Source organism: Murdochiella massiliensis (assembly GCF_900059565.1).
In the GTDB taxonomy this organism is placed as follows: domain Bacteria; phylum Bacillota; class Clostridia; order Tissierellales; family Peptoniphilaceae; genus Murdochiella; species Murdochiella massiliensis.
In genome coordinates this window covers 173,014-230,684 of record NZ_FIZW01000001.1, presented here as the reverse complement: position 1 = coordinate 230,684, position 57,671 = coordinate 173,014, and the positions used below count along the sequence as shown (strand labels likewise).

Sequence of the window (57,671 nt, the reverse complement as noted above, 5' to 3'; positions counted from 1 at the left end):
GATGAACACGATACTACGGTAAACGACAATGATCTGCGTCATGTCGATGTCCTTGCCCGCAAATCGGTACCGGATCTGGCGCTCGGACAAACGATTCGCGTCTTTACCGGCGTGCGCGCCAAACCCGAAAGCGGTGATTTTCATCTCTATGCCTCAAAACACATGCCGGGTGTCATCCATGCGGCAGGAATTGAATCGCCGGGATTGGTTTCGGCTCCCGCCATTGCGGAAGAAGTGGATCGTCTGTTGCATGATAACGGCTTTTCCGCTGCGCAAAAAACGGATTTTCAGCCGTATCGTAAAGCCTTTGTGCGCATGGCGCAACTCAACGCGGAGGAAAAAGCGGAACAAATCGCGAAAAACCCCTTATACGGCAATATTATCTGTCGATGTGAAACCGTCTCCGAAGGGGAGATTGTGGAGGCCATCCACCGTCCGGGCGGAGCGCGGACGCTGGACGGCGTGAAACGTCGTGTTCGCGCCGGCATGGGGCGTTGCCAGGGCGGTTTCTGTGCACCGCGTGTCATCGCCATCTTAGCGCGTGAGCTTGGTGTGGATCCGACCACGCTGCTGAAGGAAAGTCGCGGATCGAAGTTGCTCGTCGGACATCTGAAAGACGGGCAGGCCGATGTGATGCAACCGGACGTCGGCCGCCGGAATGACGACACGCTCGATGCGACACTTGATAACAGCACTCACCCTGAAACAGAACAGGATGGTTTGCATGAAGACCATTGATCTTGTCATTATCGGCGGAGGTCCTGCCGGACTTGCCGCCGCCATTGAAGCGAAAAAAAACGGTGTCGATTCCCTGCTCATTATTGAACGCGACCGGGAACTGGGCGGCATCCTCAATCAGTGTATCCACAGCGGATTCGGCGTGCAGGAGTTCAAAGAAGAACTGACCGGACCCGAATATGCCAAACGCTTTGTCGATCAGGTGAATGCCATGGCGATTCCCTATGTATTGCAGACCATGGTGGTCGAGATCACGCCCGATAAGCAGATTGTCGCCATGAATTCCTCCGGTGTGATAACCATCCAAGCGAAGGCCATTGTGCTCGCCATGGGTTGTCGTGAACGCAGTGCCGGCTCTGTCGCGCTCGGAGGCTACCGTCCGGCGGGCGTCTACACGGCAGGAACCGCGCAGCGCCTTATGAACATGGAAGGACTCATGGTCGGAAAAGAAGTGGTTATCTATGGATCCGGCGATATTGGGCTCATCATGGCGCGTCGTTTGACGCTTGAAGGGGCGCATGTTCCCTGCGTTGTGGAAATTGCTCCGGAATCGAGCGGCCTCCCCCGCAACATCGCCCAGTGTCTTAACGATTATGATATTCCGCTTTACCTGCACCATAAAATTAAGGCCGTGCACGGAAAAGAACGGGTTCATGGAGTGACCATTTGTGCTGTAGACGACAAATGGCAGGAAATCCCCGGCACGGAACGAGACGTTCCCTGTGATACGCTCCTGCTTTCCATCGGCCTGATTCCTGAAAATGAGCTGTCACGTCAGGCACAAATTGCTCTGCATCCGCGCACAAAAGGTCCGGAAGTTTCTTCGCATATGGAAACCACCGTTCCCGGCATTTTTGCCTGCGGAAATGTGTTGCACGTACACGATATCGTAGATTACGTGACGCAGGAAAGCCGCAATGCCGGAAAAAATGCGGCCGAATATATTCTCCACGGATCGTTTCCTCCTGCTACGCTGGCGACTTCTGCAGGCGAAGGTATTTCCTATCTTTTGCCTTCCCGCATCGACCCTGAAACAAAGGACGCTGTACGTCTCTTTTTCCGTCCCATGCGACGTATGCGAAACGTCGTGCTTTCGCTTTATAGCGGCGATATGCTGCTTGCAACCTACAAGCGAAACGTGCTCATTCCTTCTGAAATGGCTCATGTGGACGTCACCTTTGAACAGCGCGCACAGGCCGTTTCCCCATTGCGGCTTATCGCCAAGGAGGAGTCATGACAAAACGAGAAATGGTCTGCATTGTCTGCCCCATGGGTTGTACGCTGACGATCGAGCAAAAAAGTGAAGCGCTCCTCGTGACGGGCAATCGCTGCCCACGCGGGGAACAATATGCCAAACAGGAATTGACCGCCCCTCTGCGCAATATCGCGTCAACCGTACGTGTACATAACGGCGTTTTGCCGGTGGTGCCGGTCAAAACCGATCGGGAAATTCCCAAAGAGAAGATTTTCGCTGCCATGGCGCTGATCAATGCGGTCGAAGTCGAGGCTCCCGTCCGTTGCGGAGAATGCATTATTCCCCATCTCTTCGGCACGGAGGCGAACATTGTAGCGACGCGCGATTTAGCGGCCTGCGATTCGGCCGACAACGAGACGTCGACAAATTAATACGTTTCCTCTGAACCATATGGGGTGTCCTGGGTTCAACAAACGTTATAATCAGTGAATTGGAAAGAAGGTCCTATGCAACCCAAGCAGTATTCGGTCGAAAGCGCCTGTCATCAGCCGCTTGATGTCCTTTATTATGCGCATGAACCTGATGCCGTCGGCAATGTGCCGCGCGCATTGGTTCAGCTCTTGCACGGCATGCAAGAACATAAGGAACGGTATCACGACTTTGCCGAATTTTTATTCGATCAGGGCTATGATGTGTTGATCCACGACCATCTTGGCCATGGAAAAAGCGTCAGCCGCCCGCATCCCCTTGGCGACATGGTTTCCGTCGACACAGTGCTGAAAGATATTGATTTGGTCCGTCAAAGTGTCCCCGTGCATGAACAGACCATCTGTTTCGGGCACAGCATGGGTTCTTTTTTAGCGCGCATTTATGCCTCGCTTTACGATGTGGACTTGTTGATTGCCTGTGGAACCGGCCAAACGCCTTCGTTCCTGGCCCATTTTCTTAAACTGATCTTGCTCACCCAGCCCTCCGGCAAACCGCTTCACAAACTGCAAAAACTCGTTACGGGCCCCTTCAGCAAGCGCGGTGATCCCCCAACGGCCTGGCTCTCCGTAAATGAGGAAAATCAACGACGCTACCGTGAAGACCCCCTTTGCGGTCAGCCCTTTACGAAGGAAGGCTATGAGACCCTGATGGATATTGTCCTGCGTCTGAACCATGCAGAGACCTATCGCAACTGCAGTGCCGATCGTATTTTGCTCATCGCCGGAGAAAAAGACCCGGTCGGCAAGTATACGAAGGGTGTCCGTCAGGCGGAAGAGCGCTACCGTGCTGCAGGAAAAAATGTGCGAAGTATTTTTTATCCCAACATGGCGCATGAAATTTTGCAGGAGACGGATCGACAAAAGGTGTATCAGGATGTATTGCAGTTTCTGCGTGATGAGCAATGAATGTTTCAGGATGTTTTGAAATTTCTGCGTGATGGGCAATGAGGTTGCCAAGATAAGCAAAACGCTAAGAATAAGTCCACATAACAAAACGTTAAACATAAGACCACATAGCAAAACGTAAAGAATAAAAGCACATGAGGAGATCAATATGGAGAAAACACAAGTAGAGCTGAATCGCGGATTGGCACAGATGCTTAAAGGCGGTGTCATTATGGACGTGACCACGCCGGAACAGGCCAAGATTGCCGAAGAAGCCGGTGCCTGTGCGGTCATGGCGCTGGAGCGCATTCCGGCGGATATTCGCGCCGCCGGCGGCGTGTCCCGCATGAGCGATCCCAAGATGATTCGCGGCATTCAACAGGCCGTCAGCATTCCGGTGATGGCGAAGTGCCGTATCGGCCATTTTGTGGAGGCGCAGCTTCTGCAGGCCATCGATATCGATTTTATTGATGAGTCCGAGGTTCTTTCTCCGGCGGATGATGTCTACCATATTGATAAAACCGCATTCAAAGCACCGTTCGTCTGCGGCGCGCGTGACCTCGGAGAAGCGCTTCGTCGCATCAGCGAAGGCGCTTCCATGATTCGCACGAAAGGCGAGCCGGGAACGGGCGACGTCGTTCAGGCCGTACGTCATTTGCGCAAGGTAAATGCCCAGATTCGGCAGCTTTCCGCCATGCGGGAAGATGAGCTTTTTGAAGCGGCAAAGGCATTGCAGGTTCCCTACGATTTGGTGCGCTATGTCCATGATCACGGCAAACTTCCGGTCGTCAACTTTGCCGCCGGCGGCGTCGCCACCCCGGCCGACGCTGCGCTCATGATGCAGCTTGGCGCGGAAGGCGTCTTCGTCGGTTCCGGCATTTTCAAGTCCGGCAATCCCGCCAAACGCGCTTCCGCCATCGTGCAGGCCGTGACCAACTTCACCGATGCGAAATTGATCGCTGAAATTTCAGAAGACCTGGGCGAAGCCATGGTCGGCATCAATGCCGGCGAAATTGCCATCATTATGGAAGAACGAGGCCAATAATGCCCATCGGCGTTCTGGCGCTCCAAGGCGCCTTTATCGAACACGAAAAAATGCTTCGTCGTCTCGGTGCCGATGTACGTGAAGTCCGTCAACGTTCCGACCTCGATGGTCTCAACGGCATCGTCCTTCCCGGCGGCGAAAGCACGGTTCAGGGACGTCTATTGCGAAAGCTCCATATGCTTGAGCCCTTGCGCGATCGTATTCAAAACGGAATGCCTGTGCTCGCGACTTGCGCCGGACTGATCCTTCTGGCCCAACACCTTGACGGCGATGAAACAACCCATCTGGCGACACTTCCCGTCACCGTTCGGCGTAATGCGTACGGAAGACAGCTCGCCAGTTTTGCCACCACCGCAAACGTGGGCAACCTCACCGACTTTCCCCTCGTCTTCATTCGCGCGCCGTATATCGCGGCGGTGGATGGAAATGGTGGTGTGGCGGCTGATGAGGTGAGCGGCAGTGGCGGCGGCACGCCGGAGGTTGTGGTGAGCGGAAGTCGTGGCGATGCGCCGGTGGATGTGGTGAACGGAGGTCGTGGCGGCCCGCCGGTGGTTGAAGTACTTTGTACCATCTCGGATCGCATCGTCGCTGTGCGCTACGGCGCCCAGATCGGTCTTGCCTTCCATCCGGAGCTGACTGAGGATGCACGTCTGCATGAGGCATTTTTGGAAACGGTTAAGCAAGGAAATAGCAACCTCTGAAACAGAGGTTGCTATTTCCTCTATTTCAGAGGTGCCAGCCTGTAGCGGTAGTTGCGTCGCCTTCACTATAGCGGCGATTGTGCCGCTTCCGCAATTTAACGATGCCAGAAGGTGACGGCCGAAGGCCGGCGATTGTTCCGCCTTCGCAATTTAGCGGTGACAGAAGGTGCCGGCCGAAGGCCGGCGATTTGAAAACGCCGCCGAAGGCGGCTTTCCTTCTGTGACTGCGCCGCCAACAGCATTCCAGCGGCGCTCCTTCTGAGGGAAACGGACCCTGGTATTAACACAAAATATACCTTTAGTCAGGGATGCCGACCCTGATAACATTTCGTTTTAACCATTCGTCAGGGGGGACGTCCCTGATATCTTCTTAATTTCGCAATTGATCAGGAGATGTTTGGCCCTGGCATTTACGAAAATCTATTCTGCGTCAGGGGCATGGGCCCTGATAACACCTTCATTTTGCAATTCGTCAGGGGCTGTTAGGCCCTGACATTTACGCGAACTTGCCATTCGTCAGGGATACCAGCCCTGATAACTTCTCAGTTTAACCATTTGTCAGGGGCGCCGACCCTGATAACTTCTCGTTTTAACCATTCGTCAGGGGCGGCGTCCCTGATAACGTCTTAATTTATCAATTCATCAGGGGCCGTTGGATCCTGATATTCACACCAATTTTCTCTTCGTCAGGGACGCCAGCCCTGATAACATCTCAATTTAGCAATTCATCAGGGATCGTTGGGCCCTCGCATTTATACGAATTTACTCTTTCTCAGGGACACGGACCCTGGTAACTTTTCCTTTCATGCTTTCGTCAGGGGCGCGCATGTAGTATATGAACCAAAATCACGCCGCCATTGCAATGCTAAGCGGCGCTCCGTCTTCAAACGCGCCGCCATCCGAATTTCCAGCGGCGCTCCGCTAGTCCCTGCCCGAAAAGCGCCTTCGCCCTCCGAAGTTCACTCCGCACTTCGCCCGATCTCCAAGCATTAAAAAAGCGACGGATGCGCTTACTTCGCTCCGTCGCCTCCATACGGCCACAGGCCGGTCAAGACTTCCACTCCACACCAACCACAAAGCCGCCCCGTTCGCGAGCCGCCTCTTCGACGAGTCCCCACCACAAAGGTAAAAAGCTGACGAAAGGACGAGGAGAAGCGAGCGGCGAGCGGATGGGGTGGCTTTGCCTGGCGAAGAGAAGCGCGCGGCGAGCAGACGGGGCCGCTTTGCCTGACGGGACGGCTTTTCCTGACGAGGAGAAGCGATCGGCAAGCGAACGGTGTGGCTTTGCCTGAGCGAGGAAAAACATGCGACAAACAGCCGTGCAGATTTATGAACAATCCTGCGGAAGCTTATTTCTTCCGAATCAAAATCGCCTTCGGTGCCAAGGAATTTTCGCGTTTTTCACATTCCTTGCTGAACACCATGCGATCCTGCGCTTCGAAAAGATTCTCAGAAAGAGAACCGCCCGTAATGAACGTCGTCTTGCCATTTTGCACGAGTTTTGCCAAACGATACTCCCCACCGAAATCCCCTTCAATAGGAGAAGACACGAACGATGAGAAAACGTAGATTTCCAGATAATCCTCATCCAGAAAGTCTTCATATGGCGTATCGGATCCCTCTACCACAAATGGAATCGGCGAACCGATATTTTCTCGATCCATGTAGGAGCTGAATTGCTGCGATGTACGGAAATTCTGCACCACCGAATCGCGATAAAGATCATAAGGATGCAACAACACACCATCTTTATCAATCGGGGCCTTTTCCACGGCATGAGAAAGCGAAGGATCCATGCGAATATTGAGCGGCTGTAGAGCATTTTCTCCCGTAAAACGCTCACCAATCTTAGCACGCGAAAAACCGCTGTAGACCGCTTCATCCGAAGCCTGCACCACATAAAGGCTCAACAGATCCTCCACGGCGCTTCCGCGCAAAATGACGTTGATGTTTTCCAGCTTCGGTGCCTTCACCGCAGCGGCACGCGCTTCCGTATCGGCCAACTGTGTCTTCACGACGTCACGCACCTGCTCCACATCAAGAAGGCCGAAGGTATAATCATTAAAGATTTCCACACTCTCCGTCGCTCCCTTGGCATCCGTCACCAGCTCAAAAACGAAGCGATGCACCGGATACGTCACTTCCGTCCCGGTAGACGTCAGCACATGGCGCGTTCCGTCCACAGCAAAAAGCTCCACCGAATTAACCTGCGACGACATGCCGTAGTCCGCAAACAGTGCCTCATAAAGCGCATCATACTGCGTTTTCAGCGTCTCCGTGTTGGAAGGAGACGCCGTATCGAACGCGGTGGACTTCGCATCAGCCCCCGCATGAAGAGCCGCATCGAACGCTGCGGTCCCCGCATCAGGCTGTGCCAATGCATCAGACGACACTTTCGCCTGCGCGGTATTGGTTGCCATCGGATACCACTTGTTTTTCACAAAACGCGCGGAGACGATGGCATTATCGATACGTGCCTCGATCTCCTCTGCGGAGTCCCCTGCAGAAAGCAGCGCCTCTCCCTTGCCTTTATAGCGTTCGACGCCGTCTTCACCCGCTTCTTCAAAATCAACAAAGACCTCTACCGTCGTTTCGGTGGTCTCGCAAAGGCGGTTCTGGTCCAGCTTGTTTTTCACAAAGAACAGTTCTGTCGAAGCCAGGTTCTCCTCCGTGACAATCCAGCCGGCAAGCTCTTTTTTCTTCAATATATTCAAAATCGTTTCCCGCATACGACTCTCCTAACTCAGTTTTCCGCGCGCTTTAATATATGCGCCGCCGGTGGACGTCTTGACCCATTCCTTCCAGCCTTTTCCGCAATATCCCGTGCCGGACATCTCCACCTTCGGCGAAACCATGGAAATGGACTCCAATAGATCCGGCACATAGCCCGTCAGATACACCGGACTGACGATTTTACCGGTCAGCTTGCCGTCCTTAATTTCCCGCGCCTTTGCGGCCACACACTGAATGCCCCAGTTCTTCGGATCCTCCATGCCGGAATGCATGCCTTCTAACAAATAGCCGTGCGAAATCGACGCAATCATCTCCTCAAGGGAATCCGTCCCACCTTCAAAGAAGGTGTTGGTCATGCGTGTGTACGCCTTACGCTTATAGCTCTCACGCTTGCCGTTTCCCGTCGGTTCCACGCCCAATTGAAGGGCCGAAAGCGCATCACACATTCCTCGCTTGAAAATGCCATGGTCAATAATCACCGTATCGTTAGCGAGGCTTCCCTCATCATCAAAAGCGTAACTGGATACCTCATCAATCGCGCTTGCGCCATCATGCATGACCACGACATCCGAGGCAACACGCTTATTCAGGTACTCTTCTCCCTTCGCACGGTGCTTCACGAACATATCCATTTCCGTTCCGTGACCGAAGGCTTCATGCGCAATGAGCCCGGTAAAGTCCGGCTCGCACACAATATCATACTCGCCCGGCTCCACACGCTCCGCAGAAAGAAGCTCCACCGCACGCGCACAGACTCCGGGAACTTCCGCTTCCACTTCATCCAAAAGCTCTGATCCCCCCAGAAGAGAAAGCCCCTTATATTCAAACTTTCGTTTTTCGCCATCCGTCGCCAGCGCAACGATGGTCGCATTGGCATAGGCATACGATTGGTAGAGGTCGCGATTGGGCGAAAGAAAAATCTTATTCACCTGTGTCACAGAATGCGTCATCTGTAGGAATGACACCTCTTCACATTTTCCGATGTTGGCATCATGAATAGCCTGCAGGCGTGCCAAAATTTCGCCGGGATCATCGTTTTGAGGTAAGCACTTCGCCTCCCCCAGATGGTAGACCGTTGCCGGTTCGTCGCTTGGCGCTTTGGCATAAGGCAGAATCCCCTTGGCCCGGAAGCGCTCCCGATCCTTTTTCGCAATCTCACGCACGCGATCAACGACATAGGAAACGTCCACCACGTTAAAGGAATATTCGCTTATGCCCGTATCCTGAAATACGCGCACGACGAAACCGCGTTCCTGATCCATCGACGGCTCAATGGCGGATTTTGTCGTACTCACCTTATACATTTTTCCATCCACATCCGTCCCCAAGACGGAAACATAGGCGAATTCCTTCGCCAAGATGGCAACCATTTCCTTCAGCTTGTCCTTTTGAGCAAGCAAATAAGAAGATGCCTGTAATTTCATAAAACCTCCTGTGTTTCATACAATCAAGTCGTCCATTATCCGACGTCAACTAAACGAAAGGCGAAAGAGATTGAATGGCGGCTTTCCGGTTGCTTTTGATGAAGGCCGCAAAGGCGCCCAACAATTCATTTCGTTTGTCATCCGGCAACTTTACCAATCCCGACAAGACCATATGGGCACTTTTCAACCGTTCTTCATGCAATTCGGTAAAGGTCTCCGATCCGGTCATTTCCAGAACGGAAAACACCGTATCAATGATGGACGCACGACTTTCCTCGTCCACCGTATCCAGCCAGTTTCCCAGAGCCGCCTGAACAAATAAGCTGAACGGCGTCAGCTTCGTTTCTGCAAACTTCGTGTCCTCTACGATCCAAGTCAGTGCATCATGCTGGAAGATACCCTGCGCAGTGCTCTTTATCACCTTATGCTCGCCCTGATTAAACAATAGCTGCCCGATGATGGACGAATCCGGCACAATATTGCGCATGCGGGGGCGAATCTTTTGATATTCAGGTGAGAAAATGATCTTCTCGTGCATTCCCGGGCCGTCGTTGTTGTAGACGACCGTGATGCGATCCTGTATTTCCGGTCGACAGAAAATCGATGCGTACATCGCAAAATAGCCGCCTTTGGAATGCCCACCGACGATAAATTCGCCTGGATGCTCGCCGCCCAGGCGATCCAGATAGGCAACTGCCTCCTTTGAGCCCCCGGTTTCCTCAAGATAGCTCATCAACAGACTTTCCTTCCAGCCGGTAAACGAGGCATCCGTACCGCGATAGGCGACATACCAGGAATCCTCAGACAGATGAAAAACCAGCGCCGAAAACTGCATGGTATCCTCATCGTCCACCTCGTTCACATAGTGGGAAAGAAGCATATCACGAAATCGCTCGCCCTTTGCCATTTCGCGCATAAGCAGTGGCGCACGATCACAGAACTTCGCCTTCTTATCGATCTCCTCGGCATCATGCGTCGCAAAAAAACGTCGTGAAACCTCTGCAAGAGGCAAACCGTTTCGATTTTCTTCTTCGTTATGAAAAATGTCGTCAAAATCGATATAGGTCAATTCCGCCAAAACGGTGTTGTCCACATCGTGAAACGGAAGTGCTGAAAACGGCACATCCTTCTGTTCTTTTATATAGTCTTCAATGGTCATCGATTCCCCGTTTCCGCTTCCCGTACACGAAATGCTACGCCCAGATGCCGGGCAATACCCCGGCAAATCGCAATTTCCTCTTCCGAAAGACTGAAGCCAACGACGGAAAAAACCACCTCAGGAACGACTTTTTTTGCCCGGAAAGCATAGTCCAAAATGGCATCAAAAGCACGCTCACCGAATTGCGGACGGCACAGTTCCGCATAGCTTTTGGCATTTGAGGCATTCAAGCTGATGGATACCGTATCGATGAGCCCCTTCAAATCGCCCGTCGTATCTCGCCCATATAGTAAGTCCGCCAGACCGTTCGTATTGATGCGAATGGGCAAATCGGATCGTTTTTCCTTAGCATAGCGTGCCACCGAAAGAAGCACGTCAAGGCGTTCCGTCGGCTCACCATAACCGCAGAAAACCAGTTCACGGCATGCCGAAAGGTCGCGCTTTGCAAGCATCGTCTTCACTTCCTCTTCCGTGGGCTCCCGTTTCAGCCATAACGAATCTGCATCCCCCACCCCGTCCATCTGTTCCCGCACACAAAAGGAACAGCGACAAGGACATTTATTTGTCAAATTAACGTAGAGGCCGTCGCCATAGTCATAAAGCACGGTTCCAATGGATTCCATGATCATTCCTTTCTACGATAAACATTGCACATTTCCAATTTCCGGCAAGCGAACAACATGAGAAAGCCGTAACGCATTGCTTAGTACATGCCCATGCGTTTTTCCACCCACAACACAAAACGGTGAGGAAGAAGTTTGCTCACGACGTGAATGCATTTTGCCATACCGCTGGAGAGGGAAATCTCCTTTCCCTTTTCTGCACGTCGAATCGCTGTCTGTACCACTGTTTGCGCCTGTTCCACCCCAATTTTTTTAATTGCCGACACGCCTTTTGCTGAGCCCGCATGATCGAAAAATTCCGTCTCCACGGGGTTCGGACATACCGCTGTTACCGTAATATGCTGCGGTTTCAGCTCCCGGTGCAGCGCACGCGAATAACTGAGAACAAAGGATTTTGTCGCGGCATAGACGGCAAACGTCGGTTGGGGCAAAAAAGCGGCGACTGACGCCAGCTGAAAAATGTGCCCGCCCCGCTGCATATACGGCAGGCAAAGAGAGGTCATCCGCGAAAGTGCATCGACATTCAGTGCAATCATCGCCGCATTTTCCTCCTCGCCGAGCGCTTCCACGCTTCCTATTTTACCAAATCCGGCGGAATTCACCAGCGTGGCGATCTGCACCGATTCGTTCTTCAGCGCGGATCGAATTGTCTCCAAAAATGCGGGATCGGTGAGATCCCCGGCAAATATCCGTGCCGGCGTTGTTAAGGCGCCAGCGAGCGCTTCCAGGCGCTCCTTGCGCCGGGCAATAAGCCAAAATGAATCAACGCGTTCGGCGGCATCCAATTGTGTCGCAAACTCCCATCCCAACCCGGACGAGGCACCGGTAATAATCGCTATGGTTTGCACAATCCCGCTCCTTTCATTTTTACTTTCCTTTGTTTATGTTTCTTGCACCTGTTGTGGTCACGGTTGTCGATGATCACCGTATTTTTTCTTTTCGTTCTCCGCCCGTCCATAGGCGATAATAGGTCCCCTGATTTGCCAACAGTTCTTCGTGCGTTCCCTGTTCTTCAATGCCTTCCTTCCCTAAAACAACGATACGATCCGCATGTTGAATCGTGGTCAGCCGGTGGGCAATGGTAAGCGTCGTTCGCCCGGAAGACAGATCTTCGAGGCTCTTCTCGATGAGCATTTCACTTTCATTATCCAACGCGCTGGTTGCCTCATCCAGAAGAAGAATAGGCGGATTTTTGAGAAACACGCGCGCGATGGCGATCCGCTGCTTTTGGCCGCCGGAAAGCTTAACACCCCGCTCGCCGACATAGGTGTCATAACCGTGAGGAAGATCGACAATGAAGGCATGTGCCCCGGCGAGCTCCGCTGCATGTTCAATCTCCTCCTCCGTAGCACCGGGACGCCCGTAGGCAATGTTCTCCGCCACCGTACCCGAAAAGAGATACACATCTTGCTGAACAATGCCGATATTTTGTCGAAGGCTTTTGAGTTGCAACGTCTTCACGTCCTGTCCGTCAATTTTTACACTTCCCGATGTCGTATCATAAAAACGGGGGATCAGCGAAGACAGGGTAGTTTTTCCTCCGCCGCTCTCTCCCACCAATGCAAGATTTTCGCCGGAGTGAATCGTCAGGCAAAGATCATGCAGCACACGGTTGTTTTCATCCGGATAGGCAAAGGTCACATGATCGAAGACGATCTCTCCGCCCTTGACCACGAGCGGCTTGGCATCCGGCGCATCCACAATATCCGCCGGGGTGTCCATCAATTCAAAGAAACGCTCGATGCCGGTAAGCCCCATGGAAAACTGCTCGGCAAATTCCACAATGCGACGAATGGTCGCAATGAGCGTCGTCACATAGAGTACATAGGCGACAAGATCCCCCGGTGTAATTTTGCCCTTCACCAGGAAGAGCCCACCTGCCGCAATCGTTATGGTGTACATCAGACCGTCGAAGAGACGCGTGGACATATTAAAATTTGCCATTGCCCGATAGCGCTCTTTTTTAATTTCCTTCATGCGGTGGTTGCCCTCGGCAAACTTTTCCAGCTCAATGTCTTCCGACGTAAAGGCCTTCACGACACGCTGTCCCAGCAACGAATCCTCAATACGAGCGTTCAGATTACCGATTTCCACACGCTGCGATTTCGTTGCTGCCCGAAAGCGATGATTCAGGCGAATGGAAACAAAAAGCATCAACGGCATACAGGCGAAAATCAGCACCGTCAAGGCCAATGAGGAGAACGACAAAATGATGAACGATACAATGATTTTTATCGCCGCAATAAAAAACTCTTCCGGACAATGGTGCGCAAATTCCGTCACATCAAAGAGATCCGAAGTAATGCGGCCCATAATATGTCCGATTTTCGTGTTGGAATAGTAGGAATCACTGAGCGTTTCCAACTTGCGAAACGCATCCATGCGCATATCGGTTTCGATATAAACGCCCATGATGTGTCCCTGTGAACACATATAATAATAAGCGGCTGCATCAATCAGACGTAGAATAACGTAAAGCAGTGTCAGCTGGCCAATCCAACCGGCGCTCATTGTCTCAGGGCGCATCATCGCCGTATTGGTTAAGACGGACATGATTCGTGGCAACACAATATCGCAAATCGTCGTCAGTGCCGCACAAAATAAATCCAAAATCAATAAGCCGCGATAACGCAGCAAATACGGCAAAAACCGGCGCAATAATTCGCCGGTGTCATAGGTCTTTGTGATGGTTTGGGCGCCATTATGCTGCTTTCCATTCACATTCTGTTCTTTCTTCACTGTAGCGCCCTGCATAGACTTGGGCATGTGCCCTCCTCTCGTTTTTCGTTTTCATGTGTTTACTGCTCTTCCGGCCAACCGTAGAGCTTTCTCTGCGTTTTTTCTATCGTTTCCGCCATCTCCTCCCCCCGTAAATCCGAGAGACGAGCGAGCGTTTTCGAAAGACTGTTTTTTACTTCCTCGGCAAAGGTGCTCGCAACGGATCGGTGTTCCTCCTGCTGCGCCGAGCGATTCATGCTGTTTTCTCGATCAACGTCGTTTATCGTATTTGCCTGCTCAACGTCGTTTATCGTATTTGCCCGTTCAGCGTCGTTTATCGTGTTTTCCCGCTCAGCGCCGTCTTCTGACGAACTCGTGGAGATGTTTTGTTCCGCCGATACCGGCTTTTCCGGCAAATCCGTTTCCAATAACAGCCGATCCGCCGGTACCTGTTTAACATAGGCACACCCGCGCTTCGTCCGGAGCATCGCCGGATGCACGGAGAGCAGTCCGCCCAGGCGGATAAGACGCGTCAGCTCATCGCTTGTTCCGGCAAAGCGATGGATGATGGGAACCACATTGGGCAAAACCAGATTCGCTTCTTCATAGAGATCCAAAAGCGGCGTCAGCGAGCGTACGGCATGAAAGGAAAACACATATGATGTACCCGATTCCACCGCCTTCTCCCGAACCAGGCGGAAGATCTGTCGCAGTACAGCCTGCTGCTCCTGGACTGACGCCTGCAGCAGTCGTTTTTCACTGAAATCGAGACCGACTTCGCCGATAAAATGCGTTCCGGATAAAGCCTCTGCAAAAAAAGCCAATTCCCGGCGGTTCTTCTCCGGCGTATCCACCCACCAGGGGTGAAAGCCTAAGGACAAAATCGGCCAACTTTTCGTATTGTGGTCTGCTTTTGTCGTATTTTCTTTTTCTTTGATCAACGCCAAAAAATCGGAAGGAAGAACCGTTTGGGCAACCAGACGAATATGTGCTTTGTCGAGAATTCTTATGGCTTCCCCACGACAATCCGGAGGTAAAAAGTCCCAGTGCGCATGCGTATCCAAAAGATAAAGGTTCTCCGGCACATCTCTCTTTTTTCGCTTTTCTGTCGAAGTCCCTTCTATTGCCCGCTCTTCTACGGGCTGCTTCTCTATGATCTTCTCTTTCAGCCTTCCTTCTTTCGGCGTCCACTCGTCTGCGTGTTTCTTCCTCGGAGGCTCCGGCATCTCTTCAAGTCCTGCCAGTCTACAAATCACCTTTCCGGCCATCATTTGTCCCATAATGGGCGGCATATAGCTCATGGATCCCAACGTCTCCGCCTTGGCAGGCCGTGTTCCGGTTTTCGTCACAGATGCCGTACGCAGGGATTGCGGACTGAATGGTGGCTCAGTGGAAAAAATCACCTCCAGTTGAGAAATGCCGCGTTTTCGACATTCTCGACGCATCACCTTCGAAAGGGGACAGTTATATGTTTTCTCCACAGGAGAAAAGCGAAGCGCCATGGGATCACGTTTGTTCGCAGCGCCCATGGCCGAAAGCAGCGGAATCTGACGGTATGCACACCATTCCGCAATTTCGAGTTTCTGCGAAACCGTATCAATGCAATCCAAGACCACGTCTGGCTTGGCAAAAGAATCCAACACATCGGCCGTGTTCTCACGCGTTAAAAACTGTTTTCGCGCATCGACGTCACAATCCGGATTGATGGCCAGCACCATCTCCCGCATAACTTCCGTTTTTGTACGTCCCACGGTAGAGGTGAACGCAATCGCCTGACGATTGATATTACTCTCTTCCACGACGTCTCCATCCAGCAAAGCCAAATGACCTATACCGCCGCGTGCCAACGCCTCCACACAGGATGATCCTACACCGCCGAGTCCGAGCACCAGCACACGAGAAAGATTCAGTTTTTGTATGCCTGTTTCTTGTAATAACAGCGCCAGACGTTGCAGGCGCTGCGGGATGTTCGAATTTGTCATGTTTCCTCTTGATTCTGGTTAATCTGACGCCTGAGTATGAGCAGGAATAAGGAACGCGCCGCCAATGGCGGTTCCAGCGTCGCTCCATCTAAATCACGCCGCAAACAGCATTTCCGGCGGCGCTCCGCCGTAATCGCGCAGCCAACGCACAATTCCCAACGACGCTCCGCCTAACCGCGCCGCAAACAGCATTTCCGGCGGCGGTCCGCTTAATCGCGCAACCAACGCGCAATTCCCAACGACGCTACGCTAGCCCTGCCCTGGCTAACGAGCTTTTCTGCCATGCGCCAGGAACTTAGCAAGGTGTCGCGACCCTGACTGATGATGGATTTTGTCGTTTATCAGGGGCGCGCACCCTGGTTCGCTGCTTTTTTTGGCGTTTGCCAGGGTCTCGGAGAGGCTTTTCGACCCTGGTTAGGGATCGATTTCGTCGTCTATCAGGGGCGCGTACCCTGGCTCGCTGCTTTTATTACCGTTTTCCAGGGGCTAGATTGAGCTATTTGACCCTGATTGATTATCGATTTCGTCGTTTATCAGGGGCGTGCACCCTGGCTTGCTGCTTTTTTTGACGCTTGCCAGGGTCTCGGAGAAGCTTTTCGACCCTGGTTTAGATTCGATTTCGTCATTTACCAGGGACGATGACCCTGGCTAAATGCTTTTTTTGGCGTTTGTCAGGGTCTCGGAGGGGCTTTTCGACCCTGGCTTAGGATCGATTGCGCCGTTTATCAGGGGCGTGCACCCTGGCTGGATACTTTTTTTGGCGTTTGCCAGGGTCTCGGAGAGGCTTTCCGACCCTGGTTGGAGATCGATTTCGTCGTTTGTCAGGGATGGTGACCCTGGCTTGCTGCTTTTTTTGGCGTTTGCCAGGGTCGCGCGTATTTTCATTTCAAAACCGCGCCACCAACGTCATCCCCGGCGGCGCTCCACCTCGATTAAGCGATCACACGAAAACGACGAGCCCAAGCGGCGCGGCGCTCAACGCTTCTTCCCCGGAATAATCAGCAATAAAAGCATGGCCCCGATCACGGCCGGAACAACCGCCATGTCCGCCAGATGCGGTCCCCAGGAGCCGAATAAAGCCTGTCCAATGGCCGAACCGATCAGACCAACAAGCACATTCATCAGACAGCCGAGCTTCTTATGGTTCATGATACGTGCAGCGATCGCACCGATCAACGCACCGACAATAATACTTGCAATCATCGGATCACCAGTCCTCGCACATCAGAGACCGACTCGACATAAAGAATTCCTGTGCCAGGACGAGTAAAGTTAAATGCTTCTTCCAGAGCGATAGTCACCCCTTCGGCCACATTCTCCGGAGCAAGAATCAGCAGCAGTTCCTTTTCCGGCTCAATTTCGATACCAAAGAGCTTCTCCGACACCTGTGCACCGGTGCCACGACCGTGCAGGATCGTCCCACCCTTCGCGCCGGCTTCACGTGCCACAATCATAACGTCTTCAGCCATGCCCAAATTGACGACGACCGTAAGTTTCTTATATTGCATCGTTTCCTCCTCATGGGGAACAGGATCCATTCCTTCCGACTCATCCTTCCGCAATAGAAGGACGTCCTCTGCCTTCTCACTATCTTCGCCTTGCTGTCGTGCAGAAGCATCTAAAACATGATCAACCTGCTTTTTTCCACCATAAAGCCATTGTTCAATGGGAGAAAGAAAAGCAATGCCGTGATTCGGCTTGTGTAAAGCCAGCACTTCCGTCGCCTCGTTCAAAAAGGAACGGGCTTCCTGCGCAAGCAGCAACATATTCAGCAGCACCTTATCCTGTCTCTTAATGCCGAGAAATTGCAACGTTCGATTGCTCACCGTGCCTTTTCCCCGCAAAACGAGAATGTCTGTGATTCCTCTCTCTTTCGCCAGCGAAAGGCATTTTTTTGCCGATGGCGGACTCAAGATAAATGTCACCATGTACGCCATTTGTCTATTTTCCTCCATACTACTTCTCTCCCTTCGCCTTCGCGTGCACAGTTTGTGCATTCGGTTTTGCCTGATCTATCGCGCGTTCCGTTGAAGTATCGCGCTTCGTCTGCGCAATCTCATGCGCCTTTGACGCATTCAGTTTCGCCTGATACAAAACGCCCAAAAGTTCAATGGCCACAATGGGCACCATGGCTACCACCGCAATCATCCCAAAACCGTCAGCCACCACATCCGCCGTTGGCGTATGCGCGGCAATTCCCTGAACGAAGGCCAGTGAAAACGTCGCTGTCATCGGCCCGGACGCTACACCCCCGGCATCAATTGCCATGCCCACAAAGAGATCCGGCACAAAGAAGGATAGAAGCACAGCAAGGCCGAACCCCGGCAAGAGAAGCATCCAAAGAGAAATCTGCGGCACAAGAATCCGCAGAGCCGAGAGAAAAATCGCGGCGCCGACGGCAAGCGATAAAAAGAGGCATACCAAACTGCGTTTTACCGAACCGCCCGTGACGTCCTCCACTTGATTCGTCAAGACGTGAACTGCCGGCTCCGCCAAGACGGTCGTAATTCCGAGGAAAAAAGCCACAAGAAGCGCCGGCAAAGGATTTGTTCCGGCCAAGCGCTTACCGAGCTCCGCACCCACATGCATAAACCCGCTGTTGACTCCCGAAAGGAAAATAACGAGGCCGAAAAAGGTCAATCCCACACCGCGTAAAATGTCCAGAATTGTACGCTTATTATGCTTTATCGCGCCGAGCTGCAACAACAAATACGTCGCCAGGATGGGCAACAACGAAAGAAATGCTTCCTTCGCCAAAAGCGGAATCTGTGCAAGATAGGCCTGCCATAGAGGCATATTTTCCGCCACGGTCTCCGGCAGTTCTCCGGAAAGTTTCCCCGGTGCAAAGAAAAGTCCGACAACCAATACACCAATAATTGCGCCGGTGGAAGAAATACCGATCACACCGAAACTGTCCGCTTCGCCGACTTTACTGTCTTTTTTCATGGAAGAAATACCGTATGCCAGGGAAAGCATGAACGGCACCGTAATCGCGCCGGTTGTCGCTCCCGAGGAATCAAAGGCGATCGCCATAAAATCCGTTGACGAAAAAAGGGAAAGCAAAAGGATCAGCCCATACGCGCCAGCAAACACATAGCGCACGCGAATGTTGTGGAGAATACGAAGCATCCCCACCGTCATCATCACACCGATGCCGATCGAAACGGCAATCACCAGAATCCAACGGTTAAACACACCGTTCGTCACCACATCCACCTGTTTCGCCAAAATATGCAAATCCGGCTCGGCAAACGAAATAAAAAAGCCCAGAATGAGACTTGCCGTCATCACGATGGGATAACTGTTCGTATGCGTGATCGAACGACCGGCATACTGTCCGATGGGTTCCAACCCCTGATCAATCCCGAAAAGAAAAATCGTCAACCCCAAAACCACCAGCACCGAGCCCACCAAAAAAGCGAGCAAAAGTGCCGGCGGTAATGGAGCGACCGTAAAATGAAGCACTAAAACGATGATCACAATCGGCAGCACCGAGAGCAGCACTTCCTTTACCTTATCCCATAAAATAGTCAACCATCTACCTCATCTTTTTTTCCACATGCAAGCTGTCCGACATACTTCAGCTCCACGTCCACCTTTAACAGGCGCTTTTGCCAACGTCATCGGCGTCAGTTGTCCAAAAAGCCCAGGCCATATACCATGCCCAACGCTGTCGGATAGCTCATCTCCGGCTCGTCATGGGTTACCGCGCCGTCAAACCAAACCTGCACGCTCTGCCCTTTCCACTCGTCCGTCGATTTGCTTTGAATACGGTCAAACGTGATCAACTCGTCATCCTGATAAAATTTGGTCGTCTTTCCGATAACCACCGCAATCGGCTTTCCTGATGGTGAAAGTGTTTTTTGCAGATGCATAAAGCGATCCGGCACTTCCGAAACATCCACCAACAATCGGATCTCCTCCGTATCCGGCATAACTTCCGCTTCACGCACCTTGGCGGTAAACGTCGCAACGCCATCCGGAATCGACTTCACATCCGCTTTCTCCTCCACAAAAAGAATCCATTTGTCGTTCTCTTCCACCGAGACGGCGGTTTCATTCCAGCGCTGGTATTCCATGCCCGTTCCGAAGTTGGACTCATCATCCTTGGTCGGTTTCTCTTTCGCCCCCACGCTTGCCGTGATCTTCCCGTCGGCGGTACCGCAAGTCACCCCACTGTTGACAAATCCCGTGTCGCGATAGCATTTTCCGTCAATTTGCACCATGCGGGGAACTTCTTCAGAAAGATTCTCACCCATCGGCTTACTCTCCGCACGGTTCTCTTCTGTTCCGGAAGCGCTTCCTTGTTTGACACCGTCGGAAGATAACTCGTTCAAGATGCTGCTGTTCTCCACCTCGTCGGAGGATTTTCCCGCTCCGCTCGGCGCATTGCAGGCACAGAACAGGATCGCTCCCAGGAGCAAACCAGTCATAACCATTCGTTTTTTCGTGTTCATTCCATCCTCCTTTCCCTTTCTTCCTTTTCTATTATAACCAATCGGGGCTGTTTCCACACAGCCCCGAACCGATTGCCCCTTCGCGCCCGGGGCAATTTCCTGTAAAAGGCGAGCCGTCTACCGCTTACGCAATTGCAAACGGTATAGACCGCCCCAGCTGAACAAACTCAACACAGCAAAGATCCCGGCCTCGAAAAGAAGCAGATGACTTTTTTTCTCGGCCAGCCACGGTATGAGACGGCGGAAAACGTCAATAATATAGCTCACCAACGCATTCTCCGAACCGGTTCCTCCTAAGATGGTTAGGACGGATTGGACAAGCAACGTAAGAACAACATAAACGATGATCCAAAACAAGGCGATTTGCAGGGGTTTCATGCGATAGTGTAAAAGCCCCAACAGCATCGTTACCGTCGCCATAAGAAGATAGAGCATCAAAATGACCGAAACCATTCCCCACTTTACGCCATCTTGATAAAGCGGAAACACCAGAATGTCTTTCGTGTTTCCCGCAACAGCTTTCAATGCGATCGTGAACACAGGAACCAAAACCAGCATCAAAACAAATGCGCCAAAGGCAAATGCGACATAGCCCAGATAGACGCCCCACGCTCTTGCCGAAGCGGAAAGGCTGTTCTGAAAGGTGAAGTCCATTTTTCGGTTAAATGTAAACTGACCTACCCCCATAAACATAAGCAAAATCGACATGTCCAGCCGGAAACATTGGCTTGAACGCTATCGCTGAAAGAGCCGGCGAGTAGGGAAAGAAAAATCCCAATGCCTAACAGCCCCATCACCACATAAAGCAGTGTCTTGCAATTTTCCCAAACTATATATTTTCCTGTCGCTTGCACTCTCATATATCTGTCCTCCTTTTTATTGCTGTCGATCTTTTTTGCTCGGACCAAAAAAGGAACGTTTTTGGCTCGTATTCTTCGCTGCAGTGTTCGGTTGCTCTTTTGTCAGCGCAATAAAGAGACGTTGCAAATCCACGTTTTGCACCGAAATTCCGAGAGAAGCCGTGCTAAGCGCCGCCCACGCATCGCTTTCCACCACCCACTGCGCCATCGCGCCCACTTCTTGCTTTTGGACGACCGTCATCTCCGGATGAGCCTGCACAAGGTTTTGTACTTGCTCTATGGATCCCGAAAGAAGTCGATACTTCGTCATCAGGGCTTCCAACTCTTCCTGAATGAGAATCTTACCCTTCTGAATAAAAATGATCTCCTGTAAAAGCGGCTCCAATTCCGAAATCAGATGCGACGAGAGAACAATGCAGTTCTGTGTCTCCGCAAACACGGACAGCACCGTTTCATAAAACATTTCGCGGTTGACGGCATCATGTCCTAACGTGGGCTCATCTAAGAAGAGATATTCCGCTCCGCTGCGCAACGCCACCACGGACTTAAAAAGGGAACTGTTTCCGGTAGATAGTTTATCGAAACGCCTGTCCGGGGTAAGGCCGAAGCGATCCAGATCCTCCAGTGCCTCGTTCAGGGCAAAATTAGGATAAAAAGTAGCAGTAATCTTTAGAATTTCTTTCAGTTTTTTTGCCGGAAAGAGATTGTCCGGCCCCACCATGTAAATTTTTCGCAACGCGAGGTCATTGCCCGGATTCTCGCTGTCAATGGTAAAGGAACCCTCCGTCTGCCGCATACGACCATTCAAAATATTTAACAGCGTGGATTTTCCCGCTCCGTTTCGACCTAAAAGGCCATAAATTTTTCCTTTTTCCAAATGTAGATTGACATGATCCAGCGCCGTCAGTTTTCCGAAACGCTTGGATACGCCGTTTACTTCTAAACTCATCGTCGTATTCCTCCTATCCCTCAGTATTCGTTGTCGTTGCTAAGCCAGGCAATCACCTCTTTCGAGGAAATGCCAAGCCGTTTTGCTTCCTTTTGCAAGGGGCGAACAAAATGGTCACGAAATTCGTCCAATCGCTTTTCTCGAATCCGATCCACGCCGCCCTCGGCAACAAACACACCCAATCCTCTCTTTTTGTAAAGAATGCCTTCATCCACCAGAAGATTAACCCCTTTTAATGCTGTCGCCGGGTTGATGCGATACCCGACACTCAATTCCGTCGTGGACGGAATTTGATCGCCTTCTTTATATGCTCCGGTCAAAATGGCGTTTTCCAATCCCTCACTGATTTGTTGAAACAGGGGAACGCCATTGGCTTCTTCAAGGTGCATTCCTTCCTCCTTCCCGCTCTCTATTAGTTAGTTACTCAAGTAACTAACTGCGTATCTAATATACCGCCATATACTCCTGCTGTCAAGAGAATATTTTCTCCGTGCCGTTTTTATAGCACAAAAAAAAGACGATAACGAAGGGATCTTCGTTACCGTCTTTGCGGATCGTGCCGTACAGTGATCGTTCGACACGCTTTCTTTTATTTTGCTTCACCATCCATCAGTGTCTTTTTTCTTACTCACTAACTGCTTGCGCCGGATCGAGATTCCACTGTTTATTGGACCCAAAGATGGCTTTTACCTGATTGCGAACACCCTGTCCGATGCTTCCCGGGCCGCCAACCGTAATGACGGATTTCAGATCGGGATGAGCCAAGAGATAGTTATAGGCGCCTTCACGCAGACCACCATACGGGGTAAGCAGAACCGGCGCATTCAACCGCTGTGCGATCGGGCCGGCAACAAGAGCATCCGACCAGAGTTCACCACTGGTGATAATGGCGTGTTGCACATTCTGCAGGCGACCTGCTACCGCAGCACTGACGACATAACGGTTTGCCCCACCGATGCGTTCAATGGAAGTGCCGATAATCTGCTCCAATTGCGATTTGGTCGCTGATGAAACAGTGCCCGGTCCACCAACGATTACCGCACTGGTGATACGATCATAGAGCACTTCCTGCACAGCCTGTGGCACGCTGTCTTGACGTACCAACAGAATCGGTGCATGCAGAGCATGCGCATACGGAACGGAAGAAAGTGCATCGGTATAAATCATACCGCTAGCGATAACCGCCGTCGTTCTATCCGGCATGTACTTCGCCGAATTGCGATTAACCTCAAAGCGGTCTGCGCCACCGACACGCGTAACTTTTGCTGACGACAATCCCTGCAGCTCACGGAATACCTTGTCGCTGACGGTACCTTCGCCACCCATAACAATGATTTCTTCGCGAGGTACGCGCAGAATTTCACGCATGGTCACCGAGAATAAGGTATCTCTTCCGGTATAAAGAATCGGGATATTGCCCTGCGAAACATTCATGGCGCTCATCGAGTCGGCATACGCCTTATTTTGCACCACGATCACTTTCTTCGCATTCGGGAAGTACGTTTTGGAAATATTCGCAGCAACATCTTGACGAGCTTTTCCATCTACGTTGACATCACCTGACGGTGTTGTTCCCGGTTTGTTCGGATCCGGCTGATTCGGGTCCGGATTATTCGGATCCGGCTTATTTGGATCGGGTTTGTTCGGATCGGGTTTGTCCGGGTCCGGTGTCGGTGGTTTATACGTCGACTTCCACTGCGCCGTAATCGTAATGGATTTCTGCCCTTCTGTCGCCGTCAAGGTTAGCGATTTATCCCAAGAGGTGAACGCATAATTTGTATTGGCTTTCGGCGTAGGCGCAGGAACAGTTACCTCCACACCCGGCTTTACCCAGTACAATGTGATTCCTTCAAGCGTACCGTGATTACCCGGTTTAAATTCCACCGGAATATACCCGTTCGGCTGCACATTGGGCTGTCCGTTCTCATCAACATTTGGAATGATATTGGGAAGCGCCGTAAAGGTCCCCTTGATCGTCGTCTCCGTTTCATATTTTGTCGGTGTCGTCGGATTCGGCGTCCACGTGTTAAACGTAAAGCCTACTTCTGCCTCGGTCACCGGTGCCTTCAACGTAACTTCTTTAGACGGATTCACATAATAGGTCGTCGTTTCTCCCTCTTTAATTTTTCCGCCTTCGCCTTCAATGGCAAAGTCCACCTTGACATAGCCCGGCTTTTCTTCCGTCAACACATCGCCAAGTTCATTAAACTGCGCCTTAATGACTTCATCTACGTCATATTTTGTGGGAATGCGCACATCCTTTTCCCAGCTGCCGAATTCATAGCCGGTTTTCCCGACCGGATCGGTAACCGTCAACGTTACGGCAACCTCCGGATTGACGTAGAAAATCTGTTTCGTCGGATCCTCTGCATGATCAGTCGGATCCATGGTTACCTTCACATAATTCTTCGGCGTTCCGTCAGGGCTTTCGCCATCCGGTTTTGCCGGAATCACATTGTCATAGACCACCACCGGCACATCCAAATAGTGAGTACTGCCGTCCTTATAATTTACGACAACCTTTCCGGTAGCGGGGCTTTCCGGGGTAGAAGGCTTGGAAACATCAGGATACTCGGTAATCCCGATACTCAGAATTTCCGCACCCTTTGCCGACGTAATCACCTTTTTGTAGTCCTCCGGGGTCGGGATACGTCCCACAAAGGTATAAACAGGCTTCGCTGTCGGTTCACCCGCTACAACCTTTACCGGTACAGAAACCGTGACCGTATTTCCCTTCGGATACGTCACGACAACCTCTGCTTTCGTCGTACCCGCTTTCGAGAGATCCGGATTCCCACCCGGAGCAAATGCGAATGTCGTACCTTCCGGCAACGAACCATCGCCTGTTCCCGGAAGGTTTGCAATGAGATCCTCCGGTTTCAACGTACCGTCCACCAAAGATTCAACATTTTTCTTGGGTACCGGTGCAGCAATGAGATCACCCATTGCCGTCGATACGGAGTACTGTGCAGTAATATCTGTGTCCTGAATAAACTTGTCTGTAATACTGTTCGGCTTCGGCCAAGAGGCAACGGTTCCCTTTGTTACTTTCCAGCCGGTAAAATGATACGTGCGGGTGATGTTTTGCGCGTCAGTTTCTTTCTTGCCGACCGGCTCCGAAACCGGAAGCGTAACTTGCGTATCTTTTTTCACCCAATAGGATTCGGTAGCCTTGGTCTCATCCGTTGCTTTTTCCGTCGGAATGACCCGAACCGTAACATAGCCATCCGGTCTGGTCTCTCCCGGCACTTCTTTTATAACATCCGCATACTTATTAAACCGGAAGGTAAATACTTGATCCGTCGTAAACGTTCCGGTTAGATCTGCCGGATTCCAAGTACCGGTAGCCTGATAACCGACATTCGGTTTTTTGATAAGCGCATCCGCCTTAGAGGTTAGATCAACGGACTTCGTCGGATTGACGTAGAACTCTTTCGCCCCCGTCAACGTACCGCTTTCGTCCGATCGGAAGGTCACTTTTACGTAACCGTTCGGCTTGGTCACACCCGGTTTTGCCTCAATCACATCGTCCAGTGCCGTAAACGTTCCGTTTATCGTGGTTGGTGTATTGTATGTTCTGGCCGTCTTCGGGTCAGGACTCCACTTTTCGAAACGGTAGCCGATTTCGGTATTGTATTGAGGAGGAGTAAGCGTCACCGCACGATTCGGATCCACATAATACGTCGTCGTTTGGCCGGATTTTATGCTTCCGCCGTTGCCGGTAAGAGCAAAGTCCACCTTAACATAGCCCGGTGTCGGCTTCGTTTGCACGGCAGGAATTTGCGTAAAGTAAGCGGTCACCGTTGTATTCCATCTGTACTGTGTGGATTTCGTCACATCTTGGCTCCACTGACGGAAAACATAGCCGGTGTTTCCTGTCGTAGTCGGCGGATTAAGAATGACCTGTTTATTCGGGTTGACATAGTATGCGGTTTTTCCGCCCAATGTCCCATTTCCATCCGTCTTAAACGTGACGGTGACATAGCCGTCCGGCTTAGTCACGCCCGGTTCTGCCGGAATCACATCCTCGTACGGGTCAAAACGGAAGGTGAACTCTTTGTCTCCCGTAAACTTTTGCTTTTCTAACGTAGGATCCCATGTGCCTTTTGCTTGATAACCCGTCTTCGGCTTTTTGGTAATCCGGTTGGCTTCGTTTGTTAAGTCCACCTCTTTCGTCGGATTGACAAAGTACTTGGTGATTCCTTCCAACGAACCGTTTTCGTCCGCCTTAAACGTCACAACGGAATAGCCATCCGGCTTGGTCACACCCGACTTTGCCGGGATCACATCATCATACGGGTCAAAATGGAAGACGAACTCACTTGGGCTCGTAAACGTGTCTTTCAGTTGTTCAGGAGTCCACTTTCCGGTTGCCTTATAACCCACTTTCGGTGTTTTGGTAATCGCATCGGCTTGGCTTGTCAGATCCACAGCCTTTTCCGGATTAACATAGTACTTGGTCATGCCCGTCAACGTTCCGTTTCCATCGGACACAAACGTCACGGGAACATAGTTGTCCGGCCACCTATTGGTGTTTCCTTGTTTATCTTTTTCCGGAATGACGTCCGGAAACGGAATCTTAATGGTGGTTTCCTTCGTCACATAGCGATTCGTGCGCTCGTTGGATTGCTTTCCGTCGAAAAAACCTCTCAGCTGAATTTTGTACTCACCCGGTTCAGTAAGCACGGTCTGATTCGGTTTTAGCGCCGGCGTATCTCCTACTGGCGTAACGTTCAACGCTTCGTAAATAATGTAATGCTCACTGCTGTTGCGCTGTAGCACGTCTCTCAGCTCAACAGGGTGTACCTTTTCCGCAGCAGAAAGTTTAGTGGTTTCCGTAAGTTCCTTGCCTTGTCGTTCCGTATACGAAACAACCAGCTTTCGGAGTTCATCTTGATTCTTAAGGTCAAATGCTTGATCCTTCGGAACTTCATAAGGTTTAAGTTCCATGGCAAGAATGGGCCGTTGATCTTCTAACAAATCGTAAACGACCGCGCCCCATTGTTCACCCTTCCAATAATCCGTGTTCGTGTAGCCCGGCGGCGTTTCCTTTATTCCATACAAATTGTGGTATACGCCTAAAACGGTCAGCTCAAGATCGTATGCTGTGCCAAGGATCCAATATCCACCGCCTTCTCCATATTTCTGAATGCGAATTTGATACGGATGAACGTCTTTAAAATTTCCATTATCGTCAATTTCGCCGTCAGTAACCTTCGGTAAATCCTCTCTTGTTAAGGAAATTTCAATTTTTCCGCTGTCGCTCGTATAGTAAAATCCATTCTTTGCACCGGGAGCGGCGTCGATCTTTTCCAGATGCGATCTGGTCGGTTTTCCGTTTGCATCATATTCGTCAAAAACATATTTCCCAAGAAACATGCGAAAGCCCTTGACCGCTGCATTATTTTGCGTATCAAGAACAAAAAAGCCAATTTTCGCCTTATAGGTATTGTCTGTTTTGTCGAGCTTTACCACATATGGCGTGCCGCCCGAACTGGGAAATAGAACATCTCGCCCTTTCACGTCATCGCGATCGATAATATAGTCCCAGCTATATCGAAATCGCGGATCCTGATTTTCCCAAATGTACATATCCCTTCCTTCGGCATGTACGGTTTCGCTGGCCATACTAAATACCATAACGAAACTGAGAAAACACAGAACCAGGCGCTTTGCCCAATCATTTATTCTTCTCATCATCCTCCTCCGATCTTTCTGTTGCATGTCTTTTTGATCATCTTGCTCTATACACAGGATAGGATTCGCCATCCTATCCGACTTATACGTCATGAAAATTGTGCACAAAACAGGTGAAATAGCCATTAAGCTATTTTTTGCGTCATTTATATTGTACCACAGAATACCAAACTCTTTCGATCTATATTTCACCATTTTACCGGTTACAAACCTGAATTTAATATTTTTTCAATTGTTGCTTTCCATGTGTGCTATTTTCGCAATCACAGCCTTCTTCCACACAAAAAAACAAGCCCGGAGCATTCACCCCGGACCTGCTTGCACAGCTAACTACGTTAACTGCGTTTTTAGTTTGTATTCTTCGCTTACTCGATGATCTTGGAGACAACACCGGAAGCAACCGTACGGCCGCCTTCACGGACAGCGAAACGGAGACCTTCCTCAATCGCGATCGGCGAGATGAGGGAGATGGTGAAGGTGGCGTTATCGCCAGGCATAACCATCTCGGTGCCTTCCGGCAACTGGATATCACCGGTAACGTCGGTCGTGCGGAAGAAGAACTGCGGACGATAGCCCGAGAAGAACGGCGTATGACGGCCACCTTCATCCTTCGTCAACACATAGACCTGACCCTCGAATTTGGTGTGCGGGTGAATCGAGTTCTTAGCGGCCAAAACCTGTCCACGCTCGATCTCGTCACGCTGTACACCACGCAGGAGCGCGCCGATATTATCGCCGGCTTCCGCCTGATCCAATTGTTTGTGGAACATTTCCACACCGGTAACAACGACTTCACGCGATTTGTCGACAAGGCCGACGATCTCAACGGTGTCGCCAACTTTCAACACACCACGCTCGACACGGCCGGTCGCAACCGTACCACGTCCGGTGATGGTCAGAACGTCTTCAACCGGCATCAGGAACGGCTCATCCGTTGCACGAACCGGAGTCGGGACGTATTCGTCAACCGCTTCCATCAACTTAACGATGGGCTCTTCCCATTCGCCACCCTCTTCGAGGCACTTCAGCGCCGAACCGACGATGATCGGCGTATTGTCGCCGTCAAAATCGTATTCGCTCAAGAGGTCGCGAACTTCCATCTCGACCAATTCGATGAGTTCATCATCGTCTACCTGGTCTTTTTTGTTCAGGAAAACCACAATCTTCGGTACGCCGACCTGACGAGCGAGCAGGATGTGCTCACGAGTCTGGGGCATCGGACCGTCTGCAGCCGAGACGACGAGGATTGCGCCGTCCATCTGGGCAGCACCGGTGATCATGTTCTTAACATAGTCGGCGTGTCCCGGGCAGTCCACGTGGGCATAGTGACGGTTCGGGGTTTCATACTCGACAACCGACGTATTGATGGTTATACCACGTGCGCGCTCTTCCGGCGCCTTATCGATGTTGGCATAGTCGACGAATTCGCCTGTGCCGAACTTCTCGTTCATAACTTTGGTGATGGCAGCGGTTAACGTCGTCTTACCATGGTCGACGTGACCGATCGTGCCGATGTTTACATGCGGTTTACTACGCTCAAATTTTTGCTTCGCCATTTTTTCCTCCTAAAAACAACAACTGGTCGTTACGGAACATTATAGAACAAATGGCACAAAATTGCCACTGTTCTCCCTGCACAACGCAATTACTCGTTGCGCGATTTCGTGACTTCCTCCGCAATGCTTTCGGGCACTTTTTCATAGTGATCGAACTGCATCGAATAGGTCGCGCGTCCCTGCGTCTTGGAGCGCAGATCCGTCGCGTAACCGAACATTTCGGACAGCGGAATGTAGGCATCAACAACCTGAACGCCGGCGCGTGTGGACATCTGTTCAATGCGTCCGCGTCGGGATGATACGTCGCCCATGACATCGCCCAGGTATTCTTCCGGCGTGAGGATTTCCACTTTTTGCAGCGGTTCCAACAGTGCCGGTTTAGCCTGTTTCATCGCGTTTTGCATCGCCATGGAACCGGCGATCTTAAACGCCGTCTCTGACGAGTCGACCTCATGGAACGAACCGTCGTAGATCTCTACGTCCACATCCAGCACAGGGAATCCCGCAACGGGACCGCTCTGGCATGCTTCCTGAATACCCTGAATGGACGGATTGATGAATTCTTTCGGAATGGATCCGCCGACGGTAACATTGTGTACCACGATGCCCGTTCCCGGCTCACCCGGTTTAATGCGAATGCGCACATCACCGTACTGGCCGTGACCACCGGACTGACGCACAAACTTGCCTTGCGCTTCCGCCGGAGCCGTGATGGATTCACGGTAAGAAACCTGCGGATTACCGATGTTTGCTTCGACTTTGAACTCGCGCTGCAGACGGTCGACAATGATTTCCAGGTGCAACTCGCCCATGCCGGCGATAATGGTCTGTCCGGTTTCGACGTTTGTGTACGTCTTAAAGGTCGGATCTTCTTCCGCCAGTTTTGCAAGCGCGATACCCATCTTCTCTTGGGAAGCTCGGGTCTTCGGCTCAATCGCAACGGAAATAACCGGTTCCGGGAAAGTCATCTGCTCAAGTATGATCGGATTGTCCTGATCGCAGAGCGTGTCGCCCGTTCCGGTGTCTTTGAGACCGACCGCGGCGGCAATGTCGCCGGCCTGTACAACCTCAATCTCTTCGCGTTTGTTCGCGTGCATCTGCAGAATACGGCTCAAGCGTTCACGCTTGCCCGTCGTCGAATTGTAGATATAGCTTCCGTTCTCCACTTTTCCGGAATAGACGCGGAAGAAGCAGAGTTTTCCAACATAAGGATCGGTCATGACCTTGAACGCCAACGCCGAGAACGGTTCGTCCACATCGGCTTCACGATGAAGGACTTCCTCGTTATCGGGATCGGTACTCGTACCGGTTACCGGCGGAATGTCCAAGGGACTGGGCATGTAATCTACAATGGCGTCAATTAAGAATTGCACGCCGCGATTCTTGTATGCCGACCCGCAAAGTACCGGGAAGATCTTCTGTTCCAGGGTACCGGTGCGGATAGCTTTGCGAATCATTTCTTCACTGATGGGTTCTTCTTCAAGATACGCCATCGCTAAATCGTCATCGACTTCGGAGAGTGCTTCAAGCATATTCGCGCGCATCTCTTCCGCCTGATCCTTCAGGTCTGCCGGAATGTCCTCATCGGTGATCTCTTTGCCGAGATCGTCATGATACACTTCGGCGCGCATGGTGACCAGGTCGATGATGCCCACGAATTTATGCTCCGCTCCGATGGGAAGCTGTACCGGCAACGCGTTCGCTTTCAGCTTGTCGCGAATGGTGTCCACAGACATTAAGAAGTCAGCGCCCGTCGCATCCATCTTATTGATGAAGCACATGCGCGGAACGTGATACTTGTCCGCCTGACGCCATACCGTCTCGGATTGCGGTTCTACGCCGCTTTTTGCGTCGAAAAGTGCTACAGCACCGTCCAATACACGCAGGGAGCGTTCAACTTCAACGGTGAAGTCAACGTGTCCCGGGGTGTCGATGATGTTGATACGGTGCGTTAAGCCGTTGCGGGGCCAAAAACAGGTGGTTGCAGCAGAGGTAATCGTAATGCCGCGCTCCTGTTCCTGAGCCATCCAGTCCATCTGTGCAGCACCTTCGTGCGTATCCCCCATCTTGTGAATTTTTCCGGTATAGAACAGAATACGTTCCGTTACTGTCGTCTTACCGGCATCAATATGGGCCATGATACCGATGTTACGAATATCTTTTAAAGGTGTATGTCCTGCCAATGAGAACCTCCCCGCGATTAATAGCGGAAGTGCGCGAATGCCTTGTTCGCGTCCGCCATGCGGTGCATCTCTTCTTTACGGCGCACGCTGGCACCGGTATTGTTAAATGCATCCACCAGTTCATTACCTAAGCGCTCTTCCATGGTTTTCTCTCCGCGTGTGCGGGCAAAACCGACGATCCAGCGCAAAGCGAGCGTCTGACGACGGTCGGGACGAACTTCCATCGGCACCTGGTAGGTCGCACCGCCAATACGGCGGCCTTTGACTTCCAACACCGGCATGACGTTCGCCAACGCTTTACGATAAATTTCGAGTGCTTCTTGACCGACTTTTTCCTCTGCAATGGCAAAGGCGCCATAGACAATGCGCTGAGCCAGTCCTTTTTTGCCGTCCAGCATGACCGTATTGATCAATTTTGATACGGCCACGTCATTATATCGGGGATCCGGCATGATCTCCCTTTTTGGAATATGTCCTTTTCTTGACACTTCTCTTCCCTCCTTATCATCCATGCGGATGAATGGTACTCAACCGCCGCTTATCGACAGCTGCCGTGCACAAGAAAACCAGAAGGTTCGCGTATGCACTTTCGTCTCGTGTTTACTTACTTGCTGGATTTCTTTGCGCCGTATTTCGAACGTGCTTGCTTACGGCCTTCGACGCCGGACGCATCCAATGCGCCGCGGATGATGTGATAACGCACACCAGGCAAGTCTTTGACACGACCCCCGCGGATCAGCACAACGCTGTGCTCCTGCAGGTTATGACCGATACCGGGAATGTAAGAAAGGACTTCATAGCCGTTGGTTAAACGTACACGAGCCACTTTACGAAGCGCCGAGTTCGGCTTCTTCGGGGTTACTGTACGAACCGACGTGCACACGCCGCGCTTCTGCGGCGATTCCACCGGCGTCTGGCGATTCTTCAACGTATTGAAGTTGAAGCCCAGAGCAGGCGTATTCGTCTTCTTTCGTTCCGAAAAACGTCCCTTACGGATCAATTGATTGATTGTCGGCATACCGTTCCTCCTTCTTTTCGTATTTTCCTCTTCGGAATATGGATTATTTCCCGGGATGATCACCTTCAAGCGATACGACTTTTCGTAACACGGTTTTTTATAACGTGCTTTTCATAACGCACTTTTTATAACGCGCTTTTCATAACACGGCTTTTCGCTGCGCAGCATCGTGTCGTTCGCGCTTCGGTGTGTACTTCGCACCGTCGCTTCCGATTTGAAGGCAAAATTCGGAAAATAACCTTAAACAGTATAACAGTCGTAGGAAACCCCGTCAAGGCGCGCTTCGTCCGCCCTTCCTTGCGCCGCCGGCAATGATACCCCGACACTCTTCCTTGCGCCGCCGGCTTCTCCTCGGCGATATACTCGGGGATGGCGAACTTCCAGTTCGTCGAAGAAGCGGCGCAAGGAAGGGTGTCGGGGCGGTAGATGGTGCGGGCGAGGAAATTGCGGAGAACAAAGCTTTTTTGGGAACGACTTTGAAAATAAATTACCGATTGAGGAAGCGACGGGTACGTCGCTTCCTTTTTTGGAGAGGTGCACCTACAAAAGGGTCGTTGCCGCTGGCGGTGCCATGTTCCGTAAGGTTCGCCGCCTTCGGCGGCGTTTTCAAACCGCCGGCCGCAGGCCGGCTCCTTTCAGAAACGTTCTTGGCAATGGTGGTAGGACCGTATTCTCGCCCAACTACCACCATCACCGAGAGCTCAAGCGTTGGTGGTGGAACTGCATTTTCGTCCAACTACCACCCTCACCGAAACCACAAACGTTGGTGGTGGAATTGCATTTTCGCCCAGCTACCACCATCACCGAAACCACAAACGTTGGTGGTGGAATCACATTTTCGTCCATCCACCACCATCACCAAGACCAAAAACGTTGGTGGTGGAATTGCATTTTCGCCCAACCACCGCCATCGCCGAGAGCGCAAGCGTTGGTTGTGGAACCGCATTTTCAGCCAACTACCACCATCTCGAAGAGATAATAATCTTCTCAACATAGGACGTAGAACAACATCCGTTCACACAATTTCTTCTATAAAAGGCTTCCATGCCTCCCATCCACATCGTGCCGTTGCTGCACGACACCCGTAGGAGTATGATAAAAACAGTTCAACAAGATGATGTAAGGCCTCACACCCCGAACACTCGACTGAAACTACGCTGCCAATGACATTTCCAGCGGCACACCGATGACACAAACGCATCAGCTGTGATTGGTTCTTTGCGATTGATTCCTATCGATTAATGAGATTGATTCCTGTTGATGAATGCGATTAATTCCTAAGGATCGAGCAGGAGGAACAACGATGAAAACAACACGTAACAACATTCTGTACTATGCAGCCACTGCTCTTATCATTGAGACAGCGGCCCAGCTTCTTTGGACAATCTTGGTTTTCCTCTTCGGCAGTGTATTATCTATTGGTTTTGAACTCTGCGTCGATATGAGCGGCTACTTCATGACGATAATGGCGGCATCTATGTTTGTTATTGTCTTGCTCGTCCTTTTGTCCAGTCTTGCCCATTTCTATGTAGGATTCGCCGGACGAAAGAATGCAAACAATCCACAAATGGGCGGTCGGCTATACATCTTTGGCATCATCATGTTGGTATTATCCGTTATAGCCCTTTTTTGGGATTTCAGACTCTTAGCTCTGATCCACTTCGTTATCGTCGCTCTCTATACCGTCGGCGCCTATGAATTAAAAACTGGCAAGTTGGTGCTGTCGCAATACTTCGGACAAGCTCCGAAAGACAATATGGATAAAGATAACATAGATAAGGATGAAATGGATAAGAAGGATACGGATAAGGAGCAGTAACGTTCAGCACCATTTTCATCCTGTGTATCCGAAAACAACAACGGAGTGTCTCCTGCTAAGAAGACACTCCGTTGTTCTGTTTACAATTCTAGCCACAAGGAAAAGACGTTCAGTAGCCGTCCGGTCCGCAAATCCCTGGGGATGAAAACTCTTCTTCCCAATCTGCCTGCACACGGAACGCATTTGTTCTTTTCATTCAACAAAAGCAACTCTTCTTCTCAATCTGCCTACACGCGGGACGCATCCAACTCGTTAACATCAAAAAGAATCGTTCCGTCGGAAAAAAGGAAGCACGGGATGCCGATCTTGCCCTCCTCTTTAATAGGTTTAAATTCCTCCCGCGTATCCCGAAGGTGAAGAAATTCTTTCAGGTTCGCCGTGTTTGCCGTGATGTCCACCGCATCGTACGATACTCGCCGCTCTTCAAGAAGCCGTTCCGCCTGTCGGCAATCCGGGCATATCCTTGAAAAATACATTTTCATGTCATCCCTCCCTTTTTTCCCGCACGCTGCACCGGCAACTCGCCGCCGGCAACACGCTGCACCGGCAATACGCCGCCGGCAAAACAAAAGCCCGCACAGCGCAAAACACCGCTCTACGACAACAGGAGCGTATCGCTCTCCGCACCCGTGGCAGAAACTTCACGGAACTTCTCGAGCAGATCATCTACCGTCAGTCTCGCCTTTTCTTCCGGACCGACATCAAAGATAATGCGTCCGCGATCCAGCATGAGCAGGCGATTGCCCATGCGCAGTGCATCGCGCATATTGTGTGTAATCATGAGCGTGGTCAGGTGATCACGGCGCACAATGCGATCGGTAATACTGAGGACGGTGGCCGCCGTGTTGGGATCCAGCGCCGCCGTATGTTCATCCAAAAGAAGCAGCTTCGGCTTCTGCAAGGTGGCCATCAAAAGCGTCAACGCCTGGCGCTGACCGCCGGACAATAGGGAAACCTTCGTCTCCATGCGATCCTCAAGACCGAGGCCGATTTCCTTCAGCAACGTGTAATAACGTTCACGTTCCCCTTTGGCAACGCCCCAACGCAGGGTGCGACGTTTGCCGCGACGAGCAGCAATGGCGAGGTTTTCCGCGATTTGCATACTTGGTGCCGTCCCCACCATGGGATCCTGAAACACGCGACCGAGAAAGCTGGCCCGCTTATTTTCCGGAAGACGCGTAATATCCATGCCGTCCAGAAGAATCTGTCCGGAATCAATTGGGAAGGAACCTGCAATAGCATTCAGAAGCGTGGACTTTCCCGCGCCGTTTCCACCGATGACGGTGACAAAATCGCCGTCATTGAGGGTGACGGAAATGCCGTTCAAGGCGCGCTTCGCGTTCACCGTACCGGGATGAAAGGTTTTATATACCTGTTGAATCTCAAGCATCGCGCCCTCCCTTCTCCGTTGTCGTTGATGAAGTTTTCATCTCGGACGAGACGTTTGCTACAGACGACGTTTTCTCCGCAGACGAACTCTCTGCTCCTTTCGCCGTTTCCGCCCCGGACACCGTTTCCGCTCCGATGGTCGCCGGTTGCGGTCGAAACAGCTGCATCTGGCTTCGCCAGTAGGGAACCGCCAGGAAGATGGCGACGATCGCCGCAGAAATCAACTTAAGGTCATTCGTATTAAGGCCGAAAAGGAGAACAATCTGCAAAATCAGATAATACATGATCGAACCGATGGCCACTGCCAGCATCTTCAGTGCGAAATTGACAAAAATGCGCCCGAACAGCACTTCACCGATAATGAGCGCCGCCAGGCCGATGACGATGGCGCCGCGGCCCATGTTGATGTCGGATGCTCCCTGATATTGAGCAAGGAGGGCGCCCGAAACAGCGACTAAACCGTTGGAAAGAGCAAGGCCGAGGATAATGTTTCGTTTCGTGTCGATTCCCTGTGCCCGCGCCATGATGGGATTCGAGCCGGTGGCACGAATGGCGCTTCCGCGCTCTGTACCGAAGAAATAGTACAGTATGACGATGACAATAATGACGAATATGGCCGTTAAGAAAAGCGGATTTTGCAGTGACAAATCACGCACATAGCGCTGAGAAACAATGAGGTCATATTTATCTACACCAAGCGGCTGATTGGCTTTTCCGCCCATAATGCGCAGATTGACGGAATAAAGAGCCAGCTGCGAGAGGATGCCGGCTAAAATGGCCGGAATCCCGCAACGGGTATGCAAAAAGCCCGTGACAGTTCCGGCAAGATAGCCGACAAGAAACGCCAACGCGAGCGCCGGCCACGGCGAAAAACCGCCACGCATGAGCATGACCATGGTGGCGCCGCCGGTGGCAAAAGAGCCGTCGACAGTCATATCCGGAATATCCAGAACGCGAAATGTCAAATAGACCCCGATGGCCAGAATAGCCCAGATAAGCCCTTGACTGATGGTCCCGGGCAATGCATTTAGAAGTACGGACAACACGTCCCCCTTTCCTTGGTTTCCCAACACTGCGGACGTGACTAAGGCCTCGACCGCCTGCGGCAACGCCGCTTTCCTTCCTACTTTGAGGAGTCCGCTGTACCGTCGATGATCTCGTAGTCTTGCGGGATCGTCACGCCCAGCGCCTTTGCGTTTCTTTCGTTGATTTTCTTCTTAATCTCTTTGGCCGAAGCGACAGGCATCTCGGAAATGGATTCTTCTCCGCGCAGAACCTTGGCCGCCATCTCTCCCGTCAACTCGCCCAGCTTGTAATAATCCACTGCGATGGACGCTACGCCGAGCACCTTTGCCGACTGCTCTTCCGCCGCAATCATGGGCTTTTTCGCCGGCAAGACGATGTTGGCAATGGCTTCCGCATTGGAAGCGGCAACATTGTCCGTCGGCATATACAAAATATCCGCTTCGGCAACCGCTTTTTGCACCACCGGCTGCAGATCGTTGGAGTCCGTAAAGGAATAATCTTTTACATCATACCCTGCCTGAACAAGCAATTCCGTCATGTTCTTCACCTGAAATACGCTGTTCGCTTCCGAAGACGAATACAGGATGCCGACGGTGTGCTTCCCTGGAAAAAGATCCTTGAAAATTTCCACTTGTTGATCAAACGGTGCAAGATCTGTCGTGCCGGAGACATTGGTTCCGACCGTCCCTTGAAAATCGGGAATCTCAAGCGCAGAAGCATAGTCCGTCACCGAAGTACCAAGCACAGGAATGGTCGCTGTCGCAGCGGCTGCGGATTGCAGCGGTGCCGTGGCGTTGGCCAGAATGAGGTCGACATTTTGCGCGACAAAGCCGTTGATGATGGTCGAAACCATGGCGGTCTCGCCGGAGGCGTTCTGTAAATCAAAGGTCACCTTGTCGCCCAGCTCCTTTTTGAGGGCATCCTCAAATCCCTGCGTCGCTTTATCCAGCGAGGGGTGCTGTGCCAGTTGGGCAATGCCGACTTTCCATGGGCCTTCCGTATTCACGGAAACGGCTGAGGCATCGTTGCCGCTGTGACTCTCGCCGGAAAAAGCGGTACCCGCAGAAGATGCGGACGGATCTTTTACCCCACAAGCGGTAAAGACGAAAAGCAGTGCAATGAGCCAGAGGGCGTTTTTCCAGGCGTGTCGCCGGGATGTCACAGGATACTCGTCCGAAATGGAATAGTTCATGATGTTCTCCTTCATTCTATGCGTCCGTTATGGACGTCAACGCAGCGCTCGCAACGTTCTATTGCGCCTTTGGCTCCGGCAGCTCTTCGTACCCTTCCGGAATCGTCAGTCCGAGAGCCTCGGCATTCTTACGATTAACCATCTTTTTCGCCGAAGGAGCATACTCAATCGGCATGTCCTGAACGTTCTTCTCTCCACGAAGAATGGCCGCCGCCATTTTGCCGGTTGCCCGACCGAGCTCTTCATAATCGATGGAAACCGTCGCTACCCCAAAGACACGCGCCGGCTCCGCCTCACCCGTGATGACCGGACATTTTGCCGGCAATACGATGTTGGCAATGGCCTCGGCGTTGGAACTGGCGACGTTATCTGTCGGTTCATAGAGCACATCGCTCTCGGCTACCGCCTGAGTTACGACTGCCGGCAAGTCGTTCGAATCGGTAAAGGAAAAGGGCTTTACTGTATATCCCATCGCGCTTAAACGCTTGGTCATCTCCTGCACCTGGAAGACGCTGTTCGCTTCGGAGGTCGAATAGATGATGCCCACCGTTTTCGCGTTCGGAAACCATTCGTGCAGCACTTCCGCCTGTTGATCCAGCGGCGCCAAATCGGACGTGCCGGAGACGTTCGTACCGATCGTTCCGTTAAAATCCTTTAACTCCAATGCCGTCGCATAATCCGTTACGGATGTGCCTAAAATGGGAATGGTCGATGTTGCGGATGCCGCAGCCTGCAACGGAGCGGTGGCATTCGCCAGAATCAGGTCGGGATTCGCCGCCACAAAGCCGTTGACAATGGTGGTGACATTGGCCACTTCGCCGGAAGCGTTTTTGACATCAAAGGTCACCGCATCACCGAATTCCTCTTTCAGTTCTTCCTGAAAACCGCGCGTCGCACTGTCCAAAGCAGGATGTTGCGTCAGCTGGACAATTCCGATGTGATAGGTTTTCCCCTCTTTCGAGGTTGTCTGCGCTTCGCTTTGCATTCCGCTATCCCCAGAGGTTGCCGGTTTGTCGTTTGTCTTGGCACAGGCACTGAATACAAGCGCTAGTGCCAAAAGAAAGCTGAACATCCAAAATCGCTTTTTCATTTTCTTCCCTTTCCGTCTCCCTGCGTCATCCTTGTGCATTTCCCGGCGCAGACGAACCAATTTCCTTTTGGTCCGGACAAAGCGCATTTTCGGTCCCTACGAACCAAAAAAGCGGCTCGTCCGAAGACCGAGCCGCTTTTGTCGACCACTCTTCCTCGGACGTTACCGCACGCAAAAATAGGTAAAGTAAAAGTAGGTAAAGTCCGACGCGAAAACAGAGAGAGCCGTTTGGGCAGAAAGAGCCTGTTGCGCATTGCTCATCAAATTCCGATTGTCCATCGTCTTTTGCATCCTGCTCCCTCTCCATTCGTTTTTCTAACCATAGCGGAAAACGGAAGAAAATGCAAGGCTTTCTCTCGCATTTTTGCCGTTTGTGCATAATACGTTTTTTGTCACAATCCGGTTATCGCTAGAATTTTGAAAAATATTTTCGAACAGCGGGCGCATCTTTATAAGCCCCAAATTGGGTAATACCAGGTATTTCGCTGATAAGGAATCATCTCATCGCTCAAGCAAAGGACAATGGCAGGCTGTACCTTTTTCTTCAGCTTATTCAGCACGTTAAAATTCTTATCTGGGTGGGCCGGTTCTTTGCTCTTCTTGATTTCCACCGGAGTCAGCGTGTCGCCTTCCACAAAAAGAAGATCAATTTCTTTCTGATCTACATCGCGATAATAGTAAAAATCCGTCGACTTTCCTGCGTTCCAATAGCTTTTCACGATTTCGGAAACCACATAGGTTTCCAAAAAAGCGCCGTCCATGGCACCATGTTCTAAGGTCTCCGCATCCGGCCAACGGCAAAGATAGGCAGCTAAACCGGTATCCATAAAATAGGCTTTTGGCGTCTTGACCAGACGTTTGCTGACGTTCGAAAAATAAGGACGCAGGATATACAGAATGCCGGAACTTTCAAGAAGGGAAACCCAAGTCTTTGCCGTCGGTTGTGATACGCCGATCGCCTTAGCGATCTCGCTATATTTGACGGGTTGACTCGTTCGCGCCGCCATATAGACTAAAAAATCATTAAATTCTCGAAGCTTGCCCACTTGAGCCAAGTCATGGATATCCCGATCCAGATACGTGTTGACATAGTCCATATAATATCGATCGCGATCCATCCTTGTCGTGCACAACTTCGGCATTCCTCCGCGAAAAATTTGCGCATAAATGTCCTGTACCGTTTTCTTTTTTCCGGTCTTTAGGCGTTCACGAAGGAGGGATAAATCCGGGCGAAACGGACCCGCAGGTCGGCCATCCAACTCTGCAGATGAAAAACCGGAGAGGTCAAAAATAGCAATTCGTCCTGCCAAGGATTCAGACACGTCGCGCATCATGCGAAACTTCTGCGATCCCGTTAGCCAAAACATACCGTAGTTTTCGTAAATACTAAAGTCTGACTTTATTTTGCCCGACCATTAATCGCCAGACAAGTGTTCGACTTCATACAAGTGATGACCGCCAGAACGTCGGTTCGGAGTGCAAAGCAAAAAAGAGGAGACGTTTCCGTCTCCCCTTTTTTCTCTTTTACTTTACCGTTCATTCGATTGCTGTTACTTCTCAGCATCCGTTACCGTGTCGACCTCCGCTTCGTCCGCTGAGCCGGCAACGTCTGCATCGTCTTCATGCTCGGCCGTTGCAACGGTTTCCGGCGCATCCGTGTCCTCGCTCTCTTCCTCATCGTCGATGGAAAGTGAACGATCATCGTCAAAAAGGTCATTCTTATGCGCTTTTAAGCCGGCGATACGATCCAGATCTTCTTCCATACCGTCGTACGTGATGCCGCTCTGGCGGTAGGATTTCATGCCCGTACCGGCCGGAATGAGTTGGCCGATAATGATATTTTCTTTAAGGCCGCGCAGATCGTCGACTTTGCCCTTGATGGAAGCATCGGTGAGCACGCGCGTCGTTTCTTGGAACGAAGCAGCACTGAGGAACGAATCCGACGCGATGGAGGCCTTCGTGATACCCAAAATCTCGTACTCGAAGGATGCCGGCGTCTTGCCCTGTGCTTCCAGCTTCTCATTTTCGATGACGACGAGACGCTGATTGACCATTTGTCCCGGTAAGAAATGGGAATCGCCGGAATCGGTCACGCGCACACGCTGAAGCATCTGCTTAATGATGATCTCGATATGACGGTCATCAATGTCAACACCTTGAATACGGTAGACCTTCTGCACTTCACGCGTGATATAGTCCTGTACCGCCTTCACACCGAGGATCTCCAGAATATCATGCGGATTGAGAGAGCCTTCCGTTAGGCGGGCGCCCTTCTCGATGACGTCGCCGTCATGCACCACAATGGTCGTGCCAAACGGAATCGCATAGGTTTCCTGATGTCCGTCTTCGGATGTCACCACGACATCCTGACGTTTCTTGTTATCCTGAATGGAGACCGTACCGCCGTTTTTGGTGATGGTCGCAAGTCCCTTCGGCTTACGCGCTTCAAAAAGTTCCTCAACACGTGGAAGACCTTGGGTAATCCCGGTACCGGCAACACCGCCCGAGTGGAAGGTACGCATAGTCAACTGCGTACCCGGCTCACCGATGGACTGTGCGGCGATAATGCCGACCGCTTCTCCGATATCTACTGTCTTTCCGGTAGCCAGGTTGCGACCATAGCACTTGGCGCAAACGCCGTGTACCGCATCACACTGCAATACCGAACGCACCTTGACTTCCTGAATGCCGGCATCTACCAGCGCATCCGCCATGGTTTCGGTGATCACTTCGTTATGGCGCACCAGCAGCTCGCCCGTTGTGGGATGCAAAACATCTTCGAAGCTCGTGCGGCCGATGATGCGGTTTTTAAGCGATTCGATCTTTTCGTTGCCCTCACGAATATCCGAAACGGTAATGAAACGATCCGTTCCGCAATCCTCTTCTGTGACGATGACATCCTGCGACACATCCACGAGACGACGTGTCAGATAACCGGAGTCCGCCGTACGCAACGCCGTATCGGAAAGACCTTTACGAGAGCCGTGTGTGGAGATAAAGAATTCCTGCACCGAAAGGCCTTCACGGAAGTTCGCACGAACCGGAATTTCAATGGTTTTTCCAGTGGCTGTCTGCATCAAACCGCGCATACCGGCCAGCTGACGAATCTGCTTCATGGAACCGCGGGCGCCGGAGTTTGCCATGATGGCGATGGAGTTTTTCGGATCCAGCGTTTTCGTGATGGCTTTTTCGACATCATCCGTGGCCTTTGTCCAGGTATTGATGACAAATTCGTAGCGTTCATTTTCGGAAATCAAACCGCGGCGTGCCATGCGGTCATAACTTTCCACGTCCTTCACCGCCTGATCGAGGATGTCCTTCTTCTCCTCCGGAATGTGCACGTCGTTCATCGAAACCGTCAACGCACCGATGGTGGAGTAACGATATCCCGTGGACTTGATGTAGTCCAGAAGGCGGGACGTGCGGATATTGCCGTGCTTGCGGTAGCAGCGATCCAGAATATCGGTCAACATCTTTTTGTCGACGAGCATATCGACTTCCAGTCCGTAGGGATCTTCCTTGCGGTTGACATAACCCAGATCCTGCGGAATACCTTCATTGAAGATGAAGCGGCCGACGGTGGAAACCACTGCTCGACCATGATCTTCGTCGTTCAGGCGAAGCTTAACCGCAACCGGCGAATGCAGCGTGACGTAATGATTGGCCAACGCCTTATTCATTTCATCAAGATCTTCATAATAGGCTACCGGCTCTTTGCTGCTCGGTTCGGCAGTCAGATAGTAGGAACCCAAAACCATATCCTGCGTCGGCGTGGTAATCGGCTTGCCGTCTTTCGGCGCCAGGATGTTGTTCGTCGACATCATGAGCAGACGCGCTTCAGTCTGTGCCTCGGAAGACAGCGGCACGTGAATGGCCATCTGGTCGCCGTCGAAGTCAGCATTGTATGCGGTACAAGCCAGCGGGTGAAGCTTGATGGCTTTCCCTTCGACCAAAACCGGCTCAAAGGCCTGAATGCCCAAGCGGTGCAAAGTCGGCGCGCGGTTCAGAAGGACCGGATGATCTTTGATGACCTTTTCCAGCGGTCCCCACACGTTCTCATCTTTGCGCTCGACCATCTTTTTGGCATTTTTAATGTTATGTGCCAGCTCCTGCGCCACCAGTTCACGCATGACGAAGGGCTTGAACAGCTCCAGCGCCATGTCTTTCGGGACACCGCACTGGTAGAACTTCAAATTCGGACCGACAACGATAACCGAACGACCGGAATAGTCGACACGCTTACCGAGCAAGTTCTGACGGAAGCGGCCGGTCTTTCCTTTTAAGAGATCGGAAAGGCTCTTCAGCGGACGGTTGGATGCGCCGGTCACCGCTTTTCCACGACGACCGTTGTCGATTAAAGCGTCTACCGCCTCCTGCAGCATACGCTTTTCATTGCGCACGATGATGCTCGGCGCGCCGATGTCCAACAGGCGTTTTAAGCGGTTGTTGCGGTTGATGACACGGCGATAAAGGTCGTTAAGATCCGAGGTGGCAAAACGTCCACCTTCCAGCTGTACCATCGGGCGCAGATCCGGCGGCATGACGGGAAGCACGGTCAGGCACATCCATTCCGGACGATTGCCGGAGCGCAGAAATGCTTCGACAACTTCCAGGCGACGCAATGAGCGCACACGTTTCTGTCCGGTGGCCTCTTCCAACTCCTGGGTCAATTGACGCTGTTCCTCTTCGAGATCAACCTCGCGCAGCAGCTGCTGTATCGCCTCGGCGCCCATTTTGGCGACAAAACCGTCGCCGTATTGCTCATAATAGCGATTGTATTCATCTTCGCTGAGCAATTGTTTTTTATACAGATCCCCTTCAGCTTCACCCGGATCGAGCACGACATAGTTGGCAAAATAGAGTACCAGTTCCAACGCCTTCGGGCTCATGTCCAGAAGCAGCCCCATACGCGAAGGAATGCCCTTAAAATACCAGATGTGTGAAACCGGCGTGGCCAGTTCAATGTGTCCCATGCGTTCACGGCGCACTTTGGATTTCGTGACTTCCACGCCGCATTTTTCACAGATCACGCCCTTAAAACGGATGCGTTTATATTTTCCGCAGTTACATTCCCAATCCTTCGTCGGCCCGAAAATCTTTTCACAGAACAGGCCGTCTTTTTCCGGCTTCAACGTACGATAGTTGATCGTTTCCGGCTTTTTGACCTCTCCATGGGACCAGGAACGAATTTTCTCGGGAGAGGCGATCTGAATTTTAATTGCATCAAATGCATTGGTTTGTTTCATGTTGATGGCCTCCTCTATTCCTCATCCTCATCCGCGTCCTGAATGGAAAAGCCGAGCGCGTTGAATGCATCCTCGTCGTCCTCGACATCTTCTTCATCCAACTCATATTCCTCATCGTCGTCCGTAAGCATATCGTTCTCCTCTGCACGGTGCAGGAAGGAACGCGGCACTTCCTCATTCTGTCGTTCATCCAGATCATCAATTTGCGAGAAGCGGGTGACGTCGTTGATGTCGTTGAGAAGGGTTACTTCTTCTCCTTCCTCATCCAGCAGCTTGATATCCAGCGCCAACGACTGCAGTTCTTTAATCAGCACCTTGAAGCTCTCCGGAATGCCCGGCGTCGGGATGTTTTCGCCCTTGACAATCGCTTCGTACGTACGCACACGGCCGGTGACGTCGTCGGACTTCACCGTCAGCATCTCCTGAAGCGTGTGCGACGCGCCGTAGGCTTCCAGTGCCCAGACTTCCATTTCACCGAAACGCTGTCCGCCGAATTGTGCCTTGCCACCGAGCGGCTGCTGCGTGACCAGCGAGTACGGACCGGTCGAACGGGCGTGAATCTTTTCTTCGACCATGTGATGCAATTTGAGAATGTACATGTAGCCGACCGTCACCGGGTTGTTGAACGGTTCGCCGGTACGGCCATCACGAAGCTGCAACTTACCGTTGATCGGATAGCCTGCCTTGGTCAGCGCTTCTTCAATGTCTTTATCGGATGCACCGTCGAAGACCGGCGTAGCAACTTTCCAGCCCAGTTTCTTGGATGCCAGACCGAGATGCACTTCCAGAACCTGACCCAGGTTCATACGAGAAGGAATACCCAGCGGGTTGAGGCAGATCTGAATCGGTGTGCCGTCCGGCAGGAACGGCATATCTTCCACCGGCAGGATGCGGGAAACAACGCCCTTGTTGCCGTGGCGTCCGCACATCTTATCGCCGACCATGATCTTGCGCTTGGTTGCGATATAGACGCGTACCACCTCGTTCAGACCGGGAGACAAATCATCGCCGTTCGCACGGGAATATTTTTTTACGTCCACAACGATGCCCGTCTCGCCATGCGGTACCTTGAGCGAAGCATCACGCACTTCGCGCGCTTTCTCGCCGAAGATGGCGCGCAACAAGCGCTCTTCCGGCGAAAGCTCGGTCTCGCCCTTGGGCGTGACCTTGCCGACCAGAATGTCGCCGGCCACCACCTCGGCACCAATGCGAATAATACCGTCTTCATCCAAGTTGCGGCGCATATCCTCGCCGACATTGGGAATATCGCGGGTAATATCCTCCGGTCCCAGTTTGGTCTCACGCGCTTCGCAGCTGTGCTCTTCAATGTGTACGGAGGTCAGCGTATCGTTAATCACCAGCTCCTCGTTGATGAGCATGGCGTCTTCGTAGTTATATCCTTCCCAGGTCATGAAGGCGATCAAAATATTCTTGCCAAGAGCGATTTCGCCTTCTTCCGTGGACGGACCGTCGGCGATGATTTCGCCTTTTTCCACCCTGTCCCCTTCATCGACGATGGGGCGCTGGTTAAAGCACGTGCCCTGGTTGGCACGACGGAATTTAAAGACTGTATAGCTCTTCTCTTCGCCGGATTCGTCTCCGCGGATGACAATATGATCGGCATCCACTTTGGTGACGACGCCCGACTCGCTCGCCGTAATGACGACACCGCTGTCCAGCGCCGCTTTGTGCTCGATGCCGGTACCGATCATAGGCGCTTCCGTCTTGATCAGCGGCACCGCCTGACGCTGCATATTCGTGCCCATGAGGGCGCGCGTCGCGTCATCGTTTTCAAGGAACGGAATCATAGCCGCACCTACGGAAACAATCTGCTGCGGCGAAACGTCCATGAATTGCACGATTTCACGCGGATAGATATCGTTGACCGCGTTAAGACCGCGCCCGGAAACACGTTCATTGACAAAGTAGCCGTTTTCATCCAGCGGCTCGTTGGCCTGCGCCTTGATGTAATGGTCTTCCTGGTCAGCGGTCAGATAGGCGATTTCATCGGTTACCCGTCCTGTGCCGCGTTCCACCTTGCGATACGGTGTTTCAATAAAGCCGTATTCATTGATGCGTCCGTACGTCGTAAGGGACGTAATCAAACCGATGTTCGGGCCTTCCGGCGTCTCAATCGGGCAAATGCGGCCATAATGGGAGTCGTGAACGTCGCGCACTTCCGCGCCGGCACGGTCACGAGAAAGGCCGCCCGGTCCGAGTGCCGACAGACGGCGTTTATGGGTCAGTTCGGACATGGGGTTGGTTTGGTCCATGAACTGTGACAGCTGGGATGAGCCGAAGAACTCTTTAATTGCCGCCGTTACCGGTCGAACGTTCAGCAAGCTCTGCGGTGTCGCCAGGTCGGGATCTCCCGTCGTCATACGTTCCTTCACGACGCGTTCCATACGGGAAAGGCCGATGCGGAACTGATTCTGCAACAATTCACCGACACAGCGCACACGGCGGTTGCCCAAATGATCGATGTCGTCAACATTTCCTACGCCGCTGTAAAGGTTGAGCTGGTAGCTGAAGGTCGCCAGGATATCTGCCGTCGTGATGTGACGCGGGCTGATTTCCTGACGTTGTTTTTTGAGGTATGCCGCCTTCTTCTCGACGGTGTCATATTCATCGGGATGGGCTTCAAATTCAGCCAACACATCCTGCATAGCCGGCCAATACAATTTTTCGGTAAAGCCCAGCGCACGAAAATCGACGCCTTCCAACTGATCTTCAAAGGCTTCATGGCTGACAAAATGGTTGCCGACTACGCGCACGGTCTCTTCCTGTTCGGCATTGGCATAAATATCGACGATGTTGATTCCGGCGTATTCGATAGCGCGCGCCAGATCTTCATCGACAGCCTGCCCTTTGGAGGCGATGATTTCACCGTCTTCACTGACAGCATCCGCCGCCAACACATGATCCACGATACGGTTTGCAACGGTGAGCTTTTTATTGAAGGTATAACGCCCCACCTTGGCCAGATCGTAGCGGCGGGGATCAAAAAACAGATTATGGATGAGCGGTTCAGCGGATTCCACCGAGGCAAGGTCGCCCGGCTTCAACTTGCGGTAAATCTCAATAAGAGCGTCTTCACGTGTACGGGAAATTTCTTTTTCCAGGGTCAGGCGCAACGCATCGCTGTCGCCAAGCACTTCACGCATCTCTTCGTCCGTCTCAAAAAGAAGCGCACGAATGAGCGTGGTTGCCGGCAATTTACGGGTGCGGTCTATGCGGATGTTGACGACACCGTGGGCGTCGTTGTCGTATTCCAGCCAGGCGCCGCGATTCGGAATAACCGTCGAAGACACCATAACATTGCCGGATTTGTCGAAATCCTTGGCGTAATACACGCCCGGTGAACGGATGAGCTGCGAAACGATAACGCGTTCAGCACCGTTAATAATGAAGGTCCCGGAGTTGGTCATCATCGGAATATCGCCAAGGAACACTTCCTGCTCCTTGACATCCATAATTTCGCCTTCATCAATCTTAATGAGGCGAACTTTCACCTTGAGTTTGCGTGCATAGTTGACATCACGCTCTTTGCACTCTTCTACAGAATATTCGGCTTCCTCGTCAAAATAATAATCAACAAAATCCAACACCAGCTTGCCCGCGTAATCGCGAATTGGCGATACATCTTCTAAAACCTCGCGCAAGCCTTCCTTCATAAACCATTCGAAACTGTTTTTCTGAATCGCCAACAGGTTCGGGAAATCCAAAACCTGCGGAATGCGCGAAAAACTCTGACGCACCGTGCGACCATACAATTGAGTATGATTATGCATAAACACCCCTTCTTTACCGCAAAACGAAAAAAACCGGATCCAAAAACTCATACTATGAGACAGCTTCAAATTTTAGCACAACAAAAGAACCCCTGTCAAGACACGCCGGGGGTAAACTCGAAAAAACGAGTAGAAAATTAAAGATCATGATTAGAATACACGGTTATTCCTTCTTTGTCAAGTGATACGCCCGGATGCGTGGCTATGTGTTTCCAATCTTTTCTTCATCATAGCTAAAAAATAAAAATATCGGCAAGACATTCTCGTGCAATGCCTTGCCGATATTCATTAGACCGTTTACAAAAATGGGAATCCTCTTGCGTTACTCACTTTTCCAAAAAGAGCACCACGTCATGGCCGTTAATATCTACGGTCTCTCCCGTCATTTCCTCTACCCGGGTAAACGACGTCGCCAACGTTTCCTGCTGAATCTGCTCTGCAGCGTTTTTCAAAGCCGAAGCGATTTCGTCTTCCGCCCGGTAGCGAATGGTAATGCGATCGGCCACTTCGTACCCGTTCTTTTTACGCATCTGCTGCACCTTGGAGATAAACTCGCGCACATAGCCTTCAGCGATGAGTTCCGGGGTCAACGATGTTTCGAGTACGACAAAGGTATCGTGATCGGAGGTTACGTCGAACCCTTCTTTTGCCTTATAGTTCACCAGAACATGATCTTCCGTAATGGTAACGTCATGGCCGTTGAGCGATAACGTGGTGGATCCGCTCTTGAGTTTGGTCAAAAATTTGCGCGCGGCGGCCTGTGCGAGATATTTGGCAAATGCCTTCATATCCGGCCCAAGCACTTTTCCTGCCACCTTGAAATTGGGTTTGAGCGAAACCTCCATGAACCGATCCAAATCTTCGGAGTAGATGACTTCCTTGACGTTGAGTTCCTCTTCGATGAGCTCATCCAGATCGTCCACGACGCTCTTCAGCGACCGATCCACAAGAATGGCCGAAAGCGGTTGCCGCACTTTAATGCCGGCATCTTCACGCGCGGCACGTCCCAGGTTGACCAGACGACGAACCAGATCCATTTTCTTTTCCAGCGTTTCATCAATGACCGTGTCGTCCGCCTGTACCTGATGTTCCAGATGTACGGAATCCATCTCTTCGCCCTGCGTCAGTGCTTGATACAGTTCATCCGCGAGGAACGGCGTCACCGGCGCAATAAGCTTGGAAAGGCCGTAAAGCACTTCCCAGGTTGTGCGGAACACCGCCAGATTCTCCGGCGTAGCTTCCGAAGACCAGAAGCGGTGACGGTTACGGCGAATATACCAGTTGGAAAGATCTTCCACGACAAAATCGGAAAGCGCATGAACCACACGATTGTAGTCGAAGCGATCCATATCGCGATGATACTGACGCACCAGCGAATGGAAACGGGAGAGCAGCCAGCGGTCAATCTCGGGGCGCTCCTCCACCGGACAATCAAATGTGCGCGGATCCCATTCATTCGTATTCGCGTACAGAGCGAACATGGCATACACGTTCTTGATGGTACGGAAGAATTTTGACTGCACTTCTTTTAATCCCGTCACGTCAAAACGCGTCGGAAGCCACGGTGGTGAGACGTAAAGCGAGTAAAAACGCACCGCATCTGCGCCATATTCGTCAAAAAGAGCAAAGGGATCCAGCGTGTTGCCTTTGGATTTGGACATCTTCTGTCCGTTTTTGTCCAGAATCAGATCATTGACGAGCACACGACGATACGGCGAACGTCCGGTATATAACACGGAAATCGCCATCAGGGAGTAAAACCAACCGCGCGTCTGGTCAATGCCTTCACTGATAAAATCCGCCGGGAAATATTCCGTTTCAAAATCGTCCTTATGTTCAAACGGATAATGACGCTGAGCAAAAGGCATGGCGCCGGAATCGAACCAAACGTCGATAACGTCCTCTTCACGGCGCATGATTCCGCCGCATTCCGGACACGTCAATGTCACGTTATCCACATACGGACGGTGCAGTTCAATCGTTTCGTCAATATCTTCGCGTGCTTCTTCCGCCAACTGTTTGCGGGAGCCGATGGAATGCTGATGCCCGCAGTCTTCGCAAACCCAGATATTCAGCGGTGTTCCCCAATAACGGCTGCGCGAGAGCGCCCAGTCGTTCAGATTCTCCAGCCAGTTTCCGAAGCGCTTCTCCCCGACATAATCAGGATACCATTGCACTTTGCTGTTTTCTTCCACCATCTTCTCTTTGAACTTGGTGACATTGATGTACCAGGACGGTTTGGAATAGTAAATGAGGGGTGTTCCGCAGCGCCAGCAATGCGGATAATTATGTGTAATTTTCTGTTTTGCATAGAGTTTGCCGTGCTCACGAAGATACTGAATAATTTCCGGATCGGCATCCATGACGAAAGTTCCCTCATATGGGCCTTCCGCAAACTTCCCCTGCTCATTGACGGGATTCACATACGCCAAATCATAACGTCTTCCGGTCTGATTATCGTCTTCACCGAAAGCCGGCGCCGTATGAACGATGCCGGTACCGTCCGTCGTAGTGACATAATCGGCAAGCGTCACAAAAAATGCGTTTCCGGTAACGTGAATAAAGGGCAAAAGCTGCTCGTATTCCCGATGCTCCAGATCCTTGCCCTTCATGGTTTCCAAGACTTCCACGGGGCCGAATTCTTTTTTCAGGACGCTGTCCATCAACTCCTTGGCGAGATAGTAAATCTCCTCGCCCTGGCGTACTTTGACATATTCCACGTCGGGATGCACCGTGAGAGCGACGTTGGAGGGAAGGGTCCATGGGGTCGTCGTCCAGGCGAGGAAATACTCGTTTTCTTTGCCTTTTACCGGGAATTTCGCATATACCGTGGTGACCTCGTCTTCGCGATAGCCTTGCGCCACTTCATGGGAAGCAAGCCCTGTCCCGCAACGCGGGCAATAGGGCAAAATTTTTGCCCCCTTATAGACCAAGCCGCGTTCATGAAAATTGTTCAGCAAATGCCATATGGTCTCGATATAATCGTTGTCCAGCGTAATATAGGGATGCTCCATATCAGCTAAAAACGCCATCCGTTCGGACATTTCCGTCCAAAGGTCGCGATAGCGGAATACGGATTCACGGCACTTTTTGTTGAAGGCTTCCACACCGTAGGCTTCAATTTCGCTCTTTTGATGAAAGCCGAGGGCTTTTTCGACTTCAATTTCCACCGGCAAGCCATGCGTATCCCAGCCCGCTTTTCGACGAACCTGATAGCCTTCCATGGTCTTATAGCGGTTGGTCATATCCTTTAAGGTACGGGAAATAACATGATGAATGCCCGGTCGTCCATTCGCCGTCGGCGGCCCGTCGAAGAATATAAATTTTTCACATCCTTCGCGCTCTTCCACCGAACGATGCAGAAGATCCAGCTCTTTCCAGACCTTGCTTCGTGCGACTTCTCCCTCACATACCTTTTCCGGTAAGCTCTTAAATGCCATGCGTTCTCCCTTCTTCCCCTCGCGCTCAACCATCCCTACGTTGAACACGTTTGTTTCTTTAAAAATACTCTTTTTCTAATTCCGTTCTTCCCATTATACACAACCCGACTTTCATCGGGCGCTTTTCTCCAGTGCCTCCGCTGCAGCCCGAGCGCTTGCCCAAGCCCAGTGCAGGTTATAGCCTCCGCACTCACCCTGAATGTCAAGCACTTCGCCAATCAGATAAAGACCCGGACAGCATAAGGATTCCATCGTTCGGCTGTTCCACTGTGCCGTATCTACACCGCCGCAAGTGACCTGGCCGTGATCATTCTTATGTGCACCGATAATTGTAAAAGGCCATGCCGAAGCTCGGCGCAAAACGCGCGTCCAATTCTCCTCGCTTGCTTCGCTTTTCTCATTCATGCCGCATTCCAAAAGCAGCTGATCAACGATTTTTGCCGGCAAGATACCGCTGAACAACGCCTTCACCGGCCATATCGGAAAGCGCGCAGCCAGGCCATGAAGATACGCGAGCCATTCCTCTTCCCGGCGATCGGGAAGAAGATTCAGAAGCAGTTTAACGGTATTGCGATCGTTGTTTGATTTCTCACGACGTGAAGACGGCGCATACCCATCGTTTAGGGCGTCCAACACGCAATTGGACACACGCAAAATCCCCGTCCCGGAAAGGCCATAGGTCGTAAAAAGCACATCATCCGTTATACAGGTTGTCTGCGCGGTGATCTGGGCCTTAAGCTTGATGCCGAAAAGCGCTGCCGTACATGCAGTTTCCTGAACCGCAAGCGGTACAATTCCGGGATGCAGGCGCGTCAGGCGATGACCGAGGTTTTTCGCCAACGTGTAACCGTTTGACCACTCTTTTTTTCCGATCCCATAACTTCCGCCGGTAGCGAGAAGGACGACATCCGCCATGATCTTTTCCCCGGAAGTAAGCGTCAGCACAAAACACTTCTCCTGTCGCGTCAGCGTCTCCACGGAACAGCCGGTTCGTACCGAAACGCCGGCATCCTTTATCCATTCCATCAGGCGATCGGCCACCGTATCGGCGCGTAACGTCGCCGGATAGGTCATCCCACTTTCCAGAGTGGTATGCGGTATCCCAAGAAGCGAAAAAAAGTCCACCGCTTCACGAAAGGTGAAACGTGAAAGCGCGGGAACGGTCTGATCCGCGGTTCCGCCCGTGTAGTGGTCGGGAGAGACGTGCGTGTTGGTAAAATTGCAACGGCCGTTTCCTGTAGCGCGAAGTTTGCGTAAGGGAGCATCCCCCTTTTCCAGCAACAAAACCTCCATTGTCGAAGGCGCCCCATACAGATTCGGACGGCGCAAAAAACCGGCCGCACAAACGCCGGCCGCTCCGCCCCCGACGATTACGACGCGCATGACGAAGCCTCATAGAAGCGGCAATGCTCACGAAGATTGCAACGGTCGCATTCCGGCCGTCGTGCTTTGCACACATAGCGTCCCTGAAAAATCAGCAGATGATGCGCTTCCGACCAGACCTCCCGGTCAAGAAGACGCTCAAGATCCGCTTCGCAGGCAGAAACATCCTTGGATTTGGAAAGACCGAGACGGTTGGATACACGAAAGACATGGGTGTCCACCGCAATGGCCGGGACACCGAAAGCATTGGATGCCACAACGTTGGCGGTTTTTTTGCCCACACCGGGAAGCGACATCAAAAGAGGAATCTCGTGCGGAACCGTACTGTCGAATTCCTCCACCAGCAAGGCAGCGGTGCGAATGATGTTCTTTGCTTTCGTCCGAAAAAAGCCGATGGAATGAATATACTCCTCGACATCGGACGGTTCTGCTTTCGACAGAGCTTCTGGTGTCGGATACGCCGCAAATAAGGCGGGGGTCACGCGATTAACCTGCTTATCTGTGGTTTGCGCGCTGAGCATCGTTGCGATCAAAAGCTGAAAGGGGTTCTCCGCCACAAGCTCCCCCTTCGCATCGGGGTGTGCTTCGCGCAGTTTGGCGATAATTTCACGCGCTTCTTTTTTGGTCATACGCTTCACGGAAATGCTCCTTTCCTGTCCTCTTGGATTTGTTTCCGAAAATCTATGAAGTCTATTATAATAAAGTTCGCATAAGAAACAAAACCGTCATCACCTTCCCCGTTCCCCTTCGGGAAGGGAGAGAAAGGAAATCTATGTTTAATCGCAGCAAAAAAGAGTTCGCACAGTTCGATTGGCTGTTATTGCTGGCTGTTCTGGCATTAAGCCTGATCGGCTTTGTTGTTGTTTTTTCTGCCACTGCTTCGCGCGGAGGACAATGGCATGCGCTGAAATCCCAGTTTGCATCCACCGCCATCGGACTGATCTTTATCATCACCTTCCAATTTGTGGATGCGGATTTTCTGAAAAAGCTGGCTCTTCCGGCCTACGCTGCGGCGATTATTCTTCTCATTGCTACCATGCTCTTCGGCGTTGGCGAAGATGCCTGGGGGGCGCGCTCGTGGCTGAAGCTCGGACCAATCACCTTTCAGCCTTCCGAATTTGCCAAGATCGCTATTATGCTGGCGCTTGCCATGCTGTTGGAACGCTACCAGCACCGCATGAATAAAATCACGACCATTCTTCTTCTTGCCGTAATCATGGGCGTACCGATTCTGCTCATCCTGAAGCAGCCGGACTTCGGAACGGCAGCGGTGTTCCTCTTCTTCATCGCCCTGATGGTGTTTTATGCGCAAATTCACTGGGGCTATATTGTGGCCGCCCTTGTCATCGTGGTTATTGCTACACCGCTCTTCTATCAACATCTAACGCCCATGCAACAGGACCGCATTCTGAATTTCCTTAATCCCATGCGTGACATTATGGATAGCGGTTACCAAACGTATCAGGGACTGATTGCCATCGGATCCGGACAACTCTTCGGCAAGGGATTTCTTAAGGGGACGCAGACGCAATTCGGATTTATTCCCGAGCGCGATACCGACTACATTTTTGCTGTCTTGGCGGAAGAGTTCGGCTTTGTCGGTGGACTCGTGTTAATTCTGCTCTATGCAATCGTCCTCGTGCGCATACTGCTGATCGCAAAAAGGGCGAAAGATATGTTCTCTTCTTCCTTATGTATCGGGGTAGCCTCCATGCTCTTTATTCATATTTTTGAAAATATCGGCATGACCATCGGATTGATGCCGCTGACGGGAATTCCTCTCCCCTTCCTTTCCAACGGAGGAACCTTCCAGCTCATCAATATGGTCAGCATCGGCCTTGTTCTCTGTATTTCTTCCCAACGGCTGCCACTTGATTTTGGAGTGGATCCTCCTTCTTTACCATCTCTATCGCCACAATGAGCGGAACAACCCAAAGCATTTCCAACAGCAGTGCCATCGTGCGCTGCTGTTTTTCTGTTCGAACAATCAACCGTCTTCCCCAGGGAAAGGGGTTTTCCCGATAACATAGCGCTCCTTCCCGGTCCGTACGATGCCAAGAAACCCCGTATTGTTGCAAGCGCTTGAGCGTTGTCGGCGCAGGATGCCCATAACGATTGTTCCGTCCGCAGCTGATGATCGCCTGTTCCGGACGAACACGCGAAAGCAGTGCTTCCGAGGTTCCTCGTTTGGATCCGTGATGAGCAACCTTTAGGAGGGAGATGTCGGAAGGCAAAGCCTGTGCAAGCTCCTCCTCTTTTTCCTGATCGCCCATAAACAGCACACCGCCGCCAATATCCAGATACAGAACGAGGCAGTGGTTGTTTTTGTCTTCCGCATCCCATTGCCCCGCTTGAAGGGCGGTAAAAACAAGCGGCTTGGCCCAGGGCAACACATTGTTTTTCAGTGTCCACCGATCTCCGCTTTCGGCCTGCCGATGAGATGAACCGATTCGTTCATCCGGGAAGGCGCGGTCGCCAACCGCCGGTGACGTAACGACTTCATCCACCGGTATGCGTTTTCGAATGCCCAAAAGATTGCCGTCGTGATCATAGTCATCATGCGATAGAAAAATTCGTTCTACGCGTCTGATCCCTCTCGCCTGCAACATAGAGACCAGCTTATCTGCCTGCGTGTTTTTTCCCGTTCGAAAATCCTTTTTTCCACCGGTATCCACGAGCACGGCATTCGTACCGTAGCGAATGAGAAAGCAGTCGCCCTGGCCCACATCCAGCGCTTCAACGGACGGCGGAAAGAACGGCAAGAGCAGCATCGGCCGTAAAACCGTAAGCAGAAGCCACAGCGAAAGAAGGTAGAGAAGTCGACCTCTTGTCTGCCAAACCAGCTCGCCATATGCCTCTTCCCTTTTCATCCGGGCTTTAAAACGCGTAAGCCATCCGAGTTGAGCGGCAAGAAGCAAAAAAACGACCAGCACGTAGAGTGCAAGCCCCTCCGTCGAAAAGGAGAAGGTAATGGCAGGAAGGGCAATGGCGTCAAGCCCTTTCAGAAGCAGGGCAAACACACCGTAACCCAGACGATAAACAGTAATGAGTGCCTCGGAAAGGAAAGGCAAGCGCAAAAGCGATCCGAACAGAGCAAGAAGCCCCAGCGCAAAAAGCAGCGAAAAGACGGGAATGGCAAACAGATTCGCTATAAGCGTGGAAGGTGTTTGCGTTATGCCCGCTTCGGCCAGGACGGGGAAGGTAAACAGGCTGATCCAAAAGGAACGGCGAAAGGATTGGCGCAACATTCCCCCACGCGAATGGATGCGTTCGCCGGCATGGACGAATTCACCGGCTGCCGCGCAAAGAAAAGAAAGACGCAGACCGAGGTCCTCCACGCGGTACGGCATGATCAACAGGATCAAACTTAACGCTAAAAGCCAGCCTTTTACTGCATCCAATTCCCGCTTCCGCGCGATTGCGCTTTCTCGAAAAGCTAAGAACAGCCAGGCACGCAAAATGGATGCCGGAAAAGCCAGAAAAGCGGCATAACCGAAGAGCAAGACCAGAAGGATGCAGGCAATTTGTTTTCGGGCAAGCGGCGACCAGGAAAGAATCCCCATCCCCCAAGAAAAAAGCAGTTGGACGTGCAGTCCGCTTGCCGCGAGCAAATGCGCAAGACCCAGTGTGCGCATATCCTGTTGCAGCGCGAACGTCCCCTTGACGTCCGCTCCCATCAGGACGCGTTTGAGCATAGCGAACGAGGCACCGCCCTGGGCATCAAAAAACGCTTCCGCTTGTTCGCGCAGCATTTTCCATCCCATTTGCATGTTTTGATCGCCATACGGAGAAAGCACAAAAAACACGGCCATTCCCATGAGCAAAGCCGTCGCCCACTTGACTTGCCGCCAAAAAAGCAAAATCGCCGCCACGCATCCCGCAAGATAAACCCCTTCTGCAGCCAAGACGACGCCGACGATAAAGGACACCATGAGCGCAAGTTCCACGCCATCCCCTCTTTCTGTAAACCGAATATCGTTTCCGTTTACAGTGTAAAACAGCCGTTGTCTCATGGTGTCCCATGTTAACAACGGCTGTTTTCCTATCCTTTGAATTTATTTTGCGTAAGGTTCTTTTTTTCGTCCCTCTTTTTTTGGCGCTTCCTTTTTTGGCGCCGGCGGCTCCGAGAAGCTTTCGATCAGGCGAACAAGCCACGCGGTTGCTAAGGCAATACAGCCGGCAACGAAAAAGGAAATACTTTTCCACATCAACTCCAAGCCGGAAATATGTGCCTTAAGCGCAAAGCCGCGGAAAAAGAACACGATACCCAAGGCAATGCCCACCGCTGCAGGAAGATATTTCACCCCTTTATGGGCGTGAAACACGACATAAAGCAAAAAGGTCAACGCCACGAAAAGTAAAATCATCATGGGCAACATCGATAATTTTTCTTTGTATTGTCCGATAATGCTGAATAAACTGGCCATAGTCTCTCTCCTATCCGCAGATATCTTACCATAGACCTTTTCCTTGCGCTATAGACAACCGCTTCCGGCAGACCGTATAATCGAAAGAGATGATCCGACCGACATCACGATGAGGAGGGCATATGAAAAAACGATCTTGGTTTCGCGCAGTGATAACGCTGGTTCTGCTCTGTATTGTCCTCGCTCCTTTCGTCGGACATGCCGATGTCGGCGGCGGCGTGGATTGGGACGCCAATGACTGGGGTGGAGATTTCGGCGGAAATGATTACGGCGAATACGATTTTGGCGGATACGATGATGATGACGACGACTATTCCATGAACAGCGTCGATCCATTTTTTCTGTATTTTCTTTTCCGTAATCCGTGGATGGCGCTGATTATCATTCCCTTGTGGTATTTCAACTCGCGCAGCTCGAGAAAAAATCGCAAGCGGCAGTCCGGAAAGTCAAATCCGCC

At 51.7% G+C, this 57,671-nt stretch carries 42 protein-coding genes (2 of these 42 only partly in view); 9 read left to right on the top strand and 33 right to left on the bottom strand.

The genetic code is table 11. The features are described 5' to 3' along the window. The 6 genes from BN3910_RS01050 to pdxT all read left to right on the top strand — a co-directional run. Window positions 1–738 carry the end of an NAD(P)/FAD-dependent oxidoreductase gene (locus BN3910_RS01050; protein ID WP_075967948.1) on the top strand. It extends 813 nt beyond the left edge of the window, so 738 of the gene's 1,551 nt are visible here — the last part of the coding sequence; its start codon lies beyond the left edge, outside the window; its stop codon occupies window positions 736–738. Then, on the top strand, window positions 725–1,975 hold the full coding sequence (locus BN3910_RS01045; RefSeq protein WP_066923395.1) for an NAD(P)/FAD-dependent oxidoreductase: 1,251 nt from the start codon (window positions 725–727) through the stop codon (window positions 1,973–1,975). The genes BN3910_RS01050 and BN3910_RS01045 overlap by 14 nt, the downstream gene beginning before the upstream one ends. After that, window positions 1,972–2,364, top strand: a complete 393-nt coding sequence (locus BN3910_RS01040) for a DUF1667 domain-containing protein (protein WP_066923391.1) — start codon at window positions 1,972–1,974, stop codon at window positions 2,362–2,364. Before BN3910_RS01045 ends, BN3910_RS01040 begins: the two co-directional genes overlap by 4 nt. A 75-nt stretch (window positions 2,365–2,439) precedes the next feature. Continuing rightward, window positions 2,440–3,327, top strand: coding sequence for an alpha/beta fold hydrolase (locus BN3910_RS01035; RefSeq protein WP_066923388.1), 888 nt, complete (start codon window positions 2,440–2,442; stop codon window positions 3,325–3,327). 148 nt (window positions 3,328–3,475) lie between these two features. Then, window positions 3,476–4,351 (top strand): pyridoxal 5'-phosphate synthase lyase subunit PdxS, encoded by an 876-nt coding sequence (pdxS, locus tag BN3910_RS01030; protein ID WP_066923386.1) that lies wholly within the window; start codon window positions 3,476–3,478, stop codon window positions 4,349–4,351. Continuing rightward, window positions 4,351–5,052, top strand: coding sequence for a pyridoxal 5'-phosphate synthase glutaminase subunit PdxT (pdxT, locus tag BN3910_RS07950; RefSeq protein ID WP_066923383.1), 702 nt, complete (start codon window positions 4,351–4,353; stop codon window positions 5,050–5,052). Before pdxS ends, pdxT begins: the two co-directional genes overlap by 1 nt. A 1,349-nt stretch (window positions 5,053–6,401) precedes the next feature. On the opposite strand, the gene BN3910_RS01020 is transcribed toward pdxT, so the two are convergent. The 20 genes from BN3910_RS01020 to rpsL all read right to left on the bottom strand — a co-directional run bounded on the left by BN3910_RS01020 (window position 6,402) and on the right by rpsL (window position 32,411). Beyond that, window positions 6,402–7,781, bottom strand: coding sequence for a metallopeptidase TldD-related protein (locus tag BN3910_RS01020; RefSeq protein WP_066923380.1), 1,380 nt, complete (start codon window positions 7,779–7,781; stop codon window positions 6,402–6,404). 9 nt (window positions 7,782–7,790) lie between these two features. After that, window positions 7,791–9,209, bottom strand: coding sequence for a TldD/PmbA family protein (locus BN3910_RS01015; protein ID WP_066923377.1), 1,419 nt, complete (start codon window positions 9,207–9,209; stop codon window positions 7,791–7,793). 49 nt (window positions 9,210–9,258) lie between these two features. Further along, window positions 9,259–10,368 carry an Mbeg1-like protein gene (locus BN3910_RS01010; protein WP_066923374.1) on the bottom strand — a complete coding sequence of 370 codons (1,110 nt, stop codon included), beginning with the start codon at window positions 10,366–10,368 and terminating at the stop codon, window positions 9,259–9,261. Continuing rightward, the gene (locus BN3910_RS01005; protein ID WP_197457211.1) at window positions 10,365–10,991 is read right to left on the bottom strand and encodes a TIGR04100 family radical SAM protein; all 627 of its coding nucleotides are present in this window, start codon (window positions 10,989–10,991) and stop codon (window positions 10,365–10,367) included. Before BN3910_RS01005 ends, BN3910_RS01010 begins: the two co-directional genes overlap by 4 nt. A gap of 80 nt (window positions 10,992–11,071) precedes the next feature. After that, the gene (locus BN3910_RS01000) at window positions 11,072–11,839 is read right to left on the bottom strand and encodes an SDR family NAD(P)-dependent oxidoreductase (RefSeq protein ID WP_197457210.1); all 768 of its coding nucleotides are present in this window, start codon (window positions 11,837–11,839) and stop codon (window positions 11,072–11,074) included. Window positions 11,840–11,912: 73 nt separating this feature from the next. Further along, window positions 11,913–13,757, bottom strand: coding sequence for an ABC transporter ATP-binding protein (locus BN3910_RS00995; RefSeq protein ID WP_231862175.1), 1,845 nt, complete (start codon window positions 13,755–13,757; stop codon window positions 11,913–11,915). 32 nt (window positions 13,758–13,789) lie between these two features. Next, window positions 13,790–15,691 (bottom strand): TatD family hydrolase, encoded by a 1,902-nt coding sequence (locus BN3910_RS07865; protein ID WP_075967947.1) that lies wholly within the window; start codon window positions 15,689–15,691, stop codon window positions 13,790–13,792. A 93-nt stretch (window positions 15,692–15,784) separates the two neighbouring features. Then, window positions 15,785–15,916 (bottom strand): hypothetical protein, encoded by a 132-nt coding sequence (locus BN3910_RS07995; protein ID WP_262361701.1) that lies wholly within the window; start codon window positions 15,914–15,916, stop codon window positions 15,785–15,787. 750 nt (window positions 15,917–16,666) lie between these two features. Then, the gene (locus BN3910_RS00985; protein ID WP_066923367.1) at window positions 16,667–16,894 is read right to left on the bottom strand and encodes a GlsB/YeaQ/YmgE family stress response membrane protein; all 228 of its coding nucleotides are present in this window, start codon (window positions 16,892–16,894) and stop codon (window positions 16,667–16,669) included. Then, the gene (locus BN3910_RS00980; protein ID WP_066923363.1) at window positions 16,891–17,646 is read right to left on the bottom strand and encodes a P-II family nitrogen regulator; all 756 of its coding nucleotides are present in this window, start codon (window positions 17,644–17,646) and stop codon (window positions 16,891–16,893) included. The genes BN3910_RS00985 and BN3910_RS00980 overlap by 4 nt, the downstream gene beginning before the upstream one ends. 1 nt (window position 17,647) lies before the next feature. Beyond that, complete coding sequence (locus tag BN3910_RS00975) at window positions 17,648–19,225, bottom strand: DUF1538 domain-containing protein (protein ID WP_075967946.1); 1,578 nt, start codon at window positions 19,223–19,225, stop codon at window positions 17,648–17,650. A 95-nt stretch (window positions 19,226–19,320) separates the two neighbouring features. Beyond that, window positions 19,321–20,148 (bottom strand): hypothetical protein, encoded by an 828-nt coding sequence (locus BN3910_RS00970; protein WP_066923360.1) that lies wholly within the window; start codon window positions 20,146–20,148, stop codon window positions 19,321–19,323. A 117-nt stretch (window positions 20,149–20,265) separates the two neighbouring features. Next, entirely contained in the window at window positions 20,266–20,856 is a 591-nt protein-coding gene (locus BN3910_RS00965; RefSeq protein ID WP_148417308.1) for a hypothetical protein, read from the bottom strand. Between the two features lie 168 nt (window positions 20,857–21,024). After that, window positions 21,025–21,957 (bottom strand): ATP-binding cassette domain-containing protein, encoded by a 933-nt coding sequence (locus tag BN3910_RS00955; protein ID WP_066923349.1) that lies wholly within the window; start codon window positions 21,955–21,957, stop codon window positions 21,025–21,027. A gap of 20 nt (window positions 21,958–21,977) precedes the next feature. Then, entirely contained in the window at window positions 21,978–22,346 is a 369-nt protein-coding gene (locus BN3910_RS00950; protein WP_066923347.1) for a GntR family transcriptional regulator, read from the bottom strand. A gap of 235 nt (window positions 22,347–22,581) precedes the next feature. Continuing rightward, window positions 22,582–27,657, bottom strand: a complete 5,076-nt coding sequence (locus BN3910_RS00945; protein ID WP_187367672.1) for a cell wall-binding repeat-containing protein — start codon at window positions 27,655–27,657, stop codon at window positions 22,582–22,584. A 362-nt stretch (window positions 27,658–28,019) separates the two neighbouring features. After that, complete coding sequence (tuf, locus tag BN3910_RS00940; RefSeq protein ID WP_066923341.1) at window positions 28,020–29,210, bottom strand: elongation factor Tu; 1,191 nt, start codon at window positions 29,208–29,210, stop codon at window positions 28,020–28,022. 89 nt (window positions 29,211–29,299) lie between these two features. Continuing rightward, complete coding sequence (fusA, locus tag BN3910_RS00935; RefSeq protein WP_075967945.1) at window positions 29,300–31,393, bottom strand: elongation factor G; 2,094 nt, start codon at window positions 31,391–31,393, stop codon at window positions 29,300–29,302. Between the two features lie 17 nt (window positions 31,394–31,410). After that, a complete protein-coding gene (rpsG, locus tag BN3910_RS00930; protein WP_066923338.1) occupies window positions 31,411–31,881 on the bottom strand; it encodes a 30S ribosomal protein S7 in 471 nt (156 codons plus the stop codon). A 116-nt stretch (window positions 31,882–31,997) separates the two neighbouring features. Next, window positions 31,998–32,411, bottom strand: coding sequence for a 30S ribosomal protein S12 (gene rpsL, locus BN3910_RS00925; protein WP_066923336.1), 414 nt, complete (start codon window positions 32,409–32,411; stop codon window positions 31,998–32,000). A 1,303-nt stretch (window positions 32,412–33,714) separates the two neighbouring features. Between rpsL and BN3910_RS00920 the strand changes: the two genes are divergently transcribed. Continuing rightward, window positions 33,715–34,230 carry a hypothetical protein gene (locus BN3910_RS00920; RefSeq protein WP_066923333.1) on the top strand — a complete coding sequence of 172 codons (516 nt, stop codon included), beginning with the start codon at window positions 33,715–33,717 and terminating at the stop codon, window positions 34,228–34,230. Between the two features lie 227 nt (window positions 34,231–34,457). On the opposite strand, the gene BN3910_RS00915 is transcribed toward BN3910_RS00920, so the two are convergent. The 11 genes from BN3910_RS00915 to nth form a co-directional block, all read right to left on the bottom strand. Beyond that, on the bottom strand, window positions 34,458–34,712 hold the full coding sequence (locus BN3910_RS00915) for a glutaredoxin domain-containing protein (protein ID WP_066923330.1): 255 nt from the start codon (window positions 34,710–34,712) through the stop codon (window positions 34,458–34,460). A 113-nt stretch (window positions 34,713–34,825) separates the two neighbouring features. Next, window positions 34,826–35,620 (bottom strand): ABC transporter ATP-binding protein, encoded by a 795-nt coding sequence (locus tag BN3910_RS00910; protein WP_066923327.1) that lies wholly within the window; start codon window positions 35,618–35,620, stop codon window positions 34,826–34,828. Then, window positions 35,613–36,662: an ABC transporter permease gene (locus BN3910_RS00905; RefSeq protein WP_197457209.1), complete on the bottom strand. Its 1,050-nt coding sequence runs from the start codon at window positions 36,660–36,662 to the stop codon at window positions 35,613–35,615. Before BN3910_RS00905 ends, BN3910_RS00910 begins: the two co-directional genes overlap by 8 nt. Before the next feature lie 80 nt (window positions 36,663–36,742). Continuing rightward, window positions 36,743–37,837: an ABC transporter substrate-binding protein gene (locus BN3910_RS00900; RefSeq protein ID WP_082790241.1), complete on the bottom strand. Its 1,095-nt coding sequence runs from the start codon at window positions 37,835–37,837 to the stop codon at window positions 36,743–36,745. Window positions 37,838–37,895: 58 nt separating this feature from the next. Continuing rightward, window positions 37,896–38,927 (bottom strand): ABC transporter substrate-binding protein, encoded by a 1,032-nt coding sequence (locus BN3910_RS00895; RefSeq protein WP_066923324.1) that lies wholly within the window; start codon window positions 38,925–38,927, stop codon window positions 37,896–37,898. A 449-nt stretch (window positions 38,928–39,376) separates the two neighbouring features. Then, window positions 39,377–40,261: an ATP-binding protein gene (locus BN3910_RS00885; RefSeq protein ID WP_066923318.1), complete on the bottom strand. Its 885-nt coding sequence runs from the start codon at window positions 40,259–40,261 to the stop codon at window positions 39,377–39,379. Window positions 40,262–40,477: 216 nt separating this feature from the next. After that, window positions 40,478–44,173 (bottom strand): DNA-directed RNA polymerase subunit beta', encoded by a 3,696-nt coding sequence (gene rpoC / locus BN3910_RS00880; RefSeq protein WP_066923314.1) that lies wholly within the window; start codon window positions 44,171–44,173, stop codon window positions 40,478–40,480. Window positions 44,174–44,187: 14 nt separating this feature from the next. Further along, a complete protein-coding gene (gene rpoB / locus BN3910_RS00875; protein ID WP_066923310.1) occupies window positions 44,188–47,964 on the bottom strand; it encodes a DNA-directed RNA polymerase subunit beta in 3,777 nt (1,258 codons plus the stop codon). Window positions 47,965–48,290: 326 nt separating this feature from the next. Continuing rightward, the gene (gene ileS, locus BN3910_RS00870) at window positions 48,291–51,404 is read right to left on the bottom strand and encodes an isoleucine--tRNA ligase (protein WP_066923682.1); all 3,114 of its coding nucleotides are present in this window, start codon (window positions 51,402–51,404) and stop codon (window positions 48,291–48,293) included. 111 nt (window positions 51,405–51,515) lie between these two features. Beyond that, the gene (locus BN3910_RS00865; RefSeq protein WP_066923307.1) at window positions 51,516–52,787 is read right to left on the bottom strand and encodes a BaiN/RdsA family NAD(P)/FAD-dependent oxidoreductase; all 1,272 of its coding nucleotides are present in this window, start codon (window positions 52,785–52,787) and stop codon (window positions 51,516–51,518) included. Next, on the bottom strand, window positions 52,775–53,416 hold the full coding sequence (gene nth / locus BN3910_RS00860; protein ID WP_066923680.1) for an endonuclease III: 642 nt from the start codon (window positions 53,414–53,416) through the stop codon (window positions 52,775–52,777). The genes BN3910_RS00865 and nth overlap by 13 nt, the downstream gene beginning before the upstream one ends. A 143-nt stretch (window positions 53,417–53,559) precedes the next feature. Between nth and rodA the strand changes: the two genes are divergently transcribed. Next, window positions 53,560–54,708, top strand: coding sequence for a rod shape-determining protein RodA (gene rodA, locus BN3910_RS00855; protein ID WP_066923304.1), 1,149 nt, complete (start codon window positions 53,560–53,562; stop codon window positions 54,706–54,708). Here the strand turns inward: rodA and BN3910_RS00850 are convergent. Further along, window positions 54,614–56,800: a DNA internalization-related competence protein ComEC/Rec2 gene (locus BN3910_RS00850; RefSeq protein WP_082790239.1), complete on the bottom strand. Its 2,187-nt coding sequence runs from the start codon at window positions 56,798–56,800 to the stop codon at window positions 54,614–54,616. The two genes, rodA and BN3910_RS00850, sit on opposite strands and share 95 nt — an antisense overlap. Window positions 56,801–56,842: 42 nt before the next feature. Beyond that, window positions 56,843–57,214, bottom strand: a complete 372-nt coding sequence (locus BN3910_RS00845) for a hypothetical protein (RefSeq protein ID WP_066923299.1) — start codon at window positions 57,212–57,214, stop codon at window positions 56,843–56,845. A 122-nt stretch (window positions 57,215–57,336) separates the two neighbouring features. Here BN3910_RS00845 and BN3910_RS00840 point away from each other — a divergent pair, with 122 nt between their 5' ends. Then, window positions 57,337–57,671: the beginning of a Tim44 domain-containing protein gene (locus tag BN3910_RS00840; RefSeq protein ID WP_066923296.1), read on the top strand. It continues 601 nt past the right edge of the window; only the first 335 of its 936 coding nucleotides appear in the window; the start codon lies at window positions 57,337–57,339; its stop codon lies off the right edge, out of view.

Excerpts from the sequence above, each read along its gene's own strand:
- BN3910_RS00885 (WP_066923318.1), bottom strand. The coding sequence starts at position 40,261 with ATGATGCGCGACGTGTCTGAATCCTTGGCAGGACGAATTGCTATTTTT.
- tuf (WP_066923341.1), bottom strand. The coding sequence starts at position 29,210 with ATGGCGAAGCAAAAATTTGAGCGTAGTAAACCGCATGTAAACATCGGC.
- BN3910_RS01010 (WP_066923374.1), bottom strand. The coding sequence starts at position 10,368 with ATGACCATTGAAGACTATATAAAAGAACAGAAGGATGTGCCGTTTTCA.
- BN3910_RS01045 (WP_066923395.1), top strand. The coding sequence starts at position 725 with ATGAAGACCATTGATCTTGTCATTATCGGCGGAGGTCCTGCCGGACTT.
- rpoB (WP_066923310.1), bottom strand. The coding sequence starts at position 47,964 with ATGCATAATCATACTCAATTGTATGGTCGCACGGTGCGTCAGAGTTTT.
- BN3910_RS00850 (WP_082790239.1), bottom strand. The coding sequence starts at position 56,800 with ATGAGACAACGGCTGTTTTACACTGTAAACGGAAACGATATTCGGTTT.
- ileS (WP_066923682.1), bottom strand. The coding sequence starts at position 51,404 with ATGGCATTTAAGAGCTTACCGGAAAAGGTATGTGAGGGAGAAGTCGCA.
- BN3910_RS01005 (WP_197457211.1), bottom strand. The coding sequence starts at position 10,991 with ATGGAATCCATTGGAACCGTGCTTTATGACTATGGCGACGGCCTCTAC.
- BN3910_RS00965 (WP_148417308.1), bottom strand. The coding sequence starts at position 20,856 with ATGTCGATTTTGCTTATGTTTATGGGGGTAGGTCAGTTTACATTTAAC.
- BN3910_RS00900 (WP_082790241.1), bottom strand. The coding sequence starts at position 37,837 with ATGAACTATTCCATTTCGGACGAGTATCCTGTGACATCCCGGCGACAC.
- BN3910_RS00980 (WP_066923363.1), bottom strand. The coding sequence starts at position 17,646 with ATGGAGGAAAATAGACAAATGGCGTACATGGTGACATTTATCTTGAGT.
- BN3910_RS01040 (WP_066923391.1), top strand. The coding sequence starts at position 1,972 with ATGACAAAACGAGAAATGGTCTGCATTGTCTGCCCCATGGGTTGTACG.
- BN3910_RS00950 (WP_066923347.1), bottom strand. The coding sequence starts at position 22,346 with ATGCACCTTGAAGAAGCCAATGGCGTTCCCCTGTTTCAACAAATCAGT.
- BN3910_RS01020 (WP_066923380.1), bottom strand. The coding sequence starts at position 7,781 with ATGCGGGAAACGATTTTGAATATATTGAAGAAAAAAGAGCTTGCCGGC.
- BN3910_RS00915 (WP_066923330.1), bottom strand. The coding sequence starts at position 34,712 with ATGAAAATGTATTTTTCAAGGATATGCCCGGATTGCCGACAGGCGGAA.
- pdxS (WP_066923386.1), top strand. The coding sequence starts at position 3,476 with ATGGAGAAAACACAAGTAGAGCTGAATCGCGGATTGGCACAGATGCTT.
- BN3910_RS00920 (WP_066923333.1), top strand. The coding sequence starts at position 33,715 with ATGAAAACAACACGTAACAACATTCTGTACTATGCAGCCACTGCTCTT.
- BN3910_RS00945 (WP_187367672.1), bottom strand. The coding sequence starts at position 27,657 with ATGATGAGAAGAATAAATGATTGGGCAAAGCGCCTGGTTCTGTGTTTT.
- BN3910_RS01035 (WP_066923388.1), top strand. The coding sequence starts at position 2,440 with ATGCAACCCAAGCAGTATTCGGTCGAAAGCGCCTGTCATCAGCCGCTT.
- BN3910_RS00955 (WP_066923349.1), bottom strand. The coding sequence starts at position 21,957 with ATGAGTTTAGAAGTAAACGGCGTATCCAAGCGTTTCGGAAAACTGACG.
- rodA (WP_066923304.1), top strand. The coding sequence starts at position 53,560 with ATGTTTAATCGCAGCAAAAAAGAGTTCGCACAGTTCGATTGGCTGTTA.
- BN3910_RS00910 (WP_066923327.1), bottom strand. The coding sequence starts at position 35,620 with ATGCTTGAGATTCAACAGGTATATAAAACCTTTCATCCCGGTACGGTG.
- rpoC (WP_066923314.1), bottom strand. The coding sequence starts at position 44,173 with ATGAAACAAACCAATGCATTTGATGCAATTAAAATTCAGATCGCCTCT.
- rpsL (WP_066923336.1), bottom strand. The coding sequence starts at position 32,411 with ATGCCGACAATCAATCAATTGATCCGTAAGGGACGTTTTTCGGAACGA.
- BN3910_RS00845 (WP_066923299.1), bottom strand. The coding sequence starts at position 57,214 with ATGGCCAGTTTATTCAGCATTATCGGACAATACAAAGAAAAATTATCG.
- BN3910_RS07865 (WP_075967947.1), bottom strand. The coding sequence starts at position 15,691 with ATGACAAATTCGAACATCCCGCAGCGCCTGCAACGTCTGGCGCTGTTA.
- BN3910_RS01015 (WP_066923377.1), bottom strand. The coding sequence starts at position 9,209 with ATGAAATTACAGGCATCTTCTTATTTGCTTGCTCAAAAGGACAAGCTG.
- nth (WP_066923680.1), bottom strand. The coding sequence starts at position 53,416 with ATGACCAAAAAAGAAGCGCGTGAAATTATCGCCAAACTGCGCGAAGCA.
- BN3910_RS00895 (WP_066923324.1), bottom strand. The coding sequence starts at position 38,927 with ATGAAAAAGCGATTTTGGATGTTCAGCTTTCTTTTGGCACTAGCGCTT.
- BN3910_RS00970 (WP_066923360.1), bottom strand. The coding sequence starts at position 20,148 with ATGAACACGAAAAAACGAATGGTTATGACTGGTTTGCTCCTGGGAGCG.
- BN3910_RS00985 (WP_066923367.1), bottom strand. The coding sequence starts at position 16,894 with ATGATTGCAAGTATTATTGTCGGTGCGTTGATCGGTGCGATCGCTGCA.
- BN3910_RS00995 (WP_231862175.1), bottom strand. The coding sequence starts at position 13,757 with ATGCCCAAGTCTATGCAGGGCGCTACAGTGAAGAAAGAACAGAATGTG.
- BN3910_RS00865 (WP_066923307.1), bottom strand. The coding sequence starts at position 52,787 with ATGCGCGTCGTAATCGTCGGGGGCGGAGCGGCCGGCGTTTGTGCGGCC.
- pdxT (WP_066923383.1), top strand. The coding sequence starts at position 4,351 with ATGCCCATCGGCGTTCTGGCGCTCCAAGGCGCCTTTATCGAACACGAA.